This window comes from Neisseria mucosa (genome assembly GCA_003028315.1).
GTDB lineage: Bacteria > Pseudomonadota > Gammaproteobacteria > Burkholderiales > Neisseriaceae > Neisseria > Neisseria mucosa.
In genome coordinates this window covers 2,470,766-2,527,051 of sequence record CP028150.1, presented here as the reverse complement: position 1 = coordinate 2,527,051, position 56,286 = coordinate 2,470,766, and the positions used below count along the sequence as shown (strand labels likewise).

Below are 56,286 nucleotides of genomic sequence, written 5' to 3'. Positions count from 1 at the left end.
CCGAAAGACATGGTTGCCTGTTCAATCGGCTGCCATCTGCGCCAGCTTCTCAAAAGACCGGCCGTCTCACCGGGGAAACCGGAGTGCATCCGCACGCCCACACCCAAATCATGATAAAAATCATACATTTCTTTAGGCGTGAATTTTGCAGACAGTTTGCTGGTACCGACGTTGGAAGATTTTTGCATAATGCCGCGCACATCCAAAGTAGGATACACATGGGTATCGCGTACGGTAGCGGGACCGATTTTATAAGGCATGGTGTTAAAACGATCAGCCACACCGACTTTGCCGGAATCCAATGCTTTGGCAATCGTAAACGGCTTCATGGCAGAACCCGGCTCAATCATATCGGTAACGGCTCGATTGCGGCGCTGTTCGCTATCGGCGCTGCCTGGTTGGTTGGGATCATAGGCAGGGCTGTTAACTAAAGCCAAGATTTCGCCGGTTTGCGCATCCAATACTACCACCGTACCTGCTTTGGCTTTGTGATAAGCCACTGCTTTATTCAGCTCATCATAGGCAAGTGTTTGAATACGTTGATCCAAAGACAAAACCATGTCCTGCCCGTTTTTCGGATCGCTGTTGCGCGGAGAATCCAAACTATCGACGATATTGCCTTTATTGTCGCGCAAAACCACTTTCGCGCCGTCAGCACCATGCAGACTGTCTTCTCGCGACAATTCCAAGCCTTCCTGTCCTTTGCCGTCGATATTGGTGAAACCGATAACGTGTGCGAACAGGTTACCCATCGGATAATGGCGTTTCAGCTCTTTTTGGAATGCCAAGCCTTTAATGCCCAAAGCTTTAATTTCTTCCGCTTTTTCTTGGCTGAGTTGACGCTTCAGATAAATAAAATCTTTATCTTTTTTCACCAATTTTTCCTGCAATGCCTCAACAGGCAACTCAACAATAGCCGCCAACTTAGCCATCTGTTCGGCAGTCGGCATTTCTTCCATACCGGAAGGCATGGCATACAAAGATTCAGTCGGTGCACTCAACGCCAAAGTCGCACCGTTACGGTCCGTAATCATGCCGCGCGACGCAGGTAAAGTCAGGGTACGGACAAAACGCTGATCGCCCTGATTTTTCAAAAATTCATGCTGCGTGGTTTGCAAATAGATGCCGCGAGCCAGCAGTCCGACAAACGCAGCCGCAATCAGCCACAACACCAAAGAAATCCGCCCATCACTGGTGATGGGTTTTTTAGCTTTGGCTGCCTTGGGCAGCATGCTCGGTTTATATTCGTTTTTAATCAACATCTTAACATCTCAATTCATAATCACCCGAACCGTGTCTTTATCTAACGGCACCAATTTGCAGTACCGGATAAGCCGGCTATATTATTTTTTTCGTTCCACCATCACGGTATTATCAGCGCCGGGCGGTTTGAGGCGTTGCTTCTCAGCCGCCACCTTAATCAGCTTGTGGTTCGCCAGCCGCGCCTGATCCAATTTCAAGCGTGCATAGTCCTGATCAAGCTTAATTTCCTGCTTTTGCGCTTTATCCAAAGCGATGAAGTGCAAACGTGATTGGTCTTGCACAGTGACCACCGCAAAAGCAGATACCGATACCAAGACCAACAAAAGGATATTTAATTTATTCATTGTTTTCAGACGACCTCAATCTGTTTGTTCCGAGGACACCTGCCCCACATAATGCTTATTCTGCAATCTCACCGCCCGTCCGCTCTGCCACGCGTAAAACTGCGCTGCGCGCCCGCGGATTGGAGGCGGTTTCCTCAACACCCGGCTTTATCGCCTTTCCCACTGCCTTTAACGGCGGCAGAGGCAAATCCGCTTCTTTTACTGCCGCCCAGCGCGGCAAAGGAGGATGTTGCGAATACTTTTTGACAAACTGTTTCACGATGCGGTCTTCAAGCGAATGAAACGCGATAACCGCCAAACGCCCGCCCTGTTTCAGACGACTCATCACTTGCGGCAGAACCGCCTCTACCTCTTCGAGCTCGCGGTTAATAAAGATGCGAACTGCCTGGAAGGTGCGCGTCGCAGGGTCTTGCCCTCGCTCACGAGTACGGACGTTTTGCGCCACGAGCTGCGCCAGCTTGCGGGTTGTATCGATCGGACTTTCTGTCCGTTGCGTAACAATGGCGCGCGCAATCTGGCGACTAAACCGCTCTTCACCATAATTCTTGATAACCTCGTGCAAATCCTGTTCTGATGCTGTTGCAATCCATTCTGCAGCGGACATTCCCCGCGTCGGATCCATGCGCATATCCAAAGGTGCATCAAAACGGAAACTGAAACCCCGTGCGCCATCATCTATCTGCGGGGACGAAATCCCCAAATCAAACAACGCACCATCTATTTCTTCAATACCCAGCTTATCCAGGGTCGTCTGAAAACTGGAAAACCCGTCATGGACTACCGTAACGCGCCCATCCTGCTCGGCCAGCTTTTGCGCCGCCTCAATCGCTTGCGGGTCTTTATCAAACACAATCAGACGACCTTGACTGCCCAGACGGGACAAAATCAATCGGGAGTGCCCTCCCCTGCCGAACGTCCCATCTACATAAATACCGTCTTCACGAACCGCCAGAGCATCAACCGCCTCGTTTAACAAAACGGTGATATGTTGATATTCAGCATTACTCACAATTGCAAATCCGTCTGACTTAATTGGAATGCCAACTCTTCAGGATCATCATCCAAAGCCTGAGTCATTTCAGCTTCCCATTGATCACGGCCCCACAATTCCAAACGATTGGCGCGACCGACCAAGGTAACGTCTTTTTCAAAATCCACCCGTTTGCGCAGATTGGCAGGAATCAGTACGCGGCCGGCGCTGTCCCATTCCAGCGTATCCGCATTGTGCAGCAGAAGATTTTGATAACGCTGCAACATCGGATTTCCTGCCGTTTTCAGGTGCAAAAGCTGCTCGGCAACCTTTGCCCATTCAGCCTCCGGATACATCAGCAATTTTTGACGGGAATCCAAAGTAACCACAATCGACGGCGTATAATGGCGCAGCAAAATATCGCGGAACTTGGCAGGAATTGCCAACCGCCCTTTGCTGTCAATACTCAATTCGTGAGCGCCACCAAACACAATTTCGTCCTATCGGTTTAAATCGGAATTTTTTGGGCAATGCAGACACTTTTACCCACATCGCCCCACTAGCCCACACTATAAAAAATTTTAACGCCTCGGTCAAATCGCCCTACTCTAAAATCCCAGTACATATGCAACAACAAAATCATTAAAAAACAGTATTTTAACCAAACAAACAAACAAGCCGAACCACCCATTTTACCTGATTTGGTTTTTAAAAACACAATATGTAGTATTAAAAATCACATTTAAACACAATATATGGTATAAAAAAATGAAAAAACGCCCCTTTTCCGTTCACGTTATAATAGACAAATAAATTCACAAATTTTACATTATCTAACGGTTATGAAGGCACACCTCCCCTCCCCTCCCCTCCCCTACCGCGCAAGCCTCAAGTTCCAAACTATTTGAAATCATCACACAGGAAATAAAAGCCCAAAATAACTGGGTTCCTTTCTCACGATTCATGGAGCTTGCACTCTACACACCCGAATACGGTTACTACACCGGAGGCAGCCATAAAATCGGTACAGACGGTGATTTCATTACCGCCCCCACCCTCACCCCATTGTTCGGACAAACCCTCGTCCGACAACTTGCCGAACTTCTCCCGCAAACCGCCGGCAACATCTACGAATTCGGTGCAGGCACAGGACATCTCGCCACCACCTTATTAAAGAGCCTTTCAGACGACCTCAAGCATTACTACATCATCGAGCTCTCCCCCGAGCTTGCCGAACGCCAACGCCAATTCATCGCCGAACAGACCACTCCGCAACTGACACAAAAAGTCATACACCTGACCGAACTGCCCGAATCCTTCGACGGCATCATCATTGGCAACGAAGTCCTCGATGCCATGCCTGTTGAAATCATCCGCCGCACTCAAAACACCTTTCAACACATCGGCGTCTCCATCACCCCAGACGGACAGCTTGAACAAAGCCCGCGACCATTGAAACAACCCGACCTCCTCCAGTTAGCCGCCACCTATTTTCCCGAAACCGAACACCCCTACACCAGCGAGCTACACCCCGCCCAATACGCCTTTATTCTCACCCTCGCGCAAAAAATCACACGCGGCGGCATGATATTTATCGACTACGGTTTTGACGCCGCCCAGTATTACCACCCGCAACGCGACGAAGGCACACTCATCGCCCACTACCGCCACCACACCGTTCACGACCCGTTTTTCCATATCGGCCTGACTGATCTGACCGCACACGTCAACTTTACCGATATTGCCCAAGCAGGCACCGACGGCGGGCTAGACCTCATCGGCTACCTGCCCCAGTCCCATTTCCTATTCAACCTAGGCATTACCGACCTATTGGCACAAACCGCCCCTCCAGGCACGGCAGACTACCTCCGTACCAGCACCTCCGTACAAAAACTGACCGACCAGCACGAAATGGGCGAACTCTTCAAAGTCATCGCCTTTGGCAAAAACATCGATATCGACTGGACAGGTTTCCGCTTCGGCGACATCTGCCACAAACTTTGAAATCCCCTACCTCAAACCATCCTCCAAACACACAGGTCGTCTGAAACACAGTTTCAGACGACCTCATCCATGTTTTATTCCATTAAAAAACAAAAACAAAACATAAAGTACAAAATAAAACTTGCCAAAAACTCAAAACAACATATAATAGCGACTTCACGAAACGGCGAATTAGCTCAGTCGGTTAGAGCAGAGGAATCATAATCCTTGTGTCCGGGGTTCGAGTCCCTGATTCGCCACCAAATTTCGGGGGTATAGCTCAGTTGGTAGAGCGCTTGCATGGCATGCAAGAGGTCAGCGGTTCGATCCCGCTTACCTCCACCAGATAAAAAAGACCTTGTTTAAAACAAGGTCTTTTTTATCTTGCATATTTGTTATATAGTCAAATGGATAAACATACAATAGAATTGAGCCTCCTTTATCCTGAGGATATATTCATTCACAAATACCTACATTTTCAAACTCTCCATCCTAAACCATCTGCTGCTTTATCATACTTTCAAACAAAACCGATCCCTTTTTAAATACCCGGGTAAAATTATTAGTGTCTTTAATATTAAACTTGAAACTTAAATGCGCCGTGAATGTCTATCTTTAATCGGTTAACCTACTCAGCAGGATGCAGATTTATGTCGATAACTGTTTCACTCATCGTCCCAGTCTATAATGGCGGAAAATTTGCGGCAGGTTTGTGCCGTCATTTTGCAGGTCTGCATAAGGCTGTCGAAGGGATAGAATTTATTGTTGTAAACGACGGTTCTACCGATGATACATCGGCTCAGTTCAGGCAGTTTTTCAATGAACATCCCGAATTGCAGGCGCAGTTGATTGATACGCCCAACGGCGGAGTCAGCAGGGCGCGCAATATCGGTTTGTCCAAAGTGCGCGGGGAATATGTGATGTTTATGGATCACGACGACAATGTTGATCCGCCGCTTATGACAGATTTGGTTGAAAAAATGAAACGTTCCGATGCGGATATACTCCAATTCAATGTTGATGCGCGCTATCCTGCCAATGAGGATGAGGTTATCGGTTTAGCGGATTATATGGACCGCTATCCGTTTTGGTCGTGCGTTTGGGCGTATATCTACAAACGCAACCTGTTGGAAAAAGCAGGTCTGAAATTTATCGAAGGCATGAAATATTTGGAAGACGGCGTATTTTTGACCGAGTATTTTTTGCAATGCAAAACCGTCATTGCCAGCAATACCGTTGTTTATGATTATGTCGATAACCCCGAATCCGCTATGCGCAGCAAGCGTACGCCCGAGCAGACGAAGAAATACCTCGACGACATCGGTTTGGCAGTAAGGGAATATACGCGCCTGCTCGCTACACCGGGACAGCCGCCCAAAGTTGCCCGCAGGTTATTGGAAATACGGGATTCCTTCCAATTCATCCATTTGGTTTCGATGCTTAAAAGCGGTGTTTCTACGGACGAACTGTTCCGCAGGCTGGAAGAAAACGGCTACGATTTCCGAATGGCGGGCTATCCCAGCAAATTCAACCGCCGACGCGACGTACGCCTTTTGTGCCATGTATTCCGCAGCCGTTTGCTGTTAAAGCTTCTGGCGGCTTCCAAGATCATGGCAAAAGATTGACAGACTCAAAAAGGTCGTCTGAAAACCAATACAGGTTTGAACTGCACCCCAAAAGTTGGACATCCCCTCCAACTCACAAGGTGCAGTTTTTTTATGAGCAAATATACATTACATGTAGAAATCAGTAGCGTTGTTTACAGTATTTCCAGGAGAATACTGAAACATGAACATGCACAAAAACACCCGCCTCACCCCGCACCACCGACAAGCCATTTGGCTGGCCTACACGCAGGGGAAGGAAAGCGTCACCTCCCTGGCACGCCGCTACCAAGTCAGCCGCGTCACCATTTACCGCGCCCTTAAAGCCGCAAGGGCCAAGCTGCTCAAACCGCAAACCAGTACCAACAACCGTTTCAAACAGGCAAAGTACGGAATGAAACGCCTGGCCAAGGTAGAACGCAGCATTCAGGAAAAACTCAAAAAGCAGGCCAAACGCTACAATAAATCCTACCCCGGAGAGCTGGTGCATCTCGACACCAAACGGCTGCCGCTGCTCAAAGGGCAGAAAGCCACCGATAAGCGGGATTACCTGTTTGTCGCCATCGACGATTTCTCAAGGGAGCTATACGCCGCCATTTTGCCGGACAAAACCGCAGACAGCGCCGCCAAGTTTCTGACCGAACAGCTGATTGATCCCTGCCCATACCTGATTGAGTGCGTTTACTCCGACAACGGTACGGAATACAAAGGCTCGGCCAACCATGCTTTCGGTGTAGCCTGTTACGAGAACGGGATTGGTCAAAAGTTTACCCGGGTTGCCCGTCCGCAGACCAACGGTAAGGCGGAGCGGGTTATCCGTACCCTGATGGAGATGTGGCATGAGAAACAGTCGTTTGAGAGTCCGGAACATCGGCAAAAGGAGTTGTGCCGCTTTGTTAATTTTTATAACACTGTGAAGCCGCACCGCAGTTTGAACGGCGATACGCCGTTTGAGGTCTTGCAGGCTTATTTTTCTCAACCTGTTGTGTAAACAACGCGACAATTTTCTACACATTACACTTCAAATACCAAGCCGTACTCCACTACCTGCATATACGCAGCCAGCAGCGTACCGCTGATCACTACGGCATCTCACGAACCCACCTGAGACGTTGGATAACCGCCTATCAAGAAGGCGGTATCGGCGCACTCGAACATCCCCAATCCAAAACCATGCCCCAACACCGCAAAAACCCCTTCATCGCAGATAAACCCGATCAAGAAAAAACACAGGCAGAGCTTATTGAAGAGTTGTGCTATATGCGCGCAGAGGTCGCCTACCTAAAGGAGTTAAAAGCCCTCAGCCAAAAACAGACCGAAAAGGACAAAGCCAAACCGTCCAAACACTGAGGGCGCAACACCCGCTCAAATACCTGCTGCACATCGCAAACCTGCCCAAAAGCAGCTTTTACTACCATCACCAAGACCGACCCGACCCCGACGCAGCCGACAAAGCCCTCCTTGTCGAAACCTACCGGCGGCATAAAGGACGCTACGGGCAAAGGCGCATTGCCGCAGCATTGGGTTGGAACCACAAAAAAGCGGCGCGGTTGATGAAGCAGTTGGAACTGAAAGCCCTCATACGGGCGAAAAAAGCCTACCGCCATCCCGCCATGGGCGAGATATCGGAACACCTCCTCAAACGCCTATTCAAATCCGAAAAGCCCAACGAAAAATGGCTGACCGACGTTACCGAACTCAAAGGGAAAGACGGCAAACTGTACCTCTCGCCAATCTTGGACTTGTTCAACCGCGAGATCGTCGCCTACGCCATGAGCCGCAGAGCCGACAGCGAAATGGTGAAGGAAATGCTCGAAAAAGCTGCCCCCCGTCTGACTGCTAAAGGAACGATGCTTCATTCGGACCAAGGTGTGCTGTACCGTACGGCGGGGTATAGGGAATTGCTTGCGGAGCATTCCATGGTTCAAAGCATGTCGCGAAAGGCGAACTGTTGGGACAATGCGCCGATGGAAAGCTTCTTTGCGGTGTTGAAGACGGAGTGTTTCTATAACGCAGGAGAATTGACGGTGGAAGAATTGATGAAACAGATAGATGATTATATGGATTACTACAACCGGGAGCGTTGCAGTCTGAAATTGAAAAAGCTGAGTCCTGTCGCATACAGAACCCAGCTTGCACAGAGCGCCTGAATAGGCTTTTATGAGTGTCCAAGATTTGGGGGCCAGTTCAGTTTTCAGACGACCTTTTTATTTCATCCTGCGCTTCAATCAGGCGTATCTTTCAACTCTGCGCCCAAATCCTTCAAACGCTGCAATACTTCGTCCCATGCTTTATCCAAATCGCGGCACGCTTCGCCTTCCGCCTTGATGCCGAATTCGATATGCGGTTTGACCGCCGTTCCGTCCGCATTCTGCCAGCCGATGCTGGGCAGGCTGTAAGAGCGCACGCCCGGGTAGGTGCGTTCGACGTATTCCATAATCGGGGCGACGCGCGATTCGGGTTGTCCGAATACATACACGCTGCGGCTGCCGCGTTCGGTTTGGTTAAAACGGTCGGCGTAATAAGTATCCAAAACCCATTCCGCCATCGGGTGCGCCATCACGGGGAAGCCGGGGAAGAAATAATGTTCGCGGATGGAAAATCCGGCGATGTTGTTGAACGGGTTGGGCACAAGCTCTGCGCCTGCGGGAAAATCCGCCATTTTCAGGCGTTGGGCGTGTTCGGGGGCGTCGAGCGGCTCGCCGCGTTTAAGGGTAACGGCTTCGATGAACTTGGCGGCTTCGGGATGGCGGACGACGGGCAAATCCAAAGCGGCGGCGGCCGCTTGACGGGTGTGGTCGTCGGGCGTGGAACCGATGCCGCCGGTAACGAAGGTCGGCAGGTCGTCTGAAAAGCTGCGGCGCAGTTGTTTGACCAGCAAATCGGGTTCGTCGGGCAGGTATTGCACCTGATTGAGCTTCAGCCCGCGCGATTCCAGCAGGGATTTGAAAAAGGCGAAATGCTTGTCTTGGCGGCTGCCGTGCAGGATTTCGTCGCCGATGATGATGAGGTTGAAAGCGTTCATGGATAGGTTTCTTTACCGATGCCGTCTGAAAATGTTGATGGCGCTGTAATTTATTCCCTCTCCCGTGGGAGAGGGTTAGGGAGAGGGCTGAGCTTGCGTTTTTCAGGCAGCGTTTGCTTAAGGGCTGCTGTCTGTGCCCTCTCCCCAACCCTCCCCCGCAGGGGAGGGAGTCGGGTTGCGGGTGGTGTCAAGGTCGTCTGAAAAGATTTTCAACGAAACGGGCAAGGCTCATTTTCAGACGACCTTGACGGCTGACAATGTGTTCTATTTATAAGATAATGTTTCAACACACAGGACTACACACAAAGCGCAGCCCTATGTATCGCCCTGATTTGGAAGAGGTTGCATTTCTCCCAAACAGTCTCTGATTCTACCGCCCTGAAGGGCGGGGTTTCAACCGTTAAGGTATTTTTAATAACCCCTTTTAAGTCCGAAGAATTGTCATGAGCCAAAACAATACTATCCTGCAACACCTCCCCGTCGGTCAAAAAGTCGGCATCGCCTTCTCCGGCGGCCTTGATACCTCTGCCGCGCTGTTGTGGATGAAACTCAAAGGCGCGCTGCCTTATGCCTACACTGCCAACCTCGGGCAGCCCGACGAAGACGACTACAACGCCATTCCCAAAAAAGCGATGGAATACGGTGCGGAAAACGCCCGCTTAATTGACTGCCGCGCGCAGTTGGCACACGAAGGCATCGCCGCCATCCAATGCGGCGCGTTCCACGTTTCCACCGGCGGCATCGCCTATTTCAACACCACGCCTCTGGGCCGCGCCGTTACCGGCACCATGCTCGTTTCCGCCATGAAGGAAGACGACGTCAATATTTGGGGCGACGGCAGCACCTACAAAGGTAACGACATCGAGCGTTTCTACCGCTACGGCCTCTTGACCAATCCCGCGCTGAAAATCTACAAACCTTGGCTCGACCAACAATTTATCGACGAACTCGGCGGCCGCCACGAAATGAGCGAATTTCTGATTGCCAACGGTTTCAACTACAAAATGTCGGTTGAAAAAGCCTACTCCACCGACTCCAATATGCTCGGCGCGACGCATGAAGCCAAAGACTTGGAATTCCTCAACAGCGGCATCAAAATCGTCAAACCCATCATGGGCGTTGCCTTCTGGGACGAAAACGTCGAAGTCAAACCCGAAGAAGTCAGCGTACGCTTTGAAGAAGGCGTGCCCGTTGCACTGAACGGCAAAGAATACGCCGACCCCGTCGAACTCTTCCTCGAAGCCAACCGCATCGGCGGCCGCCACGGCTTGGGCATGAGCGACCAAATCGAAAACCGCATCATCGAAGCCAAATCGCGCGGCATCTACGAAGCCCCAGGCATGGCATTGTTCCACATCGCCTACGAGCGTTTAGTAACCGGCATTCACAACGAAGACACCATCGAACAATACCGCATCAACGGCCTGCGCCTTGGCCGATTGCTCTACCAAGGCCGCTGGTTCGACAGCCAAGCCCTCATGTTGCGCGAAACCGCCCAACGCTGGGTCGCCAAAGCCATCACCGGCGAAGTCACCCTCGAATTGCGCCGCGGCAACGACTACTCGATTCTGAACACCGAATCGCCCAACCTGACCTACCAACCGGAACGCCTGAGCATGGAAAAAGTCGAAGACGCCGCGTTCACCCCGCTTGACCGCATCGGCCAGCTCACCATGCGCAACCTCGACATCACCGACACCCGCGCCAAACTGGGTATCTACTCGCAAAGCGGTTTGCTGTCGCTGGGCGAAGGTTCGGTATTGCCGCAGTTGGGTAATAAGAAATAAGGTTTGCAGTTTTGCATCATTGGCAACTTAAGGGGTCGTCTGAAAAGATGATCCCTTGTAAAAGGAATCCCATGAAAGAATACAAAGTCGTCATTTATCAAGAAAACCTGCTGTCCAGCCTGTTTTTCGGCGCAGCCAAAGTCAATCCCGTCAAATTCAGCGCGTTCCTCAACAGCCAAACTCCCGAAGGTTGGCGTGTCGTAACCATGGAAAAAGATCAACGCCGTATGCTCTTATTTTTCAGACGTGAAGCCTACGTCGTCATTTTGGAGCGGGAACGTGTTTAAACTCGGCGTTTATGCCTGTCTCGGGCTGTTTGTCGGCTGGGTGTTGCTGCTGATTCTGCAACTTTGGTTTTCTTTTATCGAGGCAGAATTATTCTTCAAAATTACCCTGACCATGGCGGGGTTGTTTGTCATCATCCTCGCTGCCTTGCTGGTGTGCAGTCAGTATTTTTCCGAAAAGAAAATGAAAGACGACGGGTTTATCAACTGATGCGGCTCCGGATAAAACCTGCATCCAAACCATAATAGGTCGTCTGAAAATCCGTTTTCAGACGACCCCACTATTTCCTCAAATCATTTGAAATCATGAAATTCTTCACACACTTTTATCTTGAAAACCATATGTATTTCAACGACTACTTGAAATACGTCCTCATTTTCGCCGCGCTCGTCGTCCTGCTGCTCGCCGTATCGCAATACCTGCGCCACCGCATGGACACCAAATACCGCGACCTGAGCATTATTGCCCTGCTGCTGCTCATCCTCATCAGCGGCATCCAATACCTCTCATACAGCGAACGCCAAAACTTCGCCGCGGACAACTCGCGCATGGTCGGTTTTCTCAATACCCTGATTGAAAACCAAAAAGTGGAAAAGCGCGACATCAGCGTCAACAGCACGCACCTATACAACGGCATGATCGTCGGCATCAAAAACCAATACTACGAAGTCCATTTCAATCAAGACTTCTCCGCCTACACCCTGACCCCCATCAATCTGGTCAACAACAACATCGAACTTATCGACAAAGAATAACAGGACACACTCATGGAAGCATACTCCCTCCTTGCCCTCAAACTCCTTATGGGCATTTTAGGTTTGGTTTTGCAAATCAACCTTTTAGGTAAAGGCAACCTCGCCCCCACCTCCGCCATGGATCAAGTGCAAAACTATGTTCTCGGCGGCATCATCGGCGGCGTGATTTACAGCGACAGCGTCGGGCTTTTACAGTTTTTCCTCGTGCTGATTTTGTGGACGCTGTTGGTCTTGAGTCTGAAATTCATCAAAAACCACAACCACTGGGTCAAATCCGTGATTGACGGCAAATCCGTCTGGGTCATCGTCAACGGCGAAATCCAAACCGAAGAATGTATGAAAAACGGCATCAGCGCACATGACCTGATGTTTAAGCTCCGTGCCGCCGGCATCTACGAAATCTCTGCCGTCAAACGCGCCGTCATGGAGCAAAACGGCCAGCTCGCCGTCATTCAGTACGGCGACGAAAGCCTGCGTTACCCCCTGATTACCGACGGGCAAATCGACCATGACATCTTAGAAATCATCAAACGCGACGACGAGTGGCTGCAACAGGAACTTGACCGCCTCCATCTTGATGCCTCGAAAGTCTATATCGGCGAATACATCGACGGGAAATTGGTGGCACACCCTTATCCTTGATGGTGAAAATGAAGGTTGTGTTTGGATAGGTTTTCGCAATAAACCTACCGTTAATCCAATGCTCGAATAGAGTCAAAAGAAAAAAGGTCGTCTGAAAACTGAATTTCAGACGACCTTTGTGTTTCTGCGTCCCGCGTTAGAACGATTTGACCAGCGACAGACCGACTTCGTTTTGTTTGTAGCTGTACAGCCAATCGGTGTTGCCGTGGACGCGGCGGTGTTTGTAGCTGAGGACGGGCTTGAGGCCGGCGAATTTCCAGCGGTCCGCGCCTATGCTGAGGCGGTAGGTTTGTTCTTTGTCGCGGCGGCGTTGTTCGAGGACGGCGTTTTCTTCGCGGTGGCTGCGGATGCCGAAGGTGGCGGAGGCGGAGGCGTCGAAGCCGGCTTCAAACATTTTTGCCGCGCCCAGCCGTGCGGAGATGAGGCGGTAGCTGTCCACGGGTTCTTTGGCTTTGCGCTGCTGCCAGTCTATGCCGCCGTAGAGCATGAGGTCGTTGCGCGGGAAGTAGGACAGGGTGTTGTAAACGGAGAAGAGGCTGCCGTCGAGCAGGCGGGTTTTGTCGGAATAGGAAAGGTGTTTCCACTCAGCTTCGGTGTTCCATGTCCAGCTGCCTTTGTCGAGGTTCCACTCGCTGCGCACGCCGTAGGCGCGGTTGAGGGTTTTGCCGCCGCTGCCGTTCCATTCGACAAGCGGGGCGAGGGCGAAGGTGTGGCGGTGGTTTTCAAACTGATAACCGGCGCTGAGGTTGAGCGTGTGTTCGTTGAAGTCTTTATGGTCGCGGTAGAAGCGGCCGTAGCCGAGCGCGCGGGCGGCGATGCCGTGATGTCCTTTAATCTGCCAGCGGCGGACGGCGGCGGCTTCGTATTTGATGCCGTTGGCGGAAATGGGCTTGTCACCTGAAAATTCTTCCCAACATTCGCCGTCGATTTCGGTTTTACACCATGTTTTGCCGCTGGCTTCGTTGATGTTGCTGTTGTGGACGGCGCCGACGGAAAGGCTGCCCTGCCAGCTTTGGCGTTGGTTTAGAGAGTCGCGGAAATGGCCGATGTTTTCTTTGACGGCTTCGGGCAGGTCTTCGTTTTGAAGGCGCATGAATTCGGAAGTGGCTTCGCGGTTCAGACGACCTTCAAAGAGCAGGCGGGCGTAATCGAGCCGTCCGCGCGTGAAGTCGGGATGGCGTTGCAGCAGGGTTTCGTAGTCTTGTTTGGCATCTTTCCACCTGCCTTCGCCGCGGGCGAGCGAGGCGCGGGCAAAGAGGGCGATGTCGGGGTCGTATTCGGTTTGCTGGGTATAACGTTCAAGCAGCGGGCGCACGGTTTGCCAGTCGCTGCGGTTGACGGCGTTAAACAGGGCTTCGCCTTGGTCGGCTTCGGGGTCGGTTTCGATTGTCTGCCCGATGTTTTCGGCTGGAATGTCGAGGCGGTATTCGCGCACTTTTTGTTCCTGCTCCTGCATGGTTTGGCGGGTGTCCTGCCACAGGCGTTGCGCGGTACGGTCGTCTGAAAAGTCGGAACGTGGCGCGGCAAGGACGGGGGCGGCGAGAAAGAGGATAAGGCAGGCAGACGGTTTGTACATGGTGTCGGCTTTCCGGTCGGCGGTTTCAGACGACCTTGAGAAGGTTGGCGGGCTGGTGTTTAAAAAAGCCTGCGTGAAGCAGGCTTTATTTTACTTAACTCATTTTACTTAACTAGGGATTTTAGCGTTTTACACCGCCGTATGCCGTATCCAAGTTGCGGTCGGTTTTAAACTTGGCAACACCGGCCAGCGCGCTTGCGTTGTGACCGAAGAAGTGGCCTTCGGTTTTACCGAAGTGGCCGTTGGCGCGGGCGTAGCCTTCAAACGATGCGCTGGACGGTTTGATGCGGGAATGGATGTCCATCTGTACAGCGTTGTTTTTCATAGAACCTGCCAAGACGCGTTGACCGAAGTCTGCGCGCAAAGTACCGACCATCGGGTTGTTGCCGGTGTAGTTGTTGATACCTTTGACGGCGTAGTTGGCTACACCGGATACCGGCATAGAGGTAGCGCGTTTGTCGCCTGAGTAGAAAACGCCGCGGTTGGTGCCTTTGGCGTATTCTTTACCGACCCACTCACCGTAGTACACTTCAGAGCCACCGCTCTTGATGGTGTTGAATGCATAGCGGCCGAGGTTTTGACGGGTGTATGCGTCGTTGACCTGTACGGTTTTCACGCCGTTGTGGTCTACATTGCCGGGCATGCGGTTGACGTTGGTGTAGTGCACGCCTGAACGGTAGGCAGCGTGTTTCATCACTTTTTCGCCTTCGGCTTCAGATGCGGGTTTGCCCCATTTTTTGCCGTATTTGTGGTTTTGGTAACCGTAATCAAATGGATTGTAGGCATTGTTGGCGGCAAATACGCCTGCGCTGAACAAAACAGCCAAAACAGCAGCGGTGGTTTTTTGCAGATTCAGTTTCATGATACGCTCCTTAGGGGAAAAACGATGGTGGGGAAAATGATGTTCCGTCCGTGTCAGTGTGAGCAGACTATCGTTATGTGAGGAGACTTGTTTTTCTTTTTCTGAACATCATTCTAGAGGGGGAGTGTTAGAGGAGAATTAGCGGATGTTTTGGAGAACGTTGGAATGAGATAAGAATAGGATAAGAATGTTTGTTTTTAGTTAAGAAGCATAGTAAACACGGCTGGTGTTGCCGCACGCCGCAATTTAATCTGTCCTTATTGAGATGTTTTGGTGATGGATTAATTGAAATGATTCATAAAGAAGGGAAAGGTCGTCTGAACATTTCTTTCGGCGGAACCCGTAGAACTTGTTTCAGACGACCTTGAAAAATGAGAAATAATTCTAGGAAGTGGGCAAAAAAATAACCGCCTGAGGCGGTTTGTTTTGGTGGCCAGAGGCGGAATCGAACCGCCGACACACGGATTTTCAATCCGTTGCTCTACCAACTGAGCTATCTGGCCTTCGCTGTTTCGTTGCGAGATGTGCATTAAACCAAAAACAGCGTTTTAACGCAAGGTTTATTTCGATGCGCTGTATATTATTTTTATAAACATATGTTTTGTATTGAATTAAAAAGCGGCGTATTAGGCAGATTTTGCCCGTTTTTCGCAGCCTTTCCTATAAATAGGCAATACGATAAAATACGCGCTGTCTGAAACACCATCATGAAGGAAGCCGCCATGACCCGTATGGTTCACTGCGTCAAACTCGGCAAAGAGGCCGAAGGTATGAAATTCCCGCCACTGCCCAACGAGCTGGGCAAGCGTATTTTTGAAAATGTGTCCCAAGAGGCTTGGAATGCGTGGACGCGCCATCAAACCATGCTGATTAACGAAAACCGCCTGAGCCTTGCCGACCCGCGCGCGCGCGAATATTTGGCGCAACAGATGGAGCAGTATTTCTTCGGAGACGGCGCGGATGCTGTTCAGGGTTATGTCCCTCCGCAAGAATAAGCGCAAGCTGTTTTGAATGACAAAGGTCGTCTGAAACCGAAGTTGGTTTTCAGACGACCTTTTTTGTTTGACGGGCAATTATGCGCCGAACACTTTCAAACGGTTTTCCACCGGTTCGAAGGTTTTTTCACCGGCAGGCGCTTCGATGCCGCCGATAACCATTTGCGCGCGCAGAAGCCAGCTTTCGGGCAGGTTCCATTCTTTGGCGATGGCGGCGTCGGGCAGCGGGTTGTAGTGTTGCAGGTTCGCGCCCACGCCGGCGGCGGCAAGCGTTGTCCAGACGGCGTATTGCGTCATCGCGTTCGCATGGTCCGCCCAAACGGGGAAGTTGGCGGCATAAGAAGGGAACTGCTCTTGCAGGCCTTTGACGACGTTTTGGTCTTCGAAGAACAAAATGGTCGCCGCGCCTGCTTTGAACAGGTTTAATTTTTGCGCGGTCGGCTCGAATTGTTCGGCAGGCACGATGGCGCGCAATGCGTCTTCAACGAATTGCCACACTTTGCCGTGTTCTTCGCCGAAGAGGACGACGACGCGGGTGGATTGCGAGTTGAAGGAAGAAGGTGTGTGCAAAACGGCATGTTTGACGATTTCGCTGATTTCTTCGTTGCTGATGGGCAGGTTTTTGTTCAGCGCGTAAATGGAACGGCGGGTTTCTGCCGCTTGTTGTAAGGTTTGATAAGTCATTTTGTTTTTCCTTTGATTGATGTTTAATCGGTTGGCGGGTTTGGAAATCTATTCGTAAAACCCGCTTTGCTTGTTTTCAGACGACCTTTGGGTCTATCAGGATTTGTTTTTGCCGAACAGGTTGTCCAATGCCAATGAGCCGCCGCCGGCTGCTGCGAGATAGAGGAACACGAAGCAGAACAATACTGCCGATTCGCCGCCGTTGGCAAGCGGGAACAGCGCCGAACCTTGGGAGGCGTGTGCCATGAAATAGGCAGCCGCCATCTGACCGGACAGGATGAAGGCGGCGGGACGGGTAAACAGTCCGAGAATCAACAGGATGCCGCCGACGATTTCCAAAATGCCTGCCACCAGCATCAAGCCTTCGGGCGAGCCGCCGCCCATGGATGTCGGGAAGCCGAAGAATTTCGACGTACCGTGCAGGAGGAAGAGGTAGGCGGTTACGATACGCAAAACGGACAATAAAATAGGTTGGATACGGGCGCAGGTTGCAGACATGGGGTTCTCCTTATCAAAAATGCGGGGGTTAAATGAAAACTAATCTTATCTGTGCAGTATAGATAATTACTGCCGGTAGATATATACTTCTTTTATTGATACAACGTTTCCCTAAAAGAAAACATGGATACCCTGTTCAGCCTCAAAGTTTTCCGCCAAGTCGTCCAAAGCGGCAGCTTCACCCGCGCGGCCGAGCAGCTTGATATTTCTACCGCGATGGCGAGCAAACACGTCAGCCATCTGGAAAATTCGATTAAGGCCAAGCTGCTGCACCGCAACAGCCGCAACCTCCACCTGACCGAAGCGGGCGAAGAATACTACCGCCAATGCAGCTACGCGCTCGATACGCTCGACACCGCCGCGCAAAAGGCGGCAGGCGGGGCGGACACGCCGCAGGGCATGTTGCGCGTAACCATGCCGCTTTGGTTTGCGGGCAATTTAATCGGCACTTGGCTGGCGGAATACCGCGAACGCTATCCCGAAGTCACGCTCGATCTGGTGCTCGACAACCGCCACGTCGATTTGATTGCCGAAGGCTTCGACCTTGCCTTGCGCGTGGCAAAAACCTTGTCGCCCTCGCTTATCGTCAAGCCGCTGGCGCAAATCCAATTCGTCCTGCTTGCCTCGCCCGAGTATCTGGCGAAACACGGCAAACCGCAAACGCCCGAAGAGGTCATGCGCCATCCCGCCATCCTGCCGACCTACACCGACCAGCGCAATTTGGAAATCACCCATCGGGAAACGGGTGAAAAAAGTATTCTGACGCTCAATCCGGTGATTCAAAGCGACAATACGCTGATGATCCGCGAATTGGTCAGGGCGGGCGCGGGCATCGCCTATCAGCCGTTGTGGTCCGCCAGACAGGATTTGAAGGAAGGCAGGTTGGTCAGCCTGCTGCCGGAATATCGGGTGCGGACCGAGCAATTAAACGCGGTTTATGTGGACAGGGCGTTTTTGAGCGCGAAGGTGCGCAGTTTTATCGATTTTCTGAACGAGAAGATTTCAGCGGAAGGGGAATGAGGATTGGGGATGAAGGTTGGCAAAAGGTCGTCTGAAAACGGGAAAGCGGTTTCAGACGACCTTTTGTTTGTGCGGCGGTTTATTTGACCTGCTGCATGTATTTTTTCAGACGACCCTTGCTCTGCATGGCGCGGTTTTCCAGTTCGTCCACAACGGCTTGCGCTTTGGCTTTGTTCACCGGTTTGCCGACCTGAATCACGCCGCTCATGTTCATCATGCGGTGCGGTGGGCAGGTATAGACGTACACGCCTTCTTTGTCGAGTTTGAGGGTGAAGTCTTTGCCGTCTTCGGACAGGAAGTCGGCAACGCCGTCAGGCAAGGCTTTGCTTTGCACCCAGTGGCCTTTGTTGGCGGCTTTGAAGGTTACGGTGTCGCCGACTTTGGCGTTGACGTAGCCGGGTTCGAACACCATGCTGCCGTCTTTGCCATTGTCGAGCATTTTGACTTCGTGGTTGGCGGCGTATGCACCGAGGGAAGCGGTCAGCATCAGGAGGAAGAGGGATTTTTTCATGGGGGAGTCCTTTCTAAGGATAAAAAATATGGGAGGGTTGATGAGTCGAAGAGGTAAGCCTTGGGCTTACCGCCCTCTCCCTAACCCTCTCCCGCGGGCGAGGGGATAAGTTGCAGGAGATCGCAGGTCGGATGCTCAAATCCGACATTTCAGGAACGGATTGTTGATTTTCAACCGTCGTCATCCTCGCGCGGGCGGGAGTCCATTGGAATGACGGCGGCGGTTAAGTTACGCACTCTGCCGCATCGGGCGAATAACGGGCAGGCCTTTGCTGTCGTATAAAAGTTCGATGTCCACTTTATACAGCCTGCCGATCATGTCCGCCTGCAACACGTCCTGCGGCGCGCCCTGCGCCTGTACTTTGCCTTCGCCGAGCAGAATCACGCCGTCTGAAAACTGCGCGGCGAGGCTCAAATCGTGCAACACCATCAGCGTAACCAGATTGTGTTCGTGCGTGTATTGCACCACGCGCTCCAAGAGGTTCAACTGGTGGTGCATATCCAGCGCGCTGACCGGTTCGTCCAGCATCAGGATTTCGGGGCGGCGCAGCATGACTTGGGCAAACATCACGAGCTGCCGCTGTCCGCCGGAAAGCCGCATGACGTCGCGGTGCGCCAGATGGCCGATGCCTAGCTCCGCCATGATACTTGCGGCTTCGTGCAGCAGTTCGTCGCCGACGTGCATGTGCAGCGCGTCCATGCGGCCGAGCAACACGACTTCCAGTGCGGTCAGCGAGGCTTCGGCGGCGGTGTCCTGCGGCATATAGCCTATGCGTTTGCGCCAGCTTTGCAGGTGGATTTTGCTCAACGCTTCGTCGCCGTAGTGGATGGTGCCTTTGTGCGCCACTTCGCCGAAAATCGTTTTCATCAGCGAGGATTTGCCCGTGCCGTTCGGGCCGAGCACGGAATAGACTTTGCCTTGTTCCAGCGTCAAATCGATATTGTCGGCGACCACATAATCACCGCGCCGGATATGGACGTTTTCAAGTTTTAACATTTCAGACGGCCTTTAAGCAAAGAGGGCGGCAAACCAGTTTTTAATACGTTGCCATAGTGACGGTTCGGCGACGGTTTCGGCTGATGCCGCAACAGTGTCGGCAGCCGCTTGTTTGTTGCAGTCTTCCAAACCGTCGCAACCCAAACGGATAAAGAAAGTACCCTGCGGCTCGACTGGCAGGTATTTACGGTGGAATTCACGGTAGGTCTCTTCCGGATTCACATCGGCAAAGGCTTCGGGATACAACGCTTTGGCGATAAATTGGGCGGATGCCAAATCGGAAAGCGAACGCGAAGCAGTATGGTAAATGCCGAACACACGGCCGTTTCGGACAGCGGGAATTTCCGCCCAACCGGCACGCCGGATGAAACCCTGTAAGCGTTTTTGCGCTTCGGCGGCTTCGATGCCGATGCCCATCGCCATTGCCGTCGGCTGCTTCAGTCCGGATTCGGTGCCGGAAATAATCACAACGTCGGGCTTGGCGGCAAGAAACTGCTCGGGATTAATCGCCCCCCAGTCTTTGATGAAGGCTGCGGCAATATTGTCGCCGCCCACTGTATCGGCAATCGCACCCCACATATTTTTGCCGAAAGTAAAGCTATGTTCGGCAGGACCCTTGTCTCCGAACTCGATATAGATTTTCGGCTTGGGCTTGCCCGCTTCGGCCACGCGTTTTTGAATGTCGGCCATGCCTTGGGCGTATTCGTCGGCAACCTGCCCTGCACGCTCCGGCGTACCGGCGATTTCGCCGAAAAGTTTGGCACTGGCGGTATGGCGTTCGACCGTTTGCGCATTGAAATCGACCACAACCACCGGAATGCCGGCTTTTTCGAAACGCGGCATTTCTTCTTTCAACACGTCATACTGCCAATCCGCCAACACCACCACATCGGGTTTCATTGCCAAGGTTTTCTCAAACGAAAATGTACCGGCGTTCACATTGCCGATGTCGCCGATGTTTTGCAGCGAAGGGATTTTGGCGCGGTAGAGCGACCAACTGCCGGGGTTGAATTTCTCCCAAAATTCGCGCGAAATACCGACCACATTGTTAAATTTATCGACACCGGATACGGCAATATAATCAGGATAATAAAAGCCCAGCACCACACGTTTGGCAGGCACATCGACCCGCACTTCGCGCCCGCGTACATCGGTAAGCGTTTTCACTTCGGCACAAACACCCTGCACGGCAAGACTGAACAAGGCGGCGGTTAAAATACGGCAAATAGGTTTCATTGGTTCTCTCTGTAAAATAAAAAAAAACAGTTTCAGACGACCCCGTCGCAACAAAAGACCGTCCGAAAAAACTTACCGCTTGGACAATACAATCCAAAAGAAAAACGGTACGCCGACAAACGACGTAACGATGCCCACAGGAAACAGCGCGCCAGGGATAATCACCTTGGACAACACGCTGGCGACCGATAAAAACGCCGCCCCCGCCAGCATCGCGCCGGGCAGGAAAAAGCGTTGGTCTTCGCCCAAAAGAATCCGCGCCACATGCGGCGCGACCAGTCCGATAAAGCCGATCACGCCGACGAAACTGATTGCCGTCGCCGTCATCACCGCCACCAACACCAGCGTTTTCAGGCGCAAAAGTTGCAGATTGATGCCCAGCCCGACGGCGCGTTCTTCACCCAAACGCAGCGCGGTCAGCTTCCACACATCACGCGAAAGCAACAGCACGCACACCGCCGTAACCGCCGCCGTAACCGCAACCGTCTCCCAAGTCGCCTTGGTCAGGCTGCCGAACAGCCAAAACAAAATCTGCTGCGAAATCTCAGGCGCGGCGATAAACTGAATCAGCGACAAAATCGACTGAAACAGAAACAAAAGCGCAATCCCCACCAGCACCAACATCGCCGAGTTGAAGCGGCGCGCCGAGGCAAACAGAAACAAGATACCCGAAGCCAGCATGGTCATCACAAACGCGCCGATGGGGACGGCGACCGTTTCAGGCAGCCCGAAACCGCCGAACGCAATCACTACCGACGCGCCCAAACCCGCCGCCGCCGCCAAACCCAGCGTATAAGGGCTGGCCATCGGGTTGTTCAACAGCGTCTGAATCTCCGCCCCACCGACGCCCAAAGCCGCACCGACTACCAGCGCCATCACCGCAATCGGCAGGCGCAAATCCATCACAATCAGGCGGTTCATTTCATCGACTTCGGGTTTGCCCAGCAAAACATTGACTACTTCGCCGACAGGCAGCGTGTCCGTCATCGCAGGGCCGGTGGCGATGTCGAATAGGAAACTGACCGCGGCGATGGCTAAAAACATCAACACAATCAACCAACGCTTGCCTTCCAACTTGCGCTGGTTTTTCACAATCTCGGCGACAACCGAATCATTCATTTTTTAAGCCTTTGAAATTAGGGAACAGGGTCGGACATCTATGCCTGACCATCTCTTTTGTCTGTATCCGTTTTGAAAGGGTGGTTTTTTGAAAATCGGGATAACGGAAGTCCAAACGGCTTTACCCTCTCCCTAGCCCTCTCCCACGGGGAGAGGGGATCAGATAACTGAAATTCAACTATTGTTGTGATTCCCTGCAATTTGTTCTCTTTCCCACGGAGAGAGGGTAAAGTCCGACCATTGTTTTGATTTTCTGCCATTTGTTCCCTCTCCCCGCGGGAGAGGGCTAGGGAGAGGGCAAAAACAGTCAAACCCACCTGAAGCTTCCTATTCGACAAGACGGAAATTCGTAGCGTGGGCTTCGCCCGCGAAAACAGGAAACCTCATACCGTTTGCCATCATTTCCGCAAACGTCATCCGTGGGAAAAGCCCACGCTACGCTGTACAAAACCCACGCTACTTTCAGACGACCTTCCACATAAAAAGGTCGTCTGAAATCAGCAAACCAGCCTTATTGCCCTTTCGGATACAGGTAGAACGTACCATTCGGCACGACCGGCAGGTTTTGGCGGTAGAAGTCGATATAAGTCTTTTCAGGATTGAAGTCTTTGAACAACTGCGGATAAATCGCTTTGGCCATAAATTGAATCGATGCGCCGTCGGAGAGCGTGCGCGAGTTGGCGTGGTAGGCGGCGTAGAGGCGGTTGTTTTTAATCGCAGGCAGGTTCGCCCAGCCGGCGCGTTTGGCAAAACCGGCCAAGCGTTTTTCCGCTTCGGCTTTCGGAATGCCCCAGCCCATCACCATGGCGGTCGGGCTTTTCTTCAATTCGGTTTCGCGGCCGGTAATCACGATGACGTCGGGTTTGGCGGCAAGGACTTTTTCAGGGTTGATCGGGCCGTAAAACTCAACCGAAGAAGCGGAAATATTGTTGCCGCCGACCAGCGTTGCCATCGAACCCCACATACTCTTGCCGAAGGTTACGCTGTGTTCCGCAGGGCCTTTGTTGCCGAACTCGACATACACTTTAGGCTTGGGCAGGTTGGCTTTTTGTACGCGCGCTTGGATGGTGTCGGCGATGCGTTTGTAGTCCGCCGCCAGCTTGTCCGCTTTTTGCTGTTGGCCGGTCAGCGTGCCGATAAGCTTGGTCGATTGGATGTGTTTGGCGACCGTTTGCGCGTTGTAGTCCAACACCACAATCGGAATGCCCGCTTTGTTGATGCGGGCAAGGTCGGAACCCAAAGCCTTATACTGCCAATCCGCCAGAATCAGCAAATCGGGTTTCAATGCCAATACTTTTTCAACGGAGAACGTGCCGACTTCCACCTCGCCCACGTCGGCAAGCTGGTTCAACTTGGGCACGGCTTTGCTGAATGCCGCCCAGCTCGGCGGCGCCCAGTCTGCCCAAACCGCTTTGGAGAAGCCGACCACATTATTCAGCGCGTCCTTGCCGCCGATGGCCATGTAATCTTGATAATAAAAGCCCAAAACCACGCGTTTGGCGGGCAGGTCGACGGTTACTTTGCGGCCGTTGACATCGGTAATTTGAACCGGTTTGGCATGAGCGGCGGCAGTGCCGAATGCCAATGCGGCGGCGAGGGCAAGGGAAGAGAAGCGCGAAAGTTTCATTAGAGTAAAATCCTTGTAATAAATAATGTTATATATAATTTGCATATGAATAAGAATCTTTATTATTTATATGCGAGACTAATGGATTTAAAATAAACGGAAAAGTTCCGTTATTCAGGGAAGTTTTTATTACAAACGTGATGGTGTTTATTGTTCAGAAGACGCCTGTCGTTTGCCCGATAAAAGGTCGTCTGAAATATCAAGCAAAGACATAACCCCTTGTCAATATTATGTCATTTCATTTTTCGAAAGTCCGCCATGCTGACGATTACCACCTACCTCACCTACCCCGAGCCGCCGTCCAACCTGCTGCCGTTGGCGGATGCGCTGACACGGAACGGCATACCCACCGCCTTCGCGCCTTGGCAAAACCGCCCGAAATCCGCCTTTATCCTGCCTTTGTGCGCATGGGATTATGCGGCGGAGCCTGAAGCATTTGGGCAGTGGCTGACCGAAGCGGAAGCGTGCGGGCAAAGGTTTATCAACCCCGTCGGGCTGATGCGTTGGAACATGGACAAACGTTATTTGTGCGATTTGGCAGAATGGGGGGCGGACGTGATTCCGAGCGTGCAGACGTCGTCTGAAAAAGAAAAATTGGAAGACATTTTAAAAAATCGGGGCTGGCGGGAAGCGGTCGTCAAACCCGTTATCGGGCAGAGCGGGCGCGGCGTGGCGAAAATCAGGGCGGGAGAAGTGTCGTTGAAGGCGGAGGATTATCCGCAAGGCGTCATCATCCAGCCTTATATCCGCGAAATCGAAACGGCGGGCGAAACCTCGCTGGTGTTTTTGGACGGGCGTTTCAGCCATGCCGTACTACGTATGCCGCCCCACGGCGAATGGCGCGCCAATTCCGCCTACGGCGTCGCCGTCAGCCCTGCCGCGCCGCCGGAAAAAGCAGTCGAAACCGCACGGCAGATATTGGACATGCTGCCTGAAATACCGGCATACGCCCGCATAGACGGGACGCTGATCGGCGACAGGTTGCTGCTCAACGAATTGGAACTCGTCGAACCCGCCCTTTACCTGCATACCGCTGAAAACGCGGTTGCCGATATGGCGCAGGTGGTGAAGCGCGTTATCGCGGGCAGACGATAAAGAAGTTCATGCTAAAAGGTCGTCTGAAAACAAAAGTAGCGGGTTTTCAGACGACCTTTTTTTAAAATCAGCAAACGAAATGAAGACCACGCATTATAAACGCGCGATAAAGCCGGGCAGCTCGGACAAATCGTTCAAGATTGCCAAATGCGGCCGCGTTGCCAGTTGCGCGGCGGTATGCGCGCCGGTCGGTACGGCAACAGCAGGGGCTTTCGCATTTGCCGCCATATCCAAATCGTGGGTCGTATCGCCGACAATCAAAGTTTGCGAAGGCTCCAGCCCCAATTCGGAACATAAGGCAAAAACCATATCGGGCGCGGGTTTGGACGCATATTCGCTTGCGCAGGCGGTTGCCATCCAAAAATCTGCCGTCCCCGTCTGCATAATAGAACGGTCCAAACCCGTACGCCCTTTGCCTGTCGCTACGGCAAGCCAAAAGCCTTGTTGTTTTAAAGTGTTCAAACAAGGGATGGCTTCGGGGAACAAGGTCATATTGTGATTGTTCGGATTCAGATAATGCGCGGCATAGGTTTCCGCCAACTCTTCGCGCAGGTGTTCGCCCGCATCAGGCGCAAGGCGGAAGATGATTTCGGGCAGGCTGTAACCGATTAAGGCACGGATGGCATCCGCATCGGGGGCTTTTAAACCGCAGTCGGCAAAACTTTGTTGGAACGTACGGATAATTGGGCGAGTCGTATCGGCAAGCGTTCCGTCCCAGTCGAAAATAATCAGTTCAGGCTTCATCAGAAATCCTTTCAGACGACGTTATCAATATGATTGTATAGCGGATTTTAAGACGGTTCAAAACGGCATTTCCTTTGAAGATTTGTTTGGCCGGCAGGAAAATACGGCAGTTTCGGGTAAAATACGGCGGTTTGCCAATCATCCGAAAGAAACCCATGTATTCCCTAGCCCGCAGCCTGCTGTTCAAACTCGATGCCGAAAAAGCCCACCATTTCACCCTCGACGCGCTCAACAAAGTATACAAACTCGGCCTGCTTCCGATTTTCGACAACCGCACCAAGCCCGTCAAACTCATGGGCATCACCCTGCCGAATCCGGTCGGGCTGGCTGCCGGACTCGATAAAAACGGCGAATACATAGACGCATTGGGCGCGCTCGGCTTCGGCTTCCTTGAAATCGGCACGGTAACGCCCAAACCGCAGCCCGGCAACCCGCAGCCGCGCCTCTTCCGCGTTCCCGAACACCAAGGCATCATCAACCGCATGGGCTTCAACAACCACGGTATTGACGCCATGATTCAAAACATCGAAAAAAGCCGTTATCAAGGCGTGTTGGGCATCAACATCGGCAAAAACGCCGTAACCCCCATCGAAAACGCCGCCGACGACTATTTAATCTGCCTCGAAAAAGCCTATGCACACGCAAGTTACATTACCGTCAATATTTCCTCTCCCAACACTAAAAACCTCCGCGCACTGCAAGGCGGCGACGAACTGAGCGCGCTACTCGAAGCCTTGAAAAACAAACAGGCGCAGCTTGCCGCCGCGCACGGAAAATACGTCCCGCTCGCCGTCAAAATCGCCCCCGATTTGGATGAAGCGCAAATCGAAGACATCGCCCACGTTGTCAAATCCGTCGAAATGGACGGCATCATCGCCACCAATACCACCATAGACAAATCAAGCCTCGGCAGTCATCCGCTCGCAGGCGAGCAGGGCGGCCTAAGCGGTCTGCCTGTGCGCGAAAAAAGCAACCAAGTGCTAAAAATATTGACGGAACACATCGACGGCGAGCTGCCGATTATCGGCGTAGGCGGCATTATGAACGGCAAGGACGCCGCCGACAAAATCCGTCTCGGCGCAACCGCCGTCCAAGTGTACAGCGGCATGATTTATAAAGGTCCGGCATTAGTGAAGGATTGTCTGGCAGCGTTGAAATAAGCGCGATTTCCAACACAAAAGGTCGTCTGAAAACCCATATTTAAAGTTTTCAGACGACCTTCCCCATACTTCCGATTTAATGCGTTTCCACCCGTTTGAAATCTCTCGGTCTGAAACCCAACGCGGCCAGCGAAACAAAATATAAACCGCCGCCTATCGCAATCAGGATGCACAACTGCCCTGCTTTGCGCAAACCGCCGACATGCACCCACTCAAACGGCAGGTAAGTCTGCGCCGCCCACAGCCCGCTGCCCATCACGACAAGCGACAGCAGCATTTTACCCAGGAAACTCCCCCACCCTTTACCCGGTCGGTAAATACCGTGTTTGCGTAACAGATAAAACAGCAATCCCGCATTGATACACGCGCCTAGGCCGATGGCAAGCGAAAGCCCGACGTGTTTCAGAGAACTGATAAAGGCGAGGTTCATCAACTGTGTGCAGACGAGTGTAAAGATGGCGATTTTGACGGGCGTTTTAATGTTTTGCCGCGCATAGAAACCGGGTGCCAACACTTTAATCATGATTAAGCCGATTAAACCGAAAGAGTAGGCAATCAGCGCATGTTGCGTCATCTGCGCGTCAAACAGCGTAAATTCGCGGTACATAAACAGCGTCGCCACCAACGGGAACGACAATACTGCCAACCCGACCGCCGCCGGCAGGGTCAGCAGCATACACAGACGCAAACCCCAGTCGAGCAGTCCGGAAAACTGCTCTGTATTCTGATTGGCTGCATGCTTGGACAAAGTCGGCAGCAAAATCGTACCGAGCGCCGCACCCAAAACACCGCTGGGCAATTCCATCAGGCGGTCGGCGTAATACATCCACGAAACGCTGCCCGATTGCAGATAAGAAGCGAAAATCGTGTTGATCACCAAAGAAATCTGCGCCACGCTCACGCCCAAAATCGCAGGCGCCATCTGTTTCATCACGCGGTTGACCGCCCTATCTTGAAAATTCAGCTTAGGCAGTTTCAAAAAACCCAGTTTCGCCAGCCAAGGCAGTTGGAAACCGAGCTGCAAAATCCCGCCGACAAAAACTGCCCAAGCCAGCGCGGTAACGGGCGGATCAAAATACGGTATGAAATACAGCGAAAAGACGATAAAAGAAATATTCAAAAACGTCGGCGTAAACGCGGGAATGCTGAACTTATGATAAGAATTCAGTATCGAACCAACAAAAGAAGACAACGAAATCAATAAGATATAAGGAAACGTAATCCGTAGCAAATCGATAGAAAGCTGGAATTTGTCCGCATCCTTGGCAAAGCCGGGCGCGGAAGCCCAAATCACCCAAGGCGCGGTAAGAATACCCAGCGCGGTAACGATAACCAGGACAAACGACAGCATCCCCGCCACATGGCGGATAAACGCCTCCGTCGCTTCTTTTGAACGCGTTTCCTTATATTCCGCCAAAATCGGCACAAAAGCCTGGGCAAACGCCCCTTCCGCAAATACGCGGCGCAGCAGGTTCGGCAGTTTGAACGCCACAAAAAAGGCGTCGGTCGCCATACCTGCACCAAACGCTCGGGCAATTACCGTATCGCGCACAAATCCAAGTATGCGCGACACCATCGTCAAGCTACCGACCTTGGCCAAAGCCCCTAACAAATTCATCCGTTTTATTCCTTCAAAAGTCCAGACGTCGTCTGAAAGCGCGTATTGTACGACAGAATTGAACAGAACACTTTTTTCAGACGACCTCTTTCAACATCGTCTGAAACCATCATTTCCCTACATGAAACCGTCTTTTTCGCATCAAACCATATATCAAACCGCCAAAATGCAATAAAATCTCCCATTTAACCAAACTATCACGGAGTAAACATGAAACTGAAAGCCTTGGCGCTTACCGCCGCCCTGCTTGCCCTGGCCGCCTGCGACAACAAAGCCCAAACCAGCGTCCCTGCCGACAGCGCGCCCGCAGCCTCAGCAGCTTCCGCTGCACCTGTCGCATTAGTTGAGGGGCTTAACTACACCACACTCAGCACCCCCATTCCTCAGCAACAAGCAGGCAAAGTCGAAGTCCTCGAATTTTTCGGCTACTTCTGTCCGCACTGCGCACACCTCGAGCCCGTTTTGAGCAAACACGTCAAAACCTTCAAAGACGACACCTACCTTCGTACTGAACACGTTGTTTGGGGCGATGAGATGAAGCCGTTAGCGCGCCTTGCTGCCGCCGTCGATATGGCGGTCGCAGACACCAAAGACATTGCAAACAGCCATATCTTTGATGCCATGGTCAACCAAAAAATCAAGCTGCAAGACCCTGAAACCCTCAAAAAATGGTTGGCCGAGCAAACCGCTTTTGACGGCAAAAAAGTCCTCGCCGCCTACGAATCCCCTGAAAGCCAAACCCGCGCAGACAAAATGGCAGAGCTGACCAATACCTACAAAATCGACGGCACGCCCACCGTCATTGTCGGCGGCAAATACAAAGTCGAATTTGCCGACTGGGAATCAGGTATGAAAACCATAGACCTGCTTGCAGACAGAGTACGCGAAGAACAAAAAACTGCCAAGTAATCCCAAAAAAGCAAACAGCCGTCCGAAACCGCGATTTCAGGACGGCTGTTTTCACAAAAAATCCGGCAAAAAACCAAGCGGGACAGAGAAACGGGCGCACATCCCCCATATCCCTTATAATATCCCCCATTCCCATTTTTTCAGACGACCTCCGACACAAAAGGTCGTCTGAAACCCAAAATACAAGAGAACACCATGAAATTCATCGACGAAGCAAAAATCGAAGTCGCCGCAGGCAAAGGCGGTAATGGCGCAACCAGTTTCCGCCGCGAAAAATTCGTACCGCGCGGCGGTCCTGACGGCGGCGACGGCGGCAAAGGCGGCAGCGTCTGGGCAGAAGCCGACGAAAACACCAACACCCTCGTCGAATACCGCTTCGTCAAACGCTACCAAGCTAAAAACGGCGAAAAAGGTCACGGCTCCGACCGCTACGGCGCAGGGGCGGACGACATCGTCCTCAAAATGCCCGTCGGCACCCTCATCCGCGACCTCGACACCGACGAAATCGTCGCCGACCTCACCCACCACGGCCAGCGCGTCTGCCTCGCCAAAGGCGGTAAAGGCGGCTTGGGCAACATCCACTTCAAATCTTCCGTCAACCGCGCCCCGAAACAATCCACGCCCGGCGAAGAAGGCGAAACCCGTTCCCTGCAACTCGAGCTCAAAGTCCTCGCCGATGTCGGCTTATTAGGCATGCCCAACGCCGGTAAATCCACCCTGATTACCGCCGTATCCGCCGCGCGCCCCAAAATCGCCAACTACCCCTTCACCACCCTGCATCCGAACTTAGGCGTCGTGCGCATCGACGAAAACCACAGCTTCGTCATGGCAGACATCCCCGGCCTGATTGAAGGCGCGGCAGAAGGCGCAGGCCTCGGCCATCGTTTCCTCAAACACTTATCGCGCACCGGCTTACTGCTGCACGTCGTCGACTTGGCCCCCTTCGACGAAACCGTCAACCCCGCCGAAGAAGCCCTAGCCATCATCAACGAATTGCGCAAATACGATGAAGAACTTTACGGCAAACCGCGCTGGCTGGTGCTGAACAAACTCGACATGCTCGACGAAGAAGAAGCCCAAGCACGCACCGCCGCCTTCCTCGAAGCCATCGGCTGGGATTACCCCAAACCAGATGACCGCTTCCAATTCGACATGGAAACCCCGCGCCTCTTCCAAATCAGCGCACTGACCCACCAAGGCACGCAGGAATTGGTACACCAAATCAACCAATACCTGACTGAGAAAAAACGCATTGAAGCCGAGAAAGCCGAAGCGGAGCAGGCAGCGGCAAATGTTGAGATTGCCGAGCAGCAGCCTAAAACGGATACTGGCGTGTTTAAGCCGGAGTAAGAAGGATGGTTTCAGACGGACCTTTGACATTAATCAGAATGTCCGAAATTTCACCTATTAGATTTCAACAAAAGGAAGCGTTATTATGGAACTTGAGCTAGTTTCTTCTAAAGAAGAAATTCTCGCTAATTTAATCCGGTTTTCAAATTATCAATTCAGCAAAAATAACTCCCATCGTAATTATTATAAAGACACTCTAAAGAGAGGGAAGATTTTTGTCTTCGCTGATTATGGAGGCAGATACATTTTCTGTCCTAGTAGATTTGTTGGATATAAAAACTGTACCATTCAAAAACACCAAAAAGCCACCAATAAAAACGGTTCTAAAACCACACCCAAAATTAATAGTTTATTGAAAAAGCAACACGATAAAAATGAAAATGCGGAAAATGAATACCAAAAACTTTGCAGAGAACTCAATATTGCTCCTAACGATAAAGAGAGAACATTCTGGGAAATAGATCTCTTGGAGAACATCAATTCCTCTTATACTGGGTTCCCTGATGAAGTAAATCATCAATCAGAATACCAAGAAGGCAGCGTACAACAAGTAATGGTTAATCGATATGAAAGAGATCCTAAAGCAAGGGAAGCATGCTTAAAAAAATATGGTTATAACTGCTCTGTATGTAACTTTAATTTTGAAGATTTCTATGGAGAAATAGGGAAAAATTTCATTCATGTACATCATTTGACACCTGTTTCCAATAATGGTGAACGTTACACAAACCCTGAAAAAGATTTACGCCCTGTATGTCCAAATTGCCATGCTATGTTACATAAAACCAATCGGCCACAACGTATAGAAGATCTCAAACTTCTTATTAAAATTCAGAAAATCATTGATTCATAAACTTTAAGCAAAACACCATGACCACCATCTACAACACCCTTACCCGCAAGAAAGAACCCTTCACCCCCATCGACCCTAAAAACGTGCGTATGTACGTTTGCGGCATGACCGTTTACGACTATTGCCACTTAGGCCATGCCCGCGTGATGGTTGTGTTCGACATGATTGCCCGCTGGCTGCGCGAGTGCGGTTATCCGCTCACTTATGTACGCAACATCACCGACATCGACGACAAAATCATTGCCCGTGCGCCTGAAAACGGCGAAACCATCGGCGAACTGACCGCGCGCTTCATTCAGGCTATGCACGAAGATGCCGATGCTTTGGGCGTATTGCGTCCCGACATCGAGCCGAAGGCGACGGAAAACATTCCGCAAATGATTGCCATGATTGAGACCCTGATTCAAAACGGCAAGGCATACCCCGCCGCAAACGGCGACGTTTACTACGCCGTGCGCGAGTTTGCCGCTTACGGCCAATTATCGGGCAAATCGTTGGACGACCTGCGCGCAGGCGAGCGCGTGGAAGTGGACGGTTTCAAACGCGATCCGCTTGATTTTGTGTTGTGGAAAGCGGCGAAAGCAGGCGAGCCGGCATGGGAAAGCCCGTGGGGAAACGGCCGTCCGGGTTGGCACATCGAATGCTCCGCCATGAGTGAAAACCTGTTCGGCGATACCTTCGACATTCACGGCGGCGGTGCGGATTTGCAGTTCCCGCACCATGAAAACGAAATTGCTCAAAGTGTCGGCGCGACAGGCCATACCTGTGGCCATGACCACGCTCAAACCCACCACGGTCAAAGTATCGCCAGCCACGTCAAATACTGGCTGCACAACGGCTTTATCCGTGTGGACGGCGAAAAAATGTCCAAATCGTTGGGCAACTTCTTCACCATCCGCGAAGTGTTGAAGCAATATGACCCGGAAGTCGTGCGTTTCTTCATCCTGCGCGCCCACTACCGCAGCCCGCTGAACTATTCCGACGCCCATTTGGACGACGCAAAAGGTGCACTGACCCGTCTGTACACTACGTTGAAAAACACCCCTGCCGCTGAGTTTGAATTGTCCGAAAACGCCAACGACTACACCCGCCGCTTCTACGCCGCCATGAACGACGATTTCGGCACGGTTGAAGCCGTTGCCGTGCTGTTCGAACTGGCAGGCGAAGTGAACAAAACCAATGATGCGCACCTCGCCGGCTGTCTGAAAGCCTTGGGCGGCATCATCGGCCTGCTGCAACGCGACCCGACCGAGTTCCTGCAAGGCGGTGCGGTTTCAGACGGCCTCTCCAACGAAGAAATCGAAGACTTAATCGTCCAGCGAAAACAGGCGCGCGCAGATAAAAACTGGGCGGAGTCCGACCGCATCCGCGACCTTCTGAACGAACACAAAATCATTCTGGAAGACAACGCCGGCGGTACGACTTGGCGGCGCGGCTAATTTGCTTTGATACGAAAAAAGGTCGTCTGAAAACATTTTCAGACGACCTTTATATATTTGATTGGAAACCGTGATGTGTGTACTTAATCTTCTAACAGGTTCTTCTTGATGACCGCAGGATTCCCAGCGGCGACGCAATACGGTGGCACATCTTTGGTTACCACAGCCCCTGCGCCGATGACTGCCCCTTTACCTACCCGGACCCCGCCCATAATAATCGCGCGCCGTCCGATCCAAACATCATCCTCAATCACAATCGGATTGACTTCCGTATAGCCCTCATATTTCAAAGTTTCACGATTAAACTTGTGATTATTGGAATAAAACAAACACTCCGGCCCCATCATGACATTATTGCCTATCGTCAAGCCGTAGCATATTTCGCAATTAACGCCGACCCCCGAGTTGTCGCCGATTACGGTATCTGGCATAACATATGCACCCTTTTCAATATTAACGTTTGTACCGATATGAGGCGACACTCTCTTTGCCAAAAAACCACGGACTTTTTTAGCAGGCGTACCCAAAACGCTGCAATAAGACGGCGGCAGTAAACCGCCGATTACTCGCAGAATCAAACCATTTACTCTTGCCTTCATCCCTATACGGTTCCTCATTTCAAATATATTGTCATCAGACCCCTATTTTGCATAAAGTTCAAGAATAAAGCAAAAATTCTCAAAAAATTACCAAAATAAACAATATGATAAATAATTCAGCATCTTATTATCCCAATCATCATTTCAAGAACACAAAAGCAACGCCGACCAACCTCTCTCGGGCAATATCCTCTTGACGGAACAGAAAAAAACAGCGAGAATCCGACTCTTGTCTGAAGCATAGGTACATCCCCTATGCCCGCTTAACCGAAAGGAAACAAAATGAAACAAGGTATCCACCCTAATTACCACGAAATCAACGTTACCTGCTCTTGCGGTAACAAATTCGTCACCAAATCCGCGCTGGAAAAAGACAACTTCAACATCGAGGTTTGCTCTTTGTGCCACCCGTTCTACACCGGCACTCAAAAAATCGTCGACACCACCGGTCGCGTGGACAAATTCAACAACAAATTCGGCAACCTGTTCAAACGCTAATCGCCGCTCTACTGAAATAAAAAGACTGCATTTTATGCAGTCTTTTTTGCTTTATACGTCGTCTGAAAATGCATTTTCGCCAGATTAAAAACCAAATCCCTCCTTTCAGACGACCTCCCGCCGAATCTTTGCTAAACTACACGAAAATACGTTCAACCCCCTCAAAGCTATGCTCACTTACACCTCGCCCGATTCGCGACAACCTGCCAAAACCCATGAAAAACCCTGGCTCTTGCTGCTGATGGCATTTGCCTGGCTGTGGCCGGGCGTGTTTTCGCACGACTTGTGGAATCCCGCCGAACCCACCGTCTTTACCGCCGTCGAAGCCTTAGACGCAGGCGCGACGCCGTTGGTTGCCCATGTGTTGGGGCAGCCGGATTTTCAAATTCCGCCCGTCTATTTGTGGGTGGCGGCGGCGTTCAAACACCTGTTGTCACCTTGGGCGGCGGACGCTTATGATGCCGCGCGTTTTGCGGGCGTTTTCTTCACGATTATCGGGCTGACCGCCTGCGGTTTTGCCGGATTCAACTTTTTGGGCAGGCACCACGGGCGCAGCGTCGTCCTCATCCTGATCGGCAGCATCGGGCTGCTCTCGGTCGCGCACTTCCTCAACCCCGCTTCCGTCGCCTTTGCCGCATCGGGCATGATATTGTGCGGCTTTTCGTTGGCGCAACGCCGCGTCATTACCTCTTCCCTGCTGCTGGGCGGCGGCTGGGCGTTGCTGTCGCTTTCATCAGGCTATCTGATGACCGCCGCGCTGATGTTTTTAGCACCCGCCCTGCTGCTCGATGCGAAATGGCGCGTCAAACGCTATTACCTGACGCTGGTCGGCGCGTTTGCCATCGGACTGCCGCTCTTGACGGTTTATCCGCTCATTTTCTCCAGAACCCAGCCCGAACTGTTTTCCATCTGGCTGCAACACCACTCGCTCGGCGCATTCGGCGGCTTGGGTGGTTTTCAGACGACCTTCAGCCTGTTCTATTACCTGAAAAACCTGCTCTGGTTTACCCTGCCCGCATGGCCGCTCGCCGCATGGACGTTAAGCCGCCCCCGCATCCGCGAAAAAAACTGGAGCGTATTGTGCATTTCGTGGTTCCTCATCGTCCTCAGCATTCTTGCCGTCAGCCCGCAACGCCTGCAAGACAACCTCGTCTGGCTGCTGCCCCCGCTCGCCCTGCTCGGTGCGGCGCAACTGGACGGACTGCGGCGCGGCGCGGCGGCGTTTATCAACTGGTTCGGCGTTATGGCGTTCGGACTTTTCGCCGTTTTCCTGTGGACGGGCTTCTTTGCCATGAACTACGGCTGGCCTGCCAAACTCGCCGAACGCGCCGCCTATTTCAGCCCGTATTACACGCCTGACATCGACCCGATACCGATGGCGGTCGCCCTGCTGTTTACCCCGCTGTGGCTGTGGGCGATTACCCGCAAAAACATCCGCGGCAGACAGGCAGTGACCAACTGGGCGGCAGGCGTTACGCTGGCGTGGGCATTGCTGATGACCCTGTTCCTGCCGTGGCTCGACGCCGCCAAAAGCCACGCGCCCGTCGTCCTCCAAATGGAAGCCGCCCTCTCCCCCGAACTGAAAAAACGGCTTTCAGACGACCTCGAATGCATCAGCATCGCCAACGAAGACCACCGCGCCCGCATCGCTTGGGCGCAATACAGCGACTTGACACTCCATATCGACGACGCTGCCTGCCGCTACCTTCTGGTGCAGCAGCCTAAAAATACCGACGCGCCTCAAGGTTGGACGAAAATCTGGCAGGGTGCGCGCCCGAGAAACAAAGTGGAAGGCTTCGCACTTTTAAAAAGAGAAGAGTAAAAAAGGTCGTCTGAAAAGCAAAATTGCCGGTTCAGTGGAAATACCCTAATTAAGCTGAAAATTTTGAACCTGGTGTCCAAACCATCGGGCTGTACCAATAGAGATTGAAAGGACTGAATCCACGGCAATATGAAAATCAAAAGGTCGTCTGAAAAGCAAAGTTGGAAACCCTACTCTGTTTTTCAGACGACCTTTTGATTATTTATTGAAAACTGAATCGACCACCGCAGCTTATTGTTTACGCCTATCCCACCAAGCGAATAAGTTGCCCAAGACGGTTCCCGATACGGAGTGCCAGACGCAGGCGACGGCGGTGGCGACGGCGGATTCGGCGTTACCCGGGAAGAATTTGGCGCTCAGACCCGTGGCGAGACCGGCGTTTTGTACGCCGACTTCGATAGCGATGGTACGTTTTTTGGCGGTGTTCATACCGGTTAGCGCGCCACTGTAATAGCCGAGGATGTAGCCGCCGATATTGTGTGCGGCAATGGCGAGCACCATAACTAAGGCAGATTCGGCAAAACGGTGTCCGTGGACGGCGGCAACACCGCCGACAATGCAGGCAAAGGCGGCAACGGCAACGGCGGGCATGATGGCGCGAACATCTTCAAACCAGTGTTTTTTGTGCAGCAACATATTGGCGGCAGAGCCGATAACGACAGGCAACAGGGTAACGAGCAACATAAACTTGAACATGCCCCAGCCGTCCATTTCGACGGTTTGTCCCACGAGGTAAGTCATCCACAGCGGCGTCATAACGGGGGCGAGGACGGTAGAGACGGTGGTCATGCCGACTGAGAAGGCAACATCGCCTTTGGCAAGGAAACTCATGATGTTGGACGAAACCCCGCCCGGGCAAGTACCGACCAAAACCAGACCCAGCGTCAATCCGGGCGAAAGGTTGAAGGCTTTGGCGATACCGATGGCGAGCAGCGGCATAATGGTGTATTGGGCAACTGCGCCGATGAAAATATCGAGCGGGCGTTTAGCCAAAATTTGATAGTCTTCTTTGCCTAGAGTCATGCCCATGCCGAGCATAATGATGCCGAGTACGACGACTTGCGTGTCGCCTTTCACCCATGAAAAGGTAGCGGGTTCGATAAAGGCGACGATAGAGGCAAGGACGATAATCAGTGCGGTGAATCGGGTCATTTGCCGGCTGACGGCAGTCAGAAAGTTCATAGTTTGCTCCTTTGTAGGTTGTTATGTATGACAGAGATTGCCATAATTTAACGGATATTAACTTTTCTGTATCATCCTGGCAATGATGGACAGACGTGTGCCAAAGGTCGTCTGAACACTAAGAAAGTACTGTTTTTGATAACGACGTTTTTCTAGAAACCGATTTATATATTGTCAACAATGTTTAATTGACACCTATAAACCATTCACAAACAATCAATAAGTAGTCAAAAGTAATGCCATGATTAAAAAAATATTTCATTTATTTGCTTGGTATTCCGTATAAAAATGTCTGAAATCCTAACTATTCTTTGACAATCTTTAACCCATCCCCTAATATCCAACAGTTTGATTCCGCAAAGCGGATTTAAGAAAAACATTTTTGAGATTTTGAGAGGTAAAACAATTATGGAATGGGAATTTAACAGTTACTACACGTTGATTGCCGCCACATTGGTTTTGTTGATTGGTAAGGTTTTGGTAAACAAAGTCAAATTCCTGCGCGATTTCAACATTCCCGAGCCTGTGGCAGGCGGCTTGATTGCTGCGATTGTCCTGTTTGCACTGCATCAAGCCTACGGCGTGAGCTTCAAATTTGAAAAACCGCTGCAAGATGCATTCATGCTGATTTTCTTCACTTCTATCGGTTTGAGCGCGGACTTTTCCCGCCTGAAAGCGGGCGGTCTGCCGTTGGTGATTTTCACCGCCGTCGTAGGGGCATTTATCATCGTGCAGAACTTTGTCGGCGTCGGCTTGGCGAAGGTTTTAGGACTGGATCCGCTTATCGGTCTGATTACCGGCTCGATTACCCTGACCGGCGGACACGGTACGGCAGGTGCATGGGGTCCTGACTTTGAAAACAAATTCGGCTTGGTCGGTGCTACCGGATTAGGTATGGCTTCCGCCACGTTCGGTTTGGTATTCGGCGGCCTGATTGGCGGCCCGGTTGCGCGCCGTCTGATCAACAAAATGGGGCGCAAACCCATCGATCAAAGCAAACAAAAGGCAAATTCAGACGAACATGCCGACGACGTGTTCGAACAAGCGAAGCGCACCCGCCTGATTACCGCCGAATCCGCCGTCGAAACGCTTGCCATGTTTGCAGCGTGTTTGGCATTTGCCGAAATTGTGGACGGCTTCGACAAAGAATATCTGTATGACTTGCCGAAATTCGTATGGTGTCTGTTTGCCGGTGTCGTCATCCGCAACATTCTGACTTCTGCGTTTAAAGTCAATATGTTCGACCGCGCCATCGATGTATTCGGCAATGCCTCCCTGTCGCTTTTCCTTGCAATGGCGCTTTTGAACCTGAAATTGTGGGAACTGACCGGTCTGGCGGGTCCTGTAACCATCATTCTCGCCGTACAAACCGTCGTGATGATTCTGTACGCGACATTCGCCACCTACGTTTTTATGGGACGCGACTACGATGCGGCGGTTTTGGCGGCAGGACACTGCGGCTTCGGCTTGGGCGCAACGCCGACCGCCGTTGCCAATATGCAGTCCATCACTCAGACCTTCGGTCCTTCGCACAAAGCCTTCTTGATTGTGCCTATGGTCGGCGCGTTCTTCGTGGACTTGATTAACGCAGCAATCCTTTCCGGTTTTGTAAATGTCATTACCAAATAAGTAAGCATTTATAACGTTTCGTTGAAAAAGCACTTGCAACATTTACTTGCTGCAAGTGCTTTTGTTATGATGGTCGTCTGAAAAGCAGTCCGGTCTGGTCTGCAACCGCATCAAGGAGATATTTATGAACAAAAAACTGCTGGCTTTGCCGCTCGTCCTGATATTGGCCGCGTGCGGCAAGGATGAGCCCAAGCAGGCTTTGGAATGCAATCATCCCGCCGCCATCCAAAGCATCAAAACACAAATCCAAAACATTATCCGCCAAGAAGCGCGCGCATTCGCCCGCAACGACAGCCGCCAATTCGTCGATGCGGACAAAGTCATTGCTGCCGGTTCCGAACTGGAAATCGGCTTAAACAATGCCCAACAAATTGATGAAGACAACAAAACCATGTGCGGTGCGGATTTAAGCATCCGAGTTCCTGCCGATGTCCTGAATGCAGCGGAAACCAATAGTCCTTTGATTTACAGCGAAACGACTTTAGCCGAAATACTGGAACAAAAGCTGACAGGCAGTAATTTGAAGTTTGCCGACAATACACTTTCAACTTCCGTACGTTATACGCCTGATAAAGACGGCAACGCTGTTTTGGAAGACAACACTGTCTCCATGACGGCGCGCACGCTGTCCTCGCTGCTGCTGCCCTACGGTGTCAAAAGTATTGTGATGATTGACGGCAAGGCAGTCAGCAAAGAAGATGCTATGAAGTTGTTAAAAGGCAAACACGATGAGCCGCCTGTCGTTTCTCCGGAAGATATTCTGGAAAACAATGCTGCCAGCCAAGCATCGGGCGTGCCGCAGGCAGCAGGATTGGAAACCGAAATCCTGCATCCTGATACAGAAGCGAAACGCGAAGAGCCGTCGTTCTCGCAAAGCGATCTGGACAATGCACGCAGCCAAAACCGCAATGCAGATTCCGAAATTCAAAGAATATGGGACGGAATGGAACATACTGTTCAAAAGGAACTGCTCACCGAACAGCGTGCCTGGATTCAGAACAAGATCCAAAACTGTCAACAGGCTGCCGCCCAGGCTGACAGCCCTGCTCATGCCGAATACCTCAAGCTCCAATGCGACACCCGCATGACGCGCGAACGCACGCAATACCTTCGCGGCTATTCGATTGACTAGACGGATTTTTCTTCCAATCATCAAAAGGTCGTCTGAAACTTTGACTTCAAGGTTTCAGACGACCTTTTTCCTTTTTTCTTTATTTAGCTTTGTCTGATTCATTTGTAATTTTGATACAAAATCCGACGAATTTCGTTTCCATATGAATTGCAGCAGGTAAAACAATAGCGATATGGCAAAGGGGGAAACTCGGCGGCCTCTTTTGTCAAACTCGTTAAAATGATTTTATTTCAATGTATTAAAAACAGAAAAATCCTGAAAGAGGTCGTCTGAAAACAGCATGCATGGTTTGTGATGTAAGTCAAAGAGAAATGTAACAAAATTACTTATAGTAATCGTAGTGAAAATTTATCGACTTTATTGCCACCTTATATCAAGGAGATACACCATGAACGCATCAGCCGACAATGTCGTCAGCCCCGCCGTAGCCGAGGTCAACAGTTTGGTTGAAAAGGGTTTGCGCTCGTTGGACGAGTTTCGCAAGCTGAATCAGGAGCAGATTGATTATATCGTTGCCAAAGCCTCCATTGCCGCGCTGGACAAACATGGTGTACTCGCCATGCACGCGGTCGAAGAAACGGGACGCGGTGTATTTGAAGATAAGGCGACCAAAAACCTGTTTGCCTGCGAAAACGTCGTGCGCCGCCTGCGCGATTTGAAAACCGTGGGCGTCATCAGTGAAGACGATGTAACCGGCATTACCGAAATCGCCGATCCGGTCGGGGTCGTCTGCGGTATCGTGCCGACCACCAATCCGACTTCCACCACCATTTTCAAATCCCTGATTGCGCTGAAAACCCGCAATCCGATTATTTTCTCGTTCCACCCTTCCGCCCAGCAGTGTTCCGCCCACGCCGCCCAAATCGTGCGCGATGCCGCGATTGCCGCCGGCGCGCCGGAAAACTGCATCCAGTGGATTGAAAAACCGTCTATGGAAGGCACTTCCGCGCTGATGAAACATCCGGGCGTGGCGACGATTTTGGCGACCGGCGGCAATGCGATGGTGGAAGCCGCTTATTCCTGTGGCAAACCCGCGCTCGGCGTCGGGGCGGGCAACGTGCCTGCCTATGTCGAAAAAACGGCAAACATCCAACAGGCGGCACACGACATCGTGATGTCCAAAGCGTTCGACAACGGCATGATTTGCGCCAGCGAACAAGCCGTCATTGCCGACAAAGAGATTTATAAAGAGCTGGTCGAAGAGTTCAAATCCTACGGCGTGTATTTCGCCAACAAAAAAGAAAAAGCCATGCTCGAAGACTTCATCTTCGGCGTTACGGCAAACTGCGCGAACTGCGGCGGCGCGAAACTCAATTCCGCCGTTGTGGGCAAACCGGCGGCGTGGATTGCCGAACAGGCTGGGTTTAAAGTGCCTGAAAAAACCAACATCATCATCGCCGAATGCCGCGAAGTCGGCCCCAACGAACCGCTGACCCGCGAAAAACTCTCGCCCGTACTGGCAATGCTCAAAGCAGATTCCACCGAACAAGGCTTGCAGTTCGCCGAACAAATGGTCGCCTTCGACGGCTTGGGACACTCCGCCGCCATCCATACCGCCGACCATGAATTGGCAAAAACCTTCGGCACCCGCGTCAAAGCCCTGCGCGTGATTTGGAACTCGCCCTCCACCTTTGGCGGCATCGGCGACGTTTACAACGCCTTCCTGCCGTCCCTGACCTTGGGCTGCGGCTCTTACGGCAAAAACTCCGTCGGCGGCAACGTCAGCGCAGTCAACCTGTTAAACATCAAAAAAGTAGGCCGTCGGAGAAACAACATGCAATGGTTCAAAGTACCCGCCAAAATCTATTTCGAGCGCGATTCCATCCAATACCTGCAAGACATGAAAGACTGTGAAAAAGTCATGATTGTGACCGACCGTTCGATGGTCGATTTGGGCTTCGTCGATAAAGTAACCCACCAGCTCCACCAACGCAAAAACAAAGTAACCATCCAGCTTTTCACCGATGTCGAGGCCGATCCGAGCGTCCAAACCGTCTATAAAGGCACCGATTTGATGCGCAGCTTCCAGCCCGACACCATCATCGCACTGGGCGGCGGCTCGCCGATGGACGCGGCAAAAGCCATGTGGCTCTTCTACGAACAGCCCCAAGTCGATTTTGAAGACCTCGTCCAAAAATTCATGGACATCCGCAAACGCGCCTTCCGCTTCCCCGAATTGGGTCGCAAAGCCAAATTCATCGGCATCCCAACCACATCGGGCACCGGCTCCGAAGTCACGCCGTTTACCGTCATCAGCGACGGCGACAAAAAATACCCCATCGCCGACTACTCGCTGACCCCGACCATCGCCATCGTCGATCCCGCATTTACCATGACCGTTCCCGCCGGCGTAACCGCCGACACCGGTCTGGACGTACTGACCCACGCCGTAGAAGCGTACGTTTCCGTGCTCGCCAACGACTTTACCGACGGCCTCGCCCTGCAAGCCATCAAGCTCGTGTTCCAATACCTCGAACGCTCCTACAAACACGGCGCGTCCGACCCCGAAGCGCGCGAACACATGCACAACGCCTCCACCATCGCAGGCATGGCGTTCTCCAACGCATTCCTCGGCATCAACCACTCGATGGCGCACAAAATCGGCGGCAAATACCACGTTCCGCACGGCCGCGCCAACGCCATCCTGCTGCCGCACGTCATCCGCTACAACGGCACGCGCCCGCAGAAAACCGCCACCTGGCCGAAGTACAACTACTACAAAGCCGACCTGAAATATCAGGAAATCGCCCGTATCTTAGGCCTGCCGTGCGCCACCCCGGCCGAAGGCGTAGAATCCTTCGCCCGCGCCTGTCATGAACTGGCGGTCAACGTCGGCATTAAAATGTCATTCAAAGAACAAGGTCTCGACGAAAAAACCTTCATCGACGGCCGCAAAGAACTGGCACTGCTGTCCTTCGAAGACCAATGCACCCCCGCCAACCCGCGTCTGGCATTGGTCGCCGACATGGAAGAAATCCTGACCAAAGCCTATTACGGCGAATAAGGTTCGCAAAATACAATAAGGCGTAAGAAAAAGGTCGTCTGAAAACCGCATTTCGGGTTTGAACTGCACCCCAAAAGTTGGACATCCCCTCCAACTCACAAGGTGCAGTTTTTTTATGAGCAAATATACATTACACTTCAAATACCAAGCCGTACTCCACTATCTGCATATACGCAGCCAACAGCGTACCGCAGACCACTACGGCATTTCCAGAACCCACCTGCGGCGATGGATACGCGCCTATCAAGAAGGCGGTATCGGCGCACTCGAACATCCCCAATCCAAAACCATGCCCCAACACCGCAAAAACCCCTTCATCGCAGATAAACCCGACCAAGAAAAAACACAGGCAGAGCTTATTGAAGAACTGTGCTATATGCGCGCAGAGGTCGCCTACCTAAAGGAGTTAAAAGCCCTCAGCCAAAAGCAGACCGCAAAGGACAAAGCCAAACCGTCCAAACACTGAGGGCGCAACACCCGCTCAAATACCTGCTGCACATCGCAAACCTGCCCAAAAGCAGCTTTTACTACCATCACCAAGACCGACCCGACCCCGACGCAGCCGACAAAGCCCTCCTTGTCGAAACCTACCGGCGGCATAAAGGACGCTACGGACAAAGGCGCATTGCCGCAGCATTGGGTTGGAACCGCAAAAAAGCGGCGCGGTTGATGAAGCAGTTGGAACTGAAAGCCCTCATACGGGCGAAAAAAGCCTACCGCCATCCCGCTATGGGCGAAATATCGGAAAACCTCCTCAAACGCCGGTTCAAAGCCCGAAAGCCCAACGAAAAATGGCTGACCGACGTTACCGAACTCAAAGGAAAAGACGGCAAATTGTACCTCTCGCCAATCTTGGACTTGTTCAACCGCGAGATCGTCGCCTACGCCATGAGCCGCAGAGCCGACAGCGAAATGGTGAAGGAAATGCTCGAAAAAGCCGCACCCCGTCTGACTGATAAGGGAACAATGCTGCATTCCGACCAAGGTGTGCTGTACCGTACGGCGGAATATAGGAAATTGATTGCAAAACATTCCATGGTTCAAAGCATGTCGCGTAAGGCGAACTGCTGGGACAATGCGCCGATGGAAAGCTTCTTTGCGGTGTTGAAGACGGAGTGTTTCTATAACGCAGGAGAATTGACGGTGGATGAATTGATGAAACAGATAGATGACTATATGGATTACTACAACCGGGAGCGTTGCAGTTTGAAATTGAAAAAGCTGAGTCCTGTCGCATACAGAACCCAGCTTGCACAGAGCGCCTGAATAGGCTTTTATGAGTGTCCAAGATTTGGGGGCCAGTTCAGTTTTCAGACGACCTCTGTTTTTTATATTGTGCCCCACTTATAGTGGATTAAATTTAAATCAGGACAAGGCGACGAAGCCGCAGACAGTACAGATAGTACGGCAAGGCGAGGCAACGCCGTACTGGTTTAAAGTTAATCCACTATATTTTTAGCAGCCGTAGCGTGGGCTTTGCCCACGAATGAACATAAATAATTTGATTCGGATATTCGGGCGGAAGGTCGTGGGCGAAGCCCACACTACGATTTGCTGCAACGGCAACTTGTTCCTTCCCCCGTCCGACGGAGGAAGGTTAGGATGGGTGGCTTTATGGTTCTAGGTAAAATCAAATTCGTGCAAACTGTAGAGCCCCTTCCCGCCAGACGGGAGAGCCAGCCGCCTGTAGCGTGGGCTTTGCCCACGAATGAACATAAATAATTTGATTCGGATGTTTGGGCAGAAGGTCGTGGGCGAAGCCTACGCTACGGATTGGTTTATCTCTTGAATCTGTATCCACTTGACGAAGGGCCGTCTGAAAATAAAAATCCTCAATTTTTCAGACGACCTCAATAACAGACTTTCAATTCAATCTACGCTTGCTGGATAGCACTAATAAGAAGGTAATTTTTACAATTGAAATTTACGGCAACTATTTACATTATCCACGCCATAATAATTTTCCGCATCCAATTTATTATTTCTATAAAATATAGGTATTCCTCTAAAATATTTATTTAAATCAATATCTCTATCTCCATCCCCATCACTTAAGGTATGTTTTCCTTTCCAATTAACGTAGTATTTAGAAGGCGCCATAACCAAACACCCGCTTTTATGATTTAAAATCAAAATATTATTAGTTTCATGGTAATGCGAAGAATTTTCTTCCAAATCCTCTACCATGCCTCCTTCTATATGCATAAATATCGAATACTTGCCATCAGGTGAAGATTCCAGATAAACCATTTCAGATACACAATTATCTACTTTATCTTTTTGATAACAGCCATCTTGTAAGGAATATGTTTTTATTCCTTTATTTTTCATCGTATAGCGCATAAAAATATTTTTTTTATTTGGCTTTAAAAACTCTAGCTGCCCATAACCCAACAAATTTTGCACTTCATGAACAGGAAAAATATTTTGTTCTGCCATAGCGAAACTACTATAAATAAAGAATAATAAAACGATTTTCTTCATATCAATCCACCCTTGCCGTATTACTCCTACTCGTGCTTAAGCTTCTGCTCCCGTGCCCAATCCACCATATCTTTAGGATAGTACAGATACTGCCGCAGGGAGGTGTCGTCCAAGTCTTTTAAATAGGCGACTGCGGCGGATTCAAAGCTCCAGTAGCCGATATAGCCCCCATATTCGGGATCTTGGTTCAAATGTGTGTCAATCAGGAGATTACCGATTTTTCGGTTGCCTTCGTACCAGCCGGAGAGGTAAGCGTTGAGATATTTCAGGGATTCTTCCTTGCTTTCCGCCATGATTGCTTGCAGCAGGGGTTTGCGGAAGTTGTGTCCGCCTTTGGCAAATTTGGCGCTGGGATCAAATTTCGTGGGTAGTGCCATATTTATCAAAGCCCTGAATGATGGATCGTAATACATTTCGTCATCGTTATAGGGATTGAGGCTGTCTTTAATGGTTTCCAGCCAATCCATTCGTTCGAACAATAGGCAAAGTCCGATAATGTTGGGTTGCTCTTCTCCCGCCCACTCCTCCGGCCCCCAAATAAACATGATGTCTTCCTTTTGCCCGTATTGCCTGTGTATATCCAGGCATTGCTTACAGTAATAAACTATTTGATTCATACGCTTCTTGATTTCTTCTATCGGAAATCCTACGGTGTATTCGGTAAGTAATAAAGGATATAACTGGTCAACCACATTTGTAGGCGGTTCGGTAGGATAGTCTTTTTCACACTGAAACGTGACATTAAGCAACATAAGGTTATTTTCATAAGATTGCTCAAAAAAATCCTTATCAAACAATCCCTGACGGTCTTTATTGCGATCATATTTAACTTGATTGGTCATTTTAGTCCTTTAAATAGACAAGTTATTTAAATCATCTGGGGCTGGTTTCTGCATTTTTCCGACGTTTTTTTTGGCATTTTCATAGTTTTTTTGTGCTTTTAGCCTTTGCTCCGTTATCGAACAATCAATTCTTTACCTAGAGAATGTGGTCGGCAGGTTTGTGATGGCAGTGTATCAAAGCCATATGAACAATTGAACAGGACGACTGCTATTGGCAAAGAGGTCGTCTGAAAACTTTCAGACGACCTTGATAGAGGTTGGATTTCCGCCCTAATCTACGCTTGCTACACATCCTTCGGATGTTTTGAAAAAAGCGTTTTCCAGAATAGGCGTCTGCGCTTTTATAGTGGATTAAATTTAAATCAGGACAAGGCGACGAAGCCGCAGACCGTACAGATAGTACGGCAAGGCGAGGCAACGCCGTACTGATTTAAATTTAATCCACTATATTTCGTGGGCATAGCCCACGCTACGATTTGAAGTACCTCAAATCTTTCCGCTCCGAACGCCGTCAAGCATCTAATAGGTTCATATGAACAAAGGTCGTCTGAAACATGGTTTTCAGACGACCCCTCACTATTTACCCTATTACTCGCCTCGTTTTCTCAACTCTGCCGGCGTACAGCCGAAATATTCGCGAAATGCCTTGGTAAAGCTTGAAACATGGGCGTAGCCGCAACGGTAGGCTATTTCGCCTATGCTGACGCTGTCCGTACCCAAAGCATACAGCGCATATTGCATATGCTTGTGCCGCAGCCACTCGCTCGCCGTCGTACCAAACGATTCTTTCAGGCGGCGTTGCAGCGTTCGCTCGCTGATATGCAGCGCGTCGGCAAGCTCAGATACTTGGTGCGCTCCCGCATCGAATGCCTGGTTGAGCAGACGGATGAAACTTTCTGAAGGATGAGGCGGTTCGGCGGCGGTTTCGGTATAGGGATAGCGGTTGAGAAAATCCGTCCATAGTCCAGCCAAAAGTTGCAACACGTCCGCTTCACGCTGTAAGTCATCCGCCAATCCGCCGTGCTCCGCCCCCTTCAAGCTGCTTAAAGCAAGGCGGCGCAAACTACTGTCCAGCGGCCAATGTCTGACTTTTTCCCGATAAACCGCCTGCAGCAAACCCGCATATTGCGGGCGAGCCAGCCAGCGGTCTATCCCCTTGAGCGTCAGTTTCGCCGTATGCCCGCCTTCGTACAAATAACGGCTGAACAAGATTTCCTCGTCGCACGCAATCAATAGGACATGTCCACCTTCAGCCTCAATACGGTAACGTTCGCGATTGATGCCGAAATCCAAACTGCCTTCGAGCAGCAGGACAAACGCGATGTAAGGCTCCGACAGGCGCGTGCTTTGAAACGTTTTGCGCGCGGTCAGGCTGCCACCGTGCAGGGAAATGCCGCTGCACAAGGTTTCAAAACGGTAGCTACCGTCCAAATAGTCGCCCCCTTCGCCCTGTTGAACCATGTTGACGAGCTGTTGGCTGTTAAGACAGGATGTTTCCATAGGCTGTGTGGCGGAATCCGCATATTTTGAACAAAAGGTCGGGCTACTTTATCACAATGGCAGAAAGACGGAAAACGGTGAAAACCCATAAAAAGTCGTCTGAAAACGGTATGCAGGTTTTCAGACGACCTTGTGCGTCAGTAATCCCAGTTTTTTCAAAAGCAATCCGCGGGCAAAGCCCACATTACGGTGAGTTATTTTTAAAACCCACCGTCGCCTAGCGTTTCCAATGTATTCCCGCCTGCGCGGGAATGACGGAATGTAATCTTTTACCATCATCTCAGCGAGTATCCTGTCTCCCAAAATCTTCCACTGAAAATACAAAAAGGTCGTCTGAAAACCCTGTTTCCAAGTTTTCAGACGACCTTTTTTAATTACAGCAATCAATGCCGAATCTGGCTTTACACCACGATGTTCACCAGTCTGCCTGGTACGACGATGATTTTCTTCGCAGGCTTGCCTTCCATGAATTTCACTGCGCCTTCGTTGGCAAGGGCGGCGGCTTCGAGGTCGGCTTTGGAGGCGTCGGCGGCGACGGTGATTTTGCCGCGCAGTTTGCCGTTGACTTGAACCATCACTTCGATTTCGGATTTGACCAAGGCGGCTTCGTCGACTGTCGGCCAGCCTGCTTCCCACAGTTTCGCGCCGTTCAATTCGCTCCACAGGGTTTCGCAGATGTGCGGCACAATCGGCCACAACAGGCGTACGGCGGTTTCCAATACTTCTTGGGCGACGGAGCGGCCTTGTTCGTCGCCGGTGTCGGTTTTGTCGTATTGGTTGAGCAGTTCCATCACGGCGGCGATGGCGGTGTTGAACTGCTGGCGGCGGCCGTAGTCGTCGCTGACTTTGGCGGTGGTGGCGTGCAGTTTGTGGCGCAGGTCTTTGAGTTCTTTAGACAAACCGTCTTGGTTGCCTGCAAATGCTTTGACTGCGCCGCCTTGCTTCAGGTATTCGTAAACGGTACGCCACAGACGGCGCAGGAAGCGGTGCGCGCCTTCAACGCCGCTGTCGCTCCATTCGAGGGACTGTTCGGGCGGTGCGGCAAACATCATGAACAGGCGGGCGGTGTCCGCGCCGTAGGCGTTAATCAGTTCTTGCGGATCGACGCCGTTGTTTTTGGACTTGGACATTTTTTCCGTACCGCTGATGACGACGGGCAGGCCGTCGGCTTTGAGGACGGCGGAAACGGGGCGGCCTTTGTCGTCGAAAGTCAATTCGACATCGGCAGGGTTGATCCAGTCTTTGCTGCCGTTGGCATTTTCGCGGTAGTAGGTTTCGCAGACGACCATGCCTTGAGTCAGCAGGCGTTCGAACGGTTCGTCCACGCTGACCAAACCTTCGTCGCGCATCAGTTTGGTGAAGAAGCGCGCGTACAAGAGGTGCAGAATCGCGTGTTCGATACCGCCGATGTATTGGTCGACCGCGCCCCAGTATTTCGCGGCTTCAGTCGATACCATGCCTTCTGCGAACTTGGGCGACATGTAACGGAAGAAATACCAGCTCGATTCCATGAAGGTGTCCATGGTGTCGGTTTCGCGTTTCGCCGCGCCGCCGCATGATGGGCAGGTGGTTTCGTAAAATTCGGGCATTTTTGCCAGTGGCGAACCCATGCCGTCGGGTACGACGTTTTCGGGCAGGACGACGGGCAGTTGGTCGGCAGGGACGGGTACGTCGCCGCATTTTTCGCAATGGACGATGGGAATCGGGCAGCCCCAGTAGCGTTGGCGCGAAATACCCCAGTCGCGCAAGCGGTATTGGGTTTTCGGTTCGCCTGCGTCTTGGCTTTGCAGTTTGGCGGCAATGGCGTCGAATGCCGTCTGAAAATTCATGCCGTCCAAGTCGCCGCTGTTGACCAATACGCCGTTTTCTTTGTCGCCGTACCATTCTTGCCATTGGTTTGCGTCAAATGCGTTGTCGCCGACGGCAATGACCTGTTTTTTCGGCAGGCTGTATTTGGTGGCGAACTCGAAATCGCGTTCGTCGTGTGCCGGAACCGCCATCACTGCGCCGTCGCCGTAGCCCCACAATACATAGTTGGCAATCCACACTTCCAGCTTGTCGCCGTTGAGCGGGTTGACGACGTAGCGGTCGGTCGGCACGCCTTTTTTCTCCATCGTCGCCATATCGGCTTCGGCAACCGAACCGGCTTTGCATTCGGCGATAAATGCCTGCAATTCGGGTTTGTCGGCGGCTGCGGCGGTTGCCAGCGGATGCTCGGCGGCAACGGCGACATAAGTCGCGCCCATCAACGTGTCGGGACGGGTGGTATAAACTTGCAGGAATTTCGCGTAATCGCCTTCCAAACCTTGTTTGCTGTCGTCTGAAACGGCGAAGCGCACGGTCATACCGCGAGATTTGCCAATCCAGTTGCGCTGCATGGTTTTGACTTGTTCCGGCCAGTGTTCCAGCTTGTCCAAATCGTTGAGCAGCTCTTCGGCGTAATCCGTGATTTTGAAGTAATACATCGGGATTTCGCGTTTTTCGATCAACGCGCCCGAACGCCAGCCGCGTCCGTCGATGACTTGCTCGTTGGCAAGGACGGTTTGGTCGACAGGGTCCCAGTTTACCGTGCCGTTTTTGCGATAGACGATGCCTTTTTCAAACAGCTTGGTAAACAGCCATTGTTCCCAGCGGTAGTATTCGGGTTTGCAGGTGGCGACTTCGCGCTCCCAGTCAATCGCAAAACCCAGGCTTTTGAGCTGGGTTTTCATGTATTCGATGTTGTCGTAGGTCCAAGCGGCGGGGGCGACGTTGTTTTTCATCGCCGCATTTTCCGCCGGCATGCCGAACGCGTCCCAACCCATAGGCTGCATGACGTTGAAGCCGTTTAAGCGTTTGAAGCGGCTCAATACGTCGCCGATGGTGTAGTTGCGCACATGCCCCATGTGCAGCTTGCCGCTGGGGTAAGGGAACATGGAGAGGCAGTAGTATTTGGGTTTGGAAGCGTCTTCGGAGACGTTGAAAATACGGGCGTCATCCCATTTTTTCTGCGCCGCAGGCTCGATGGCGGCGGGCTGGTAATGTTCTTGCATGGTCATTCTGTTTTTCGCTTGAAAATGTGAGGGCGGGCTGACGATTCGATAACGGCGGTATTTTGTTCCATAAATTGCCGCCTTCTGCGTTAAAAATACTCGCAAGATGTCCAATCTCGCTGCGTTTTTTGCCTTGAATCCGGCATTTCTGTGCCAAAATCCAGCCCGTTTCGAATCGCCCGTCCGCCCTGAGAAAAATAAAAGAGGGATTATAGCAGGTTGTCGTTAGGTCGGTTTGACAAAGGTCGTCTGAAAACAGAACGGTATTTTTCAGACGACCTCACATTCAGACACTTGAGTTTTCCCCACCCCACCCATATATCCGGTCTAGTTTTTACACATATCAGCAACCATCACTATCATGAGCAACCAAGATTTTTATGCAACACTCGGCGTGGCGCGCGGTGCGAGCGACGACGAAATCAAAAAAGCCTACCGCAAGCTGGCGATGAAATACCATCCCGACCGCAATCCCGGCGACAAAGAAGCGGAAGAAAAATTTAAAGAAGTTCAAAAAGCCTACGACACCTTGTCCGACAAAGAAAAACGCGCCATGTACGACCAATACGGCCATGCCGCGTTTGAGCAGGGCATGGGCGGCGGCGCGGGCGGATTCGGCGGTTTTGGCGGGTTCGGCGGCGCGCAGGGCTTCGACTTTTCCGACATCTTCAGCCAAATGTTCGGCGGAGGCGGGGGCAGCGGCCGTCAGCAAAACTATCAAGGCGCGGATTTGCAGGTCGGCGTGGAAATCACGTTGGAAGATGCCGCCAAAGGCATCAAAAAACGCATCAACATCCCGACTTACGAAGAATGCGATGTCTGCCACGGCAGCGGTGCAAAACCCGGTACGTCCGCATCAACTTGTTCGACCTGTCACGGTTCCGGCACGGTACACGTCCGCCAAGCTATTTTCCAAATGCAGCAGACTTGTCCGACCTGCCACGGTACAGGCAAGGAAATCAAAGACCCGTGTGTCAAATGTCGTGGCGAAGGCCGCACCAAAACCAGCAAAACCGTTGAGGTCAACATTCCCGCCGGCATCGACGACGGTCAACGCATCCGCTTGAGCGGCGAAGGCGAACCGGGTACGCACGGCGCGCCCGCAGGCGATTTGTACGTCAACGTCCGCGTCAAAGAACACAAAATCTTCGAGCGCAACGGCTTGGATTTACATTGCGAGCTGCCCATCAGTTTCGCCGTCGCAGCCTTGGGCGGCGAAGTCGAAGTTCCGACCTTGGACGGCAAAGTCAAACTGAACATTCCGAAAGAAACGCAAACCGGCCGCCGTATGCGCGTCAAAGGCAAAGGCATCAAATCCCTGCGTTCCAGCGCGACGGGCGATTTGTACTGCCACGTTGTGGTGGAAACGCCGGTCAACCTGACCGACCGCCAGAAAGAGTTGCTGGAAGAGTTCGAAAAAATCTCCACCGGCCTCGACCGCAGCCAAACACCGCGCAAAAAATCGTTCTGGGACAAAGTCGGCGAACTGTTTGACTGATTCGGGTTTGAAAACAGTAAAAGGTCGTCTGAAAGCTGATATCGTCGGCTTTCAGACGACCTTTCTTCAACCTGTTTAAAAGAAAGCCGCAGATATAGTGGATTAACTTTAAACCAGTACGGCGTTGCCTCGCCTTAGCTCAAAGAGAACGATTCTCTAAGGTGCTGAAGCACCAAGTGAATCGGTTCCGTACTGTCTGTACTGTCTGCGGCTTCGTCGCCTTGTCCTTATTTAAATTTAATCCACTATATAACGGATAGTTTGCAACCGATACACTTGATGCATAGCTACCTCGGGAATGGTTCTTTGACTACGACGATGCAGTATGTTATCGGTTTGAAATTGATCTGCTACGCGATATTCGGGCAGCTTTTCCGTAGGCAAAGCCTACGCTACGAATGAAGGAAATCATTCGGTTCTAAATGGATATAAATACCCACTTACCGCTATTACGATATTCCTCTCTTCATTTTCCGCAGAATCAATATCCCCCAAAACAAAACGTCGTCTGAAAACTTTTCAGACGACGTTTTGTTTGTATTGACTTACCACATTTTCGACAATGTTTTTTCCACTTCAGCTTTGACTTGCGCGCCAAAGCGGCGGCTCAGGAGTTTTCTGAAATCATCTTCGGGCGTGTAGCTGACCAGTTCGGGGGCTTTGATTACATCGCGGGCGATGCTGTACACGCTGCCGAAGTCGTCAATCAGTCCGACTTTTTTGGCTTCAAGGCCGGTATAGACGCGGCCGCTGAATACGTCGGGGTATTCTTTGTCTTTCAATTTTTCACCGCGTCCGAGTTTGACGGCCTTGATGAATTCTTGATGGGTGTCTGACAGCATACTTTCCCAGATTTTCGCCTGCTCAGGCGTTTCAGGGGTAAACGGATCACCCATGCCTTTGTTGCTGCCTGCGGTTTTCAGACGACGTTTGATACCCAGCTTGTCCATCAGGCCGGTTACATCGAAACCGCCGCCGATCACGCCGATACTGCCGACGATGCTGGAGGGGTCGGCGTAGATTTTGTCCGCGGCGGCAGCGATGTAGTAGCAGCCGGAGGCGCACATATCTTCGGCGACGACATAGACGGGGATGTCTTTATGTTCGCCTTTCAGACGACGTATCTCGTTAAAAGCAGTATTGGAGATAACGGGCGAACCGCCCGGGCTGTTGGCGCGGATGACGATGCCTTTTGCATTCGGATTGTTGTAGGCCGCCTCCATGCTGTCGCGCAGCATTTTGACCTGATCGTCCATGCCGCCGCCTATTTCGCCTTCCAATGTGATGACTGCCGTATGCTCTTTACCTGTGGCCAGCCCTTGTCCGGCCGTGCCGTCGTCCGAACCGAACCATAATGCGGCAATCAGCAGGACGCCGATAATCCGCCAGAAGTTGCGCCAAAAACGGGCGCGCCGCTGCTCTTTATAGGCGGCAAGCAGTACGTCGCGCAACACGTCCCGTTCCCAGCGGCCTTCCGGGCCGTCCGGACGTTTATCGGGGTATCCGTTGGTTTCTTGCATAATTTTCCTTTGTTTCTAAATAAATCCTAAATCAGGTTCGGGGCATTTTATAACGAAACTTCCGGCTGAAAAACCTTCCGTTTACTCGAATGCCTCAAAATACGCCAGCAGGGTTTGCGGCAGCCATTGCAGGTTCAGACGACCTTTGTCGCGGCTGACGAACGCAGCGTGTCCGCCGTATTGGGGTTGCAGCAGTGTAACGGCGGATGAAACCTCTTCTACCGTCGGCAAGGCTTTCGGCGGCAGAAACGGGTCGTTGACGGCGTTGAGCAGCAAAAGCGGCGTACGCACGGTTTTCAGCCAAGGCTTGCACGAAGCGCGGCGGTAATAATCATGCCGGTCGGCGAAACCGTGCAGCGGCGCGGTAAACCTGTCGTCAAAATCCCCCAGCGTTTTGCATTCTTTCAATGAGGTCGTCTGAAAACCTGTTGCGGCGGCTTTGGGCAATAAAGATTTTAAAAAATAGCGGGTATAGAGCAGTTTTGACATTCCCTTATCAAAGCGAGTGCCTGCCGCTGCCGCATCCACCGGCGCAGAGACGGCGGCAGCGGCGTAAGGGACAGCAGCTATGCCCAGACTGCCGTATTCGCCCAAATATTTTGCCAGCGCATTGCCGCCCAAAGACACGCCCGCCACATAAATCCTGCGGTAGCGTTCCGAAAGCATTTCCAGCATAAAGCCGATTTCCCGCGTATCGCCCAAATGATAAAACACAGGCGCGGTATTCTCTACGCCGCCGCAACTGCGGAAATGCACCACCACGCCGTTCCAGCCTTTTTCAATGACCGCTCGCATCAACTCAACGGCGTAATGGCTGCGGCTGCTGCCCTCCAATCCGTGAAACAAAACTACTAAAGGCGCATCGGGATCGGCGGCATCGGCAAAATCACAGGCAACCAAAGTGCGTCCCGTACTGTCCGGCAGCAGCTCGCGGCGGTAGGCAGGTGCGGGGCGTTGAATGAATTTGGCAAATATCGTGTCCGCATGACCGTTGCGCAGCCATAGAGGCGTATTCGGGCATAAGGTTTCCATTATTCGAAATCCTTTTTGAAAACAACATAATAAACCAATATCGCCGTCAGCATCCCATTCGTCCATCCCGCCCAAATATCCGTCGGATAATGTACGCCCAAATAAACCCGTGAAAATCCCGTCAACAAGGCAAACAAGATGCCGACGACAAAAGCGGTATGGTGGTATGCAGTCCGATAACACAATAGAATCAGCATCACTGCGATTGCGGCGGAAAACGTACTATGCCCGCTTGGAAACGAAAAATTGGCCTCTTCGACGGCACGAGGCCAAAGCAACGGGCGCGGACGCTGTATCCATGCCTTTATCCAAAGCATATTCAAAGTCGGCAACAATGCCGCCAAAGGAACGAATACCGCTGCCCTCAGTTTGCCAAACCGCCACAGGCATACCGCCGCCAAACAGACCAGCGGTACGGCGACGGCGGTTTTACCCAAATAATGAAGCAATAGCGCAATTGGAAAAAACCATTGTCCCGTCTGTTCGTGAATGACAAACATCAACGGACGTTCGAATGCAAAACTCTCGCCATTTGCCAGATGGACGGCAATATAAACAGAAAGAGGCAAAAATACCACAATGGCAGTTTGTACAAAACGGCGGAAAAAAAGAAAAAAATCAGGCATAAATCAGTGAAAAAAATCAGGTTTGAATCAAATATCCGACAAACAAGCCGCGTTCGCAATCAAGAAGGATGAACTGATAGTCTTTGGCATTAATTTTTGATAATTACTGCTTTTTTCTCTCTGGAAAATCAGGTAAACCGAATAAGGATACCGCGAGAGGGTGTTATTCTGACCGTACAAACCAAACGGCATCCGTATCGTTTCCCGTCAGGGCAGGCGGATGGTTCCGATAATAATTTCATTCAACATTCGGAGGTTATTATGTCTGTGTCAGTATTATTTTTAGAGGCGATTGTGGCTGTCGACCTGGCATCCGTCGCCGCCATCGGCATACTGTGGGCAGGCGGAGCGGATTGGTAATCCGTCCGTATGCCGTTCCGTAAAAGGTCGTCTGAAAAACATTTTGTTTTTCAGACGACCTTTTTAATCGGCAACCATCATTCATATTTTATTGGATGCGACGGTAACGACGAAAACGGTTTTTTCTTTCCCTCGCTATATTATTAGGGTCGGCTTGATTTCGGATGGATGCCGCTTGCTGCAAAACAAAACGTCGTCTGAAAAACTTTCAGACGACGTCTGCATCCGCCTTAGCGTATGTCGATGTGCGCACCTTCGTGCAGTTCGCGCAGCAGGTTGATTTCCGCCTGTTCGGCTTTTTGGCGCGACAGATATTGACGTATGGTGTTGTGTTGACGCTCTTCGGGCGTGCCGGCGTCACGGACATCGTTCAGCTTAATGATGTGCCAGCCGAATTGTGTGCGTACGGGTGGGCTGACTTGGCCGGGTTTGAGTTTGTGGACGGCTTCTTCAAACGGCGCAACCATCATGCCGTCGGCGAACCAACCCAAATCACCGCCGCTGTTCGCGCTGCCGTCTTGCGAATATTGGCGCGCCAAACCGGCGAAGTCCGCACCGCTGCGGGCTTGTGCATAG

General features: G+C 51.6%; 58 protein-coding genes, 3 tRNA genes and 4 pseudogenes (2 of these 65 only partly in view). 35 read left to right on the top strand and 30 right to left on the bottom strand.

The window, feature by feature from the left end; translation table 11 throughout:
• The 4 genes from NM96_12850 to mraZ all read right to left on the bottom strand — a co-directional run.
• Window positions 1-1,262: the 5' portion of a penicillin-binding protein gene (locus tag NM96_12850; GenBank protein ID AVR80076.1), read on the bottom strand. The gene continues 487 nt to the left of window position 1, outside the view; the window shows 1,262 of its 1,749 coding nt (coding positions 1-1,262); the start codon lies at window positions 1,260-1,262; the stop codon falls past the left edge of the window.
• A gap of 81 nt (window positions 1,263-1,343) precedes the next feature.
• Window positions 1,344-1,607 (bottom strand): cell division protein FtsL, encoded by a 264-nt coding sequence (ftsL, locus tag NM96_12845; GenBank protein ID AVR80075.1) that lies wholly within the window; start codon window positions 1,605-1,607, stop codon window positions 1,344-1,346.
• A gap of 55 nt (window positions 1,608-1,662) precedes the next feature.
• Entirely contained in the window at window positions 1,663-2,616 is a 954-nt protein-coding gene (locus NM96_12840) for a 16S rRNA (cytosine(1402)-N(4))-methyltransferase (protein AVR80074.1), read from the bottom strand.
• The gene (gene mraZ / locus NM96_12835) at window positions 2,613-3,068 is read right to left on the bottom strand and encodes a division/cell wall cluster transcriptional repressor MraZ (protein ID AVR80073.1); all 456 of its coding nucleotides are present in this window, start codon (window positions 3,066-3,068) and stop codon (window positions 2,613-2,615) included. Before mraZ ends, NM96_12840 begins: the two co-directional genes overlap by 4 nt.
• Before the next feature lie 472 nt (window positions 3,069-3,540).
• On the opposite strand from mraZ, the gene NM96_12830 reads away from it, so the two are divergent.
• From NM96_12830 to NM96_12795, 8 genes and pseudogenes are all read left to right on the top strand, one after another.
• Window positions 3,541-4,581, top strand: coding sequence for an S-adenosyl-L-methionine-dependent methyltransferase (locus NM96_12830; GenBank protein ID AVR80072.1), 1,041 nt, complete (start codon window positions 3,541-3,543; stop codon window positions 4,579-4,581).
• 165 nt (window positions 4,582-4,746) lie between these two features.
• A tRNA-Met gene (locus NM96_12825) sits at window positions 4,747-4,823 on the top strand.
• A 6-nt stretch (window positions 4,824-4,829) separates the two neighbouring features.
• Window positions 4,830-4,905: transfer RNA gene (locus NM96_12820), tRNA-Ala, on the top strand.
• 305 nt (window positions 4,906-5,210) lie between these two features.
• Window positions 5,211-6,185, top strand: a complete 975-nt coding sequence (locus tag NM96_12815; GenBank protein ID AVR80071.1) for a hypothetical protein — start codon at window positions 5,211-5,213, stop codon at window positions 6,183-6,185.
• A gap of 18 nt (window positions 6,186-6,203) precedes the next feature.
• A pseudogene (locus tag NM96_12810) lies at window positions 6,204-6,329 on the top strand (transposase).
• Between the two features lie 19 nt (window positions 6,330-6,348).
• The gene (locus tag NM96_12805) at window positions 6,349-7,155 is read left to right on the top strand and encodes an IS481 family transposase (GenBank protein AVR80070.1); all 807 of its coding nucleotides are present in this window, start codon (window positions 6,349-6,351) and stop codon (window positions 7,153-7,155) included.
• Window positions 7,156-7,166: 11 nt separating this feature from the next.
• Window positions 7,167-7,514: a helix-turn-helix domain-containing protein gene (locus NM96_12800; GenBank protein ID AVR80069.1), complete on the top strand. Its 348-nt coding sequence runs from the start codon at window positions 7,167-7,169 to the stop codon at window positions 7,512-7,514.
• A gap of 170 nt (window positions 7,515-7,684) precedes the next feature.
• Entirely contained in the window at window positions 7,685-8,314 is a 630-nt protein-coding gene (locus NM96_12795) for a hypothetical protein (protein AVR80068.1), read from the top strand.
• A gap of 74 nt (window positions 8,315-8,388) precedes the next feature.
• Here NM96_12795 and NM96_12790 read toward each other — a convergent pair whose 3' ends face one another.
• Complete coding sequence (locus tag NM96_12790; GenBank protein AVR80067.1) at window positions 8,389-9,189, bottom strand: competence/damage-inducible protein A; 801 nt, start codon at window positions 9,187-9,189, stop codon at window positions 8,389-8,391.
• Window positions 9,190-9,632: 443 nt separating this feature from the next.
• On the opposite strand from NM96_12790, the gene NM96_12785 reads away from it, so the two are divergent.
• From NM96_12785 to NM96_12765, 5 genes are all read left to right on the top strand, one after another.
• Window positions 9,633-10,976 carry an argininosuccinate synthase gene (locus NM96_12785; protein ID AVR80066.1) on the top strand — a complete coding sequence of 448 codons (1,344 nt, stop codon included), beginning with the start codon at window positions 9,633-9,635 and terminating at the stop codon, window positions 10,974-10,976.
• A gap of 71 nt (window positions 10,977-11,047) precedes the next feature.
• Window positions 11,048-11,263 carry a DUF4177 domain-containing protein gene (locus tag NM96_12780; protein AVR80065.1) on the top strand — a complete coding sequence of 72 codons (216 nt, stop codon included), beginning with the start codon at window positions 11,048-11,050 and terminating at the stop codon, window positions 11,261-11,263.
• On the top strand, window positions 11,256-11,471 hold the full coding sequence (locus tag NM96_12775) for a hypothetical protein (GenBank protein AVR80064.1): 216 nt from the start codon (window positions 11,256-11,258) through the stop codon (window positions 11,469-11,471). Before NM96_12780 ends, NM96_12775 begins: the two co-directional genes overlap by 8 nt.
• Window positions 11,472-11,566: 95 nt before the next feature.
• Window positions 11,567-12,016 carry a DUF3290 domain-containing protein gene (locus NM96_12770; GenBank protein ID AVR80063.1) on the top strand — a complete coding sequence of 150 codons (450 nt, stop codon included), beginning with the start codon at window positions 11,567-11,569 and terminating at the stop codon, window positions 12,014-12,016.
• A gap of 12 nt (window positions 12,017-12,028) precedes the next feature.
• Window positions 12,029-12,658: a DUF421 domain-containing protein gene (locus tag NM96_12765; protein ID AVR80062.1), complete on the top strand. Its 630-nt coding sequence runs from the start codon at window positions 12,029-12,031 to the stop codon at window positions 12,656-12,658.
• Between the two features lie 136 nt (window positions 12,659-12,794).
• On the opposite strand, the gene NM96_12760 is transcribed toward NM96_12765, so the two are convergent.
• From NM96_12760 to NM96_12750, 3 genes are all read right to left on the bottom strand, one after another.
• The gene (locus NM96_12760) at window positions 12,795-14,234 is read right to left on the bottom strand and encodes a hypothetical protein (protein AVR80061.1); all 1,440 of its coding nucleotides are present in this window, start codon (window positions 14,232-14,234) and stop codon (window positions 12,795-12,797) included.
• A gap of 121 nt (window positions 14,235-14,355) precedes the next feature.
• Window positions 14,356-15,096: a hypothetical protein gene (locus NM96_12755; protein AVR80060.1), complete on the bottom strand. Its 741-nt coding sequence runs from the start codon at window positions 15,094-15,096 to the stop codon at window positions 14,356-14,358.
• A gap of 427 nt (window positions 15,097-15,523) precedes the next feature.
• Window positions 15,524-15,599, bottom strand: a tRNA-Phe gene (locus NM96_12750).
• Window positions 15,600-15,818: 219 nt separating this feature from the next.
• Between NM96_12750 and NM96_12745 the strand changes: the two genes are divergently transcribed.
• Entirely contained in the window at window positions 15,819-16,091 is a 273-nt protein-coding gene (locus tag NM96_12745; GenBank protein AVR80353.1) for an oxidative damage protection protein, read from the top strand.
• 78 nt (window positions 16,092-16,169) lie between these two features.
• Here NM96_12745 and NM96_12740 read toward each other — a convergent pair whose 3' ends face one another.
• Window positions 16,170-16,775 carry a nitroreductase family protein gene (locus NM96_12740; GenBank protein ID AVR80059.1) on the bottom strand — a complete coding sequence of 202 codons (606 nt, stop codon included), beginning with the start codon at window positions 16,773-16,775 and terminating at the stop codon, window positions 16,170-16,172.
• 96 nt (window positions 16,776-16,871) lie between these two features.
• Window positions 16,872-17,273 carry a DoxX family protein gene (locus NM96_12735; protein ID AVR80058.1) on the bottom strand — a complete coding sequence of 134 codons (402 nt, stop codon included), beginning with the start codon at window positions 17,271-17,273 and terminating at the stop codon, window positions 16,872-16,874.
• 123 nt (window positions 17,274-17,396) lie between these two features.
• Between NM96_12735 and NM96_12730 the strand changes: the two genes are divergently transcribed.
• Window positions 17,397-18,293, top strand: a complete 897-nt coding sequence (locus NM96_12730; GenBank protein ID AVR80057.1) for a LysR family transcriptional regulator — start codon at window positions 17,397-17,399, stop codon at window positions 18,291-18,293.
• Window positions 18,294-18,372: 79 nt separating this feature from the next.
• Here NM96_12730 and NM96_12725 read toward each other — a convergent pair whose 3' ends face one another.
• The 6 genes from NM96_12725 to NM96_12700 all read right to left on the bottom strand — a co-directional run bounded on the left by NM96_12725 (window position 18,373) and on the right by NM96_12700 (window position 23,782).
• Window positions 18,373-18,804, bottom strand: coding sequence for a pseudoazurin (locus NM96_12725; GenBank protein ID AVR80056.1), 432 nt, complete (start codon window positions 18,802-18,804; stop codon window positions 18,373-18,375).
• A 228-nt stretch (window positions 18,805-19,032) separates the two neighbouring features.
• Entirely contained in the window at window positions 19,033-19,800 is a 768-nt protein-coding gene (locus NM96_12720; protein ID AVR80055.1) for an ABC transporter ATP-binding protein, read from the bottom strand.
• A gap of 12 nt (window positions 19,801-19,812) precedes the next feature.
• Window positions 19,813-21,036 carry an iron ABC transporter substrate-binding protein gene (locus tag NM96_12715; protein ID AVR80054.1) on the bottom strand — a complete coding sequence of 408 codons (1,224 nt, stop codon included), beginning with the start codon at window positions 21,034-21,036 and terminating at the stop codon, window positions 19,813-19,815.
• A gap of 72 nt (window positions 21,037-21,108) precedes the next feature.
• Entirely contained in the window at window positions 21,109-22,155 is a 1,047-nt protein-coding gene (locus NM96_12710; protein AVR80053.1) for an iron ABC transporter permease, read from the bottom strand.
• 38 nt (window positions 22,156-22,193) lie between these two features.
• Window positions 22,194-22,472, bottom strand: a complete 279-nt coding sequence (locus tag NM96_12705) for a hypothetical protein (protein ID AVR80052.1) — start codon at window positions 22,470-22,472, stop codon at window positions 22,194-22,196.
• Between the two features lie 194 nt (window positions 22,473-22,666).
• Window positions 22,667-23,782, bottom strand: a complete 1,116-nt coding sequence (locus NM96_12700) for an iron ABC transporter substrate-binding protein (GenBank protein AVR80051.1) — start codon at window positions 23,780-23,782, stop codon at window positions 22,667-22,669.
• A 258-nt stretch (window positions 23,783-24,040) separates the two neighbouring features.
• Here NM96_12700 and NM96_12695 point away from each other — a divergent pair, with 258 nt between their 5' ends.
• Window positions 24,041-24,877: a glutathione synthetase gene (locus tag NM96_12695; protein ID AVR80050.1), complete on the top strand. Its 837-nt coding sequence runs from the start codon at window positions 24,041-24,043 to the stop codon at window positions 24,875-24,877.
• Window positions 24,878-24,970: 93 nt separating this feature from the next.
• Here NM96_12695 and NM96_12690 read toward each other — a convergent pair whose 3' ends face one another.
• Window positions 24,971-25,621, bottom strand: coding sequence for an HAD family hydrolase (locus NM96_12690; GenBank protein AVR80049.1), 651 nt, complete (start codon window positions 25,619-25,621; stop codon window positions 24,971-24,973).
• Window positions 25,622-25,776: 155 nt separating this feature from the next.
• Here NM96_12690 and NM96_12685 point away from each other — a divergent pair, with 155 nt between their 5' ends.
• Window positions 25,777-26,781, top strand: coding sequence for a quinone-dependent dihydroorotate dehydrogenase (locus NM96_12685; GenBank protein ID AVR80048.1), 1,005 nt, complete (start codon window positions 25,777-25,779; stop codon window positions 26,779-26,781).
• Between the two features lie 76 nt (window positions 26,782-26,857).
• On the opposite strand, the gene mviN is transcribed toward NM96_12685, so the two are convergent.
• Complete coding sequence (mviN, locus tag NM96_12680; GenBank protein AVR80047.1) at window positions 26,858-28,399, bottom strand: murein biosynthesis integral membrane protein MurJ; 1,542 nt, start codon at window positions 28,397-28,399, stop codon at window positions 26,858-26,860.
• Here mviN and NM96_12675 point away from each other — a divergent pair.
• From NM96_12675 to NM96_12655, 5 genes are all read left to right on the top strand, one after another.
• Window positions 28,344-28,574 (top strand): magnesium transporter CorA, encoded by a 231-nt coding sequence (locus NM96_12675; protein AVR80046.1) that lies wholly within the window; start codon window positions 28,344-28,346, stop codon window positions 28,572-28,574. The genes mviN and NM96_12675 overlap by 56 nt on opposite strands.
• A gap of 35 nt (window positions 28,575-28,609) precedes the next feature.
• Complete coding sequence (locus NM96_12670; GenBank protein ID AVR80045.1) at window positions 28,610-29,308, top strand: disulfide bond formation protein DsbA; 699 nt, start codon at window positions 28,610-28,612, stop codon at window positions 29,306-29,308.
• A 195-nt stretch (window positions 29,309-29,503) separates the two neighbouring features.
• Window positions 29,504-30,658 carry a GTPase ObgE gene (locus NM96_12665; GenBank protein AVR80044.1) on the top strand — a complete coding sequence of 385 codons (1,155 nt, stop codon included), beginning with the start codon at window positions 29,504-29,506 and terminating at the stop codon, window positions 30,656-30,658.
• 85 nt (window positions 30,659-30,743) lie between these two features.
• Window positions 30,744-31,511: an HNH endonuclease gene (locus NM96_12660; protein ID AVR80043.1), complete on the top strand. Its 768-nt coding sequence runs from the start codon at window positions 30,744-30,746 to the stop codon at window positions 31,509-31,511.
• A gap of 17 nt (window positions 31,512-31,528) precedes the next feature.
• Window positions 31,529-32,950 carry a cysteine--tRNA ligase gene (locus NM96_12655; GenBank protein AVR80042.1) on the top strand — a complete coding sequence of 474 codons (1,422 nt, stop codon included), beginning with the start codon at window positions 31,529-31,531 and terminating at the stop codon, window positions 32,948-32,950.
• 83 nt (window positions 32,951-33,033) lie between these two features.
• Here the strand turns inward: NM96_12655 and NM96_12650 are convergent, their stop codons facing one another.
• Window positions 33,034-33,567 (bottom strand): acyltransferase, encoded by a 534-nt coding sequence (locus NM96_12650; protein AVR80041.1) that lies wholly within the window; start codon window positions 33,565-33,567, stop codon window positions 33,034-33,036.
• A 264-nt stretch (window positions 33,568-33,831) separates the two neighbouring features.
• On the opposite strand from NM96_12650, the gene rpmE reads away from it, so the two are divergent.
• Entirely contained in the window at window positions 33,832-34,047 is a 216-nt protein-coding gene (gene rpmE, locus NM96_12645) for a 50S ribosomal protein L31 (protein AVR80040.1), read from the top strand.
• Window positions 34,048-34,216: 169 nt separating this feature from the next.
• Window positions 34,217-35,869, top strand: a complete 1,653-nt coding sequence (locus tag NM96_12640) for a hypothetical protein (protein AVR80039.1) — start codon at window positions 34,217-34,219, stop codon at window positions 35,867-35,869.
• A 231-nt stretch (window positions 35,870-36,100) separates the two neighbouring features.
• On the opposite strand, the gene NM96_12635 is transcribed toward NM96_12640, so the two are convergent.
• On the bottom strand, window positions 36,101-37,051 hold the full coding sequence (locus tag NM96_12635) for a bile acid:sodium symporter family protein (GenBank protein AVR80038.1): 951 nt from the start codon (window positions 37,049-37,051) through the stop codon (window positions 36,101-36,103).
• 408 nt (window positions 37,052-37,459) lie between these two features.
• On the opposite strand from NM96_12635, the gene gltS reads away from it, so the two are divergent.
• The 3 genes from gltS (at window position 37,460) to NM96_12620 (ending at window position 42,816) form a co-directional block, all read left to right on the top strand.
• Window positions 37,460-38,680 (top strand): sodium/glutamate symporter, encoded by a 1,221-nt coding sequence (gene gltS / locus NM96_12630; GenBank protein ID AVR80037.1) that lies wholly within the window; start codon window positions 37,460-37,462, stop codon window positions 38,678-38,680.
• A 124-nt stretch (window positions 38,681-38,804) separates the two neighbouring features.
• Window positions 38,805-39,812, top strand: coding sequence for a hypothetical protein (locus NM96_12625; protein ID AVR80036.1), 1,008 nt, complete (start codon window positions 38,805-38,807; stop codon window positions 39,810-39,812).
• 388 nt (window positions 39,813-40,200) lie between these two features.
• Window positions 40,201-42,816 (top strand): bifunctional acetaldehyde-CoA/alcohol dehydrogenase, encoded by a 2,616-nt coding sequence (locus NM96_12620; protein ID AVR80035.1) that lies wholly within the window; start codon window positions 40,201-40,203, stop codon window positions 42,814-42,816.
• A gap of 51 nt (window positions 42,817-42,867) precedes the next feature.
• Here NM96_12620 and NM96_12615 read toward each other — a convergent pair.
• Window positions 42,868-42,939, bottom strand: a pseudogene (locus NM96_12615) (bifunctional heptose 7-phosphate kinase/heptose 1-phosphate adenyltransferase).
• On the opposite strand from NM96_12615, the pseudogene NM96_12610 reads away from it, so the two are divergent.
• From NM96_12610 to NM96_12595, 4 genes and pseudogenes are all read left to right on the top strand, one after another.
• Window positions 42,932-43,217: pseudogene (locus NM96_12610) on the top strand (helix-turn-helix domain-containing protein). The pseudogenes NM96_12615 and NM96_12610 sit on opposite strands and share 8 nt — an antisense overlap.
• Window positions 43,186-44,082: an IS3 family transposase gene (locus NM96_12605; protein ID AVR80034.1), complete on the top strand. Its 897-nt coding sequence runs from the start codon at window positions 43,186-43,188 to the stop codon at window positions 44,080-44,082. Before NM96_12610 ends, NM96_12605 begins: the two are co-directional and overlap by 32 nt.
• 10 nt (window positions 44,083-44,092) lie before the next feature.
• Window positions 44,093-44,275 (top strand): hypothetical protein, encoded by a 183-nt coding sequence (locus tag NM96_12600; protein ID AVR80033.1) that lies wholly within the window; start codon window positions 44,093-44,095, stop codon window positions 44,273-44,275.
• A 27-nt stretch (window positions 44,276-44,302) separates the two neighbouring features.
• Window positions 44,303-44,440 carry a superoxide dismutase gene (locus NM96_12595; GenBank protein ID AVR80032.1) on the top strand — a complete coding sequence of 46 codons (138 nt, stop codon included), beginning with the start codon at window positions 44,303-44,305 and terminating at the stop codon, window positions 44,438-44,440.
• A gap of 287 nt (window positions 44,441-44,727) precedes the next feature.
• On the opposite strand, the gene NM96_12590 is transcribed toward NM96_12595, so the two are convergent.
• Both NM96_12590 and NM96_12585 read right to left on the bottom strand, forming a co-directional pair.
• Complete coding sequence (locus tag NM96_12590) at window positions 44,728-45,300, bottom strand: hypothetical protein (protein AVR80031.1); 573 nt, start codon at window positions 45,298-45,300, stop codon at window positions 44,728-44,730.
• A gap of 26 nt (window positions 45,301-45,326) precedes the next feature.
• Entirely contained in the window at window positions 45,327-46,142 is an 816-nt protein-coding gene (locus NM96_12585; GenBank protein AVR80030.1) for a hypothetical protein, read from the bottom strand.
• 273 nt (window positions 46,143-46,415) lie between these two features.
• On the opposite strand from NM96_12585, the gene NM96_12580 reads away from it, so the two are divergent.
• Entirely contained in the window at window positions 46,416-46,571 is a 156-nt protein-coding gene (locus tag NM96_12580) for a transposase (GenBank protein AVR80352.1), read from the top strand.
• A 159-nt stretch (window positions 46,572-46,730) separates the two neighbouring features.
• Here the strand turns inward: NM96_12580 and NM96_12575 are convergent, their stop codons facing one another.
• From NM96_12575 to NM96_12565, 3 genes are all read right to left on the bottom strand, one after another.
• Window positions 46,731-47,642, bottom strand: a complete 912-nt coding sequence (locus tag NM96_12575; protein ID AVR80029.1) for an AraC family transcriptional regulator — start codon at window positions 47,640-47,642, stop codon at window positions 46,731-46,733.
• Between the two features lie 120 nt (window positions 47,643-47,762).
• Window positions 47,763-48,029: a hypothetical protein gene (locus tag NM96_12570; GenBank protein ID AVR80028.1), complete on the bottom strand. Its 267-nt coding sequence runs from the start codon at window positions 48,027-48,029 to the stop codon at window positions 47,763-47,765.
• Window positions 48,030-48,043: 14 nt separating this feature from the next.
• On the bottom strand, window positions 48,044-50,674 hold the full coding sequence (locus NM96_12565; GenBank protein AVR80351.1) for a leucine--tRNA ligase: 2,631 nt from the start codon (window positions 50,672-50,674) through the stop codon (window positions 48,044-48,046).
• Between the two features lie 361 nt (window positions 50,675-51,035).
• On the opposite strand from NM96_12565, the gene dnaJ reads away from it, so the two are divergent.
• Window positions 51,036-52,172 carry a molecular chaperone DnaJ gene (dnaJ, locus tag NM96_12560; GenBank protein ID AVR80027.1) on the top strand — a complete coding sequence of 379 codons (1,137 nt, stop codon included), beginning with the start codon at window positions 51,036-51,038 and terminating at the stop codon, window positions 52,170-52,172.
• A 124-nt stretch (window positions 52,173-52,296) separates the two neighbouring features.
• A pseudogene (locus NM96_12555) lies at window positions 52,297-52,404 on the top strand (IS5/IS1182 family transposase).
• A gap of 313 nt (window positions 52,405-52,717) precedes the next feature.
• Here the strand turns inward: NM96_12555 and NM96_12550 are convergent.
• The 3 genes from NM96_12550 to NM96_12540 all read right to left on the bottom strand — a co-directional run bounded on the left by NM96_12550 (window position 52,718) and on the right by NM96_12540 (window position 55,350).
• A complete protein-coding gene (locus NM96_12550; protein ID AVR80026.1) occupies window positions 52,718-53,692 on the bottom strand; it encodes a S49 family peptidase in 975 nt (324 codons plus the stop codon).
• Window positions 53,693-53,773: 81 nt separating this feature from the next.
• The gene (locus tag NM96_12545; GenBank protein AVR80025.1) at window positions 53,774-54,724 is read right to left on the bottom strand and encodes an alpha/beta hydrolase; all 951 of its coding nucleotides are present in this window, start codon (window positions 54,722-54,724) and stop codon (window positions 53,774-53,776) included.
• Window positions 54,724-55,350: a phosphatase PAP2 family protein gene (locus NM96_12540; protein ID AVR80024.1), complete on the bottom strand. Its 627-nt coding sequence runs from the start codon at window positions 55,348-55,350 to the stop codon at window positions 54,724-54,726. The genes NM96_12545 and NM96_12540 overlap by 1 nt, the downstream gene beginning before the upstream one ends.
• Before the next feature lie 120 nt (window positions 55,351-55,470).
• Between NM96_12540 and NM96_12535 the strand changes: the two genes are divergently transcribed.
• Window positions 55,471-55,710, top strand: coding sequence for a hypothetical protein (locus NM96_12535; protein AVR80350.1), 240 nt, complete (start codon window positions 55,471-55,473; stop codon window positions 55,708-55,710).
• A 230-nt stretch (window positions 55,711-55,940) separates the two neighbouring features.
• Here the strand turns inward: NM96_12535 and NM96_12530 are convergent, their stop codons facing one another.
• A protein-coding gene (locus NM96_12530) for a peptidylprolyl isomerase (protein ID AVR80023.1) crosses the window boundary here: on the bottom strand, window positions 55,941-56,286 show its final stretch. It continues 650 nt past the right edge of the window; 346 of the gene's 996 nt are visible here — the last part of the coding sequence; the start codon falls outside the window, past its right edge; the stop codon is at window positions 55,941-55,943.

What these genes read in the sequence shown, in the direction of transcription:
- ftsL (AVR80075.1), bottom strand. Translation starts at nt 1,607, where the DNA reads ATGAATAAATTAAATATCCTTTTGTTGGTCTTGGTATCGGTATCTGCT.
- NM96_12830 (AVR80072.1), top strand. Translation starts at nt 3,541, where the DNA reads ATGGAGCTTGCACTCTACACACCCGAATACGGTTACTACACCGGAGGC.
- NM96_12815 (AVR80071.1), top strand. Translation starts at nt 5,211, where the DNA reads ATGTCGATAACTGTTTCACTCATCGTCCCAGTCTATAATGGCGGAAAA.
- NM96_12805 (AVR80070.1), top strand. Translation starts at nt 6,349, where the DNA reads ATGAACATGCACAAAAACACCCGCCTCACCCCGCACCACCGACAAGCC.
- NM96_12790 (AVR80067.1), bottom strand. Translation starts at nt 9,189, where the DNA reads ATGAACGCTTTCAACCTCATCATCATCGGCGACGAAATCCTGCACGGC.
- NM96_12785 (AVR80066.1), top strand. Translation starts at nt 9,633, where the DNA reads ATGAGCCAAAACAATACTATCCTGCAACACCTCCCCGTCGGTCAAAAA.
- NM96_12780 (AVR80065.1), top strand. Translation starts at nt 11,048, where the DNA reads ATGAAAGAATACAAAGTCGTCATTTATCAAGAAAACCTGCTGTCCAGC.
- NM96_12770 (AVR80063.1), top strand. Translation starts at nt 11,567, where the DNA reads ATGAAATTCTTCACACACTTTTATCTTGAAAACCATATGTATTTCAAC.
- NM96_12765 (AVR80062.1), top strand. Translation starts at nt 12,029, where the DNA reads ATGGAAGCATACTCCCTCCTTGCCCTCAAACTCCTTATGGGCATTTTA.
- NM96_12760 (AVR80061.1), bottom strand. Translation starts at nt 14,234, where the DNA reads ATGTACAAACCGTCTGCCTGCCTTATCCTCTTTCTCGCCGCCCCCGTC.
- NM96_12755 (AVR80060.1), bottom strand. Translation starts at nt 15,096, where the DNA reads ATGAAACTGAATCTGCAAAAAACCACCGCTGCTGTTTTGGCTGTTTTG.
- NM96_12745 (AVR80353.1), top strand. Translation starts at nt 15,819, where the DNA reads ATGACCCGTATGGTTCACTGCGTCAAACTCGGCAAAGAGGCCGAAGGT.
- NM96_12740 (AVR80059.1), bottom strand. Translation starts at nt 16,775, where the DNA reads ATGACTTATCAAACCTTACAACAAGCGGCAGAAACCCGCCGTTCCATT.
- NM96_12735 (AVR80058.1), bottom strand. Translation starts at nt 17,273, where the DNA reads ATGTCTGCAACCTGCGCCCGTATCCAACCTATTTTATTGTCCGTTTTG.
- NM96_12730 (AVR80057.1), top strand. Translation starts at nt 17,397, where the DNA reads ATGGATACCCTGTTCAGCCTCAAAGTTTTCCGCCAAGTCGTCCAAAGC.
- NM96_12725 (AVR80056.1), bottom strand. Translation starts at nt 18,804, where the DNA reads ATGAAAAAATCCCTCTTCCTCCTGATGCTGACCGCTTCCCTCGGTGCA.
- NM96_12720 (AVR80055.1), bottom strand. Translation starts at nt 19,800, where the DNA reads ATGTTAAAACTTGAAAACGTCCATATCCGGCGCGGTGATTATGTGGTC.
- NM96_12715 (AVR80054.1), bottom strand. Translation starts at nt 21,036, where the DNA reads ATGAAACCTATTTGCCGTATTTTAACCGCCGCCTTGTTCAGTCTTGCC.
- NM96_12710 (AVR80053.1), bottom strand. Translation starts at nt 22,155, where the DNA reads ATGAATGATTCGGTTGTCGCCGAGATTGTGAAAAACCAGCGCAAGTTG.
- NM96_12700 (AVR80051.1), bottom strand. Translation starts at nt 23,782, where the DNA reads ATGAAACTTTCGCGCTTCTCTTCCCTTGCCCTCGCCGCCGCATTGGCA.
- NM96_12695 (AVR80050.1), top strand. Translation starts at nt 24,041, where the DNA reads ATGCTGACGATTACCACCTACCTCACCTACCCCGAGCCGCCGTCCAAC.
- NM96_12690 (AVR80049.1), bottom strand. Translation starts at nt 25,621, where the DNA reads ATGAAGCCTGAACTGATTATTTTCGACTGGGACGGAACGCTTGCCGAT.
- NM96_12685 (AVR80048.1), top strand. Translation starts at nt 25,777, where the DNA reads ATGTATTCCCTAGCCCGCAGCCTGCTGTTCAAACTCGATGCCGAAAAA.
- NM96_12675 (AVR80046.1), top strand. Translation starts at nt 28,344, where the DNA reads ATGCGCGACACCATCGTCAAGCTACCGACCTTGGCCAAAGCCCCTAAC.
- mviN (AVR80047.1), bottom strand. Translation starts at nt 28,399, where the DNA reads ATGAATTTGTTAGGGGCTTTGGCCAAGGTCGGTAGCTTGACGATGGTG.
- NM96_12670 (AVR80045.1), top strand. Translation starts at nt 28,610, where the DNA reads ATGAAACTGAAAGCCTTGGCGCTTACCGCCGCCCTGCTTGCCCTGGCC.
- NM96_12665 (AVR80044.1), top strand. Translation starts at nt 29,504, where the DNA reads ATGAAATTCATCGACGAAGCAAAAATCGAAGTCGCCGCAGGCAAAGGC.
- NM96_12660 (AVR80043.1), top strand. Translation starts at nt 30,744, where the DNA reads ATGGAACTTGAGCTAGTTTCTTCTAAAGAAGAAATTCTCGCTAATTTA.
- NM96_12655 (AVR80042.1), top strand. Translation starts at nt 31,529, where the DNA reads ATGACCACCATCTACAACACCCTTACCCGCAAGAAAGAACCCTTCACC.
- NM96_12650 (AVR80041.1), bottom strand. Translation starts at nt 33,567, where the DNA reads ATGAGGAACCGTATAGGGATGAAGGCAAGAGTAAATGGTTTGATTCTG.
- rpmE (AVR80040.1), top strand. Translation starts at nt 33,832, where the DNA reads ATGAAACAAGGTATCCACCCTAATTACCACGAAATCAACGTTACCTGC.
- NM96_12640 (AVR80039.1), top strand. Translation starts at nt 34,217, where the DNA reads ATGCTCACTTACACCTCGCCCGATTCGCGACAACCTGCCAAAACCCAT.
- NM96_12635 (AVR80038.1), bottom strand. Translation starts at nt 37,051, where the DNA reads ATGAACTTTCTGACTGCCGTCAGCCGGCAAATGACCCGATTCACCGCA.
- gltS (AVR80037.1), top strand. Translation starts at nt 37,460, where the DNA reads ATGGAATGGGAATTTAACAGTTACTACACGTTGATTGCCGCCACATTG.
- NM96_12625 (AVR80036.1), top strand. Translation starts at nt 38,805, where the DNA reads ATGAACAAAAAACTGCTGGCTTTGCCGCTCGTCCTGATATTGGCCGCG.
- NM96_12620 (AVR80035.1), top strand. Translation starts at nt 40,201, where the DNA reads ATGAACGCATCAGCCGACAATGTCGTCAGCCCCGCCGTAGCCGAGGTC.
- NM96_12600 (AVR80033.1), top strand. Translation starts at nt 44,093, where the DNA reads ATGAGTGTCCAAGATTTGGGGGCCAGTTCAGTTTTCAGACGACCTCTG.
- NM96_12595 (AVR80032.1), top strand. Translation starts at nt 44,303, where the DNA reads ATGAACATAAATAATTTGATTCGGATATTCGGGCGGAAGGTCGTGGGC.
- NM96_12590 (AVR80031.1), bottom strand. Translation starts at nt 45,300, where the DNA reads ATGAAGAAAATCGTTTTATTATTCTTTATTTATAGTAGTTTCGCTATG.
- NM96_12585 (AVR80030.1), bottom strand. Translation starts at nt 46,142, where the DNA reads ATGACCAATCAAGTTAAATATGATCGCAATAAAGACCGTCAGGGATTG.
- NM96_12575 (AVR80029.1), bottom strand. Translation starts at nt 47,642, where the DNA reads ATGGAAACATCCTGTCTTAACAGCCAACAGCTCGTCAACATGGTTCAA.
- NM96_12565 (AVR80351.1), bottom strand. Translation starts at nt 50,674, where the DNA reads ATGCAAGAACATTACCAGCCCGCCGCCATCGAGCCTGCGGCGCAGAAA.
- dnaJ (AVR80027.1), top strand. Translation starts at nt 51,036, where the DNA reads ATGAGCAACCAAGATTTTTATGCAACACTCGGCGTGGCGCGCGGTGCG.
- NM96_12550 (AVR80026.1), bottom strand. Translation starts at nt 53,692, where the DNA reads ATGCAAGAAACCAACGGATACCCCGATAAACGTCCGGACGGCCCGGAA.
- NM96_12545 (AVR80025.1), bottom strand. Translation starts at nt 54,724, where the DNA reads ATGGAAACCTTATGCCCGAATACGCCTCTATGGCTGCGCAACGGTCAT.
- NM96_12540 (AVR80024.1), bottom strand. Translation starts at nt 55,350, where the DNA reads ATGCCTGATTTTTTTCTTTTTTTCCGCCGTTTTGTACAAACTGCCATT.